Annotated in this window: 32 protein-coding genes; 24 read left to right on the top strand and 8 right to left on the bottom strand. The window is 46.3% G+C overall.

The features are described from left to right. The 3 genes from AC1DSE_RS04195 to AC1DSE_RS04185 form a co-directional block, all read left to right on the top strand. On the top strand, nucleotides 1–365 hold a 365-nt coding region (locus AC1DSE_RS04195), incomplete at its 5' end, for an ABC transporter permease subunit (protein ID WP_477527429.1). A 19-nt stretch (nucleotides 366–384) separates the two neighbouring features. Further along, complete coding sequence (locus tag AC1DSE_RS04190) at nucleotides 385–1,296, top strand: carbohydrate ABC transporter permease (protein WP_076266323.1); 912 nt, start codon at nucleotides 385–387, stop codon at nucleotides 1,294–1,296. 120 nt (nucleotides 1,297–1,416) lie between these two features. Beyond that, nucleotides 1,417–3,030 (top strand): extracellular solute-binding protein, encoded by a 1,614-nt coding sequence (locus tag AC1DSE_RS04185; protein ID WP_477511253.1) that lies wholly within the window; start codon nucleotides 1,417–1,419, stop codon nucleotides 3,028–3,030. An 85-nt stretch (nucleotides 3,031–3,115) separates the two neighbouring features. Here the strand turns inward: AC1DSE_RS04185 and AC1DSE_RS04180 are convergent, their stop codons facing one another. Further along, nucleotides 3,116–5,449, bottom strand: a complete 2,334-nt coding sequence (locus tag AC1DSE_RS04180) for a helix-turn-helix domain-containing protein (RefSeq protein ID WP_477511252.1) — start codon at nucleotides 5,447–5,449, stop codon at nucleotides 3,116–3,118. Nucleotides 5,450–5,582: 133 nt separating this feature from the next. Here AC1DSE_RS04180 and AC1DSE_RS04175 point away from each other — a divergent pair, with 133 nt between their 5' ends. The 7 genes from AC1DSE_RS04175 to AC1DSE_RS04145 all read left to right on the top strand — a co-directional run bounded on the left by AC1DSE_RS04175 (nucleotide 5,583) and on the right by AC1DSE_RS04145 (nucleotide 18,680). Continuing rightward, nucleotides 5,583–8,702, top strand: a complete 3,120-nt coding sequence (locus tag AC1DSE_RS04175) for a beta-galactosidase (RefSeq protein WP_477527428.1) — start codon at nucleotides 5,583–5,585, stop codon at nucleotides 8,700–8,702. A gap of 1,058 nt (nucleotides 8,703–9,760) precedes the next feature. Beyond that, a complete protein-coding gene (locus AC1DSE_RS04170; protein WP_477511250.1) occupies nucleotides 9,761–10,927 on the top strand; it encodes a PP2C family protein-serine/threonine phosphatase in 1,167 nt (388 codons plus the stop codon). A 69-nt stretch (nucleotides 10,928–10,996) separates the two neighbouring features. Then, nucleotides 10,997–11,371 (top strand): hypothetical protein, encoded by a 375-nt coding sequence (locus tag AC1DSE_RS04165; protein WP_477511249.1) that lies wholly within the window; start codon nucleotides 10,997–10,999, stop codon nucleotides 11,369–11,371. Nucleotides 11,372–11,590: 219 nt separating this feature from the next. After that, complete coding sequence (locus AC1DSE_RS04160; RefSeq protein ID WP_477527430.1) at nucleotides 11,591–13,888, top strand: helicase C-terminal domain-containing protein; 2,298 nt, start codon at nucleotides 11,591–11,593, stop codon at nucleotides 13,886–13,888. A 4-nt stretch (nucleotides 13,889–13,892) separates the two neighbouring features. Further along, nucleotides 13,893–14,333 carry a hypothetical protein gene (locus tag AC1DSE_RS04155; protein WP_477511247.1) on the top strand — a complete coding sequence of 147 codons (441 nt, stop codon included), beginning with the start codon at nucleotides 13,893–13,895 and terminating at the stop codon, nucleotides 14,331–14,333. A gap of 557 nt (nucleotides 14,334–14,890) precedes the next feature. Further along, nucleotides 14,891–16,636, top strand: a complete 1,746-nt coding sequence (locus tag AC1DSE_RS04150) for an ABC transporter ATP-binding protein (RefSeq protein WP_477511246.1) — start codon at nucleotides 14,891–14,893, stop codon at nucleotides 16,634–16,636. A gap of 22 nt (nucleotides 16,637–16,658) precedes the next feature. Then, complete coding sequence (locus AC1DSE_RS04145; RefSeq protein WP_477511245.1) at nucleotides 16,659–18,680, top strand: ABC transporter ATP-binding protein; 2,022 nt, start codon at nucleotides 16,659–16,661, stop codon at nucleotides 18,678–18,680. 80 nt (nucleotides 18,681–18,760) lie between these two features. Here the strand turns inward: AC1DSE_RS04145 and AC1DSE_RS04140 are convergent, their stop codons facing one another. Beyond that, complete coding sequence (locus AC1DSE_RS04140) at nucleotides 18,761–20,506, bottom strand: methyl-accepting chemotaxis protein (RefSeq protein ID WP_441874648.1); 1,746 nt, start codon at nucleotides 20,504–20,506, stop codon at nucleotides 18,761–18,763. A 285-nt stretch (nucleotides 20,507–20,791) separates the two neighbouring features. Between AC1DSE_RS04140 and AC1DSE_RS04135 the strand changes: the two genes are divergently transcribed. Continuing rightward, nucleotides 20,792–21,709: a hypothetical protein gene (locus tag AC1DSE_RS04135; RefSeq protein ID WP_477511243.1), complete on the top strand. Its 918-nt coding sequence runs from the start codon at nucleotides 20,792–20,794 to the stop codon at nucleotides 21,707–21,709. A 109-nt stretch (nucleotides 21,710–21,818) separates the two neighbouring features. Here AC1DSE_RS04135 and AC1DSE_RS04130 read toward each other — a convergent pair whose 3' ends face one another. Together AC1DSE_RS04130 and AC1DSE_RS04125 are read right to left on the bottom strand one after the other, a co-directional pair. After that, complete coding sequence (locus AC1DSE_RS04130; protein ID WP_477527427.1) at nucleotides 21,819–24,455, bottom strand: EAL domain-containing protein; 2,637 nt, start codon at nucleotides 24,453–24,455, stop codon at nucleotides 21,819–21,821. 156 nt (nucleotides 24,456–24,611) lie between these two features. Next, nucleotides 24,612–25,175 carry an FAD-dependent oxidoreductase gene (locus AC1DSE_RS04125; RefSeq protein ID WP_477511241.1) on the bottom strand — a complete coding sequence of 188 codons (564 nt, stop codon included), beginning with the start codon at nucleotides 25,173–25,175 and terminating at the stop codon, nucleotides 24,612–24,614. Between the two features lie 229 nt (nucleotides 25,176–25,404). On the opposite strand from AC1DSE_RS04125, the gene AC1DSE_RS04120 reads away from it, so the two are divergent. Together AC1DSE_RS04120 and AC1DSE_RS04115 are read left to right on the top strand one after the other, a co-directional pair. After that, nucleotides 25,405–25,845 carry a MarR family winged helix-turn-helix transcriptional regulator gene (locus AC1DSE_RS04120; protein ID WP_076266311.1) on the top strand — a complete coding sequence of 147 codons (441 nt, stop codon included), beginning with the start codon at nucleotides 25,405–25,407 and terminating at the stop codon, nucleotides 25,843–25,845. A gap of 27 nt (nucleotides 25,846–25,872) precedes the next feature. Then, nucleotides 25,873–29,088: an MMPL family transporter gene (locus AC1DSE_RS04115; RefSeq protein WP_477511240.1), complete on the top strand. Its 3,216-nt coding sequence runs from the start codon at nucleotides 25,873–25,875 to the stop codon at nucleotides 29,086–29,088. Between the two features lie 71 nt (nucleotides 29,089–29,159). On the opposite strand, the gene AC1DSE_RS04110 is transcribed toward AC1DSE_RS04115, so the two are convergent. Then, a complete protein-coding gene (locus AC1DSE_RS04110) occupies nucleotides 29,160–29,771 on the bottom strand; it encodes a PadR family transcriptional regulator (protein WP_477511239.1) in 612 nt (203 codons plus the stop codon). A 196-nt stretch (nucleotides 29,772–29,967) separates the two neighbouring features. Here AC1DSE_RS04110 and AC1DSE_RS04105 point away from each other — a divergent pair, with 196 nt between their 5' ends. The 5 genes from AC1DSE_RS04105 (at nucleotide 29,968) to bcp (ending at nucleotide 35,434) form a co-directional block, all read left to right on the top strand. Then, entirely contained in the window at nucleotides 29,968–31,518 is a 1,551-nt protein-coding gene (locus AC1DSE_RS04105) for a helix-turn-helix domain-containing protein (RefSeq protein ID WP_477527426.1), read from the top strand. A gap of 136 nt (nucleotides 31,519–31,654) precedes the next feature. After that, a complete protein-coding gene (locus AC1DSE_RS04100) occupies nucleotides 31,655–32,986 on the top strand; it encodes an ABC transporter substrate-binding protein (protein WP_477527425.1) in 1,332 nt (443 codons plus the stop codon). Between the two features lie 222 nt (nucleotides 32,987–33,208). Next, nucleotides 33,209–34,267, top strand: coding sequence for an asparaginase (locus tag AC1DSE_RS04095; RefSeq protein WP_477511236.1), 1,059 nt, complete (start codon nucleotides 33,209–33,211; stop codon nucleotides 34,265–34,267). Between the two features lies 1 nt (nucleotide 34,268). Beyond that, the gene (locus AC1DSE_RS04090) at nucleotides 34,269–34,949 is read left to right on the top strand and encodes a VOC family protein (protein ID WP_477511235.1); all 681 of its coding nucleotides are present in this window, start codon (nucleotides 34,269–34,271) and stop codon (nucleotides 34,947–34,949) included. 14 nt (nucleotides 34,950–34,963) lie between these two features. After that, the gene (bcp, locus tag AC1DSE_RS04085; RefSeq protein ID WP_339205449.1) at nucleotides 34,964–35,434 is read left to right on the top strand and encodes a thioredoxin-dependent thiol peroxidase; all 471 of its coding nucleotides are present in this window, start codon (nucleotides 34,964–34,966) and stop codon (nucleotides 35,432–35,434) included. 76 nt (nucleotides 35,435–35,510) lie between these two features. Here the strand turns inward: bcp and AC1DSE_RS04080 are convergent, their stop codons facing one another. Continuing rightward, nucleotides 35,511–37,373: an LTA synthase family protein gene (locus tag AC1DSE_RS04080; protein WP_339205448.1), complete on the bottom strand. Its 1,863-nt coding sequence runs from the start codon at nucleotides 37,371–37,373 to the stop codon at nucleotides 35,511–35,513. 340 nt (nucleotides 37,374–37,713) lie between these two features. Here AC1DSE_RS04080 and AC1DSE_RS04075 point away from each other — a divergent pair, with 340 nt between their 5' ends. Then, entirely contained in the window at nucleotides 37,714–38,601 is an 888-nt protein-coding gene (locus AC1DSE_RS04075; RefSeq protein WP_477511234.1) for a M15 family metallopeptidase, read from the top strand. Between the two features lie 93 nt (nucleotides 38,602–38,694). Here AC1DSE_RS04075 and AC1DSE_RS04070 read toward each other — a convergent pair whose 3' ends face one another. Then, nucleotides 38,695–38,850 (bottom strand): DUF1540 domain-containing protein, encoded by a 156-nt coding sequence (locus tag AC1DSE_RS04070; protein WP_076266302.1) that lies wholly within the window; start codon nucleotides 38,848–38,850, stop codon nucleotides 38,695–38,697. 73 nt (nucleotides 38,851–38,923) lie between these two features. Between AC1DSE_RS04070 and AC1DSE_RS04065 the strand changes: the two genes are divergently transcribed. Then, a complete protein-coding gene (locus AC1DSE_RS04065; protein ID WP_441874661.1) occupies nucleotides 38,924–39,895 on the top strand; it encodes a nucleoside hydrolase in 972 nt (323 codons plus the stop codon). A gap of 158 nt (nucleotides 39,896–40,053) precedes the next feature. On the opposite strand, the gene AC1DSE_RS04060 is transcribed toward AC1DSE_RS04065, so the two are convergent. After that, nucleotides 40,054–41,370 (bottom strand): deoxyguanosinetriphosphate triphosphohydrolase family protein, encoded by a 1,317-nt coding sequence (locus AC1DSE_RS04060; protein ID WP_441874662.1) that lies wholly within the window; start codon nucleotides 41,368–41,370, stop codon nucleotides 40,054–40,056. A 205-nt stretch (nucleotides 41,371–41,575) separates the two neighbouring features. Here AC1DSE_RS04060 and cls point away from each other — a divergent pair, with 205 nt between their 5' ends. The 4 genes from cls to AC1DSE_RS04040 all read left to right on the top strand — a co-directional run bounded on the left by cls (nucleotide 41,576) and on the right by AC1DSE_RS04040 (nucleotide 46,972). Continuing rightward, nucleotides 41,576–43,024 (top strand): cardiolipin synthase, encoded by a 1,449-nt coding sequence (gene cls, locus AC1DSE_RS04055; RefSeq protein ID WP_339205444.1) that lies wholly within the window; start codon nucleotides 41,576–41,578, stop codon nucleotides 43,022–43,024. Nucleotides 43,025–44,157: 1,133 nt separating this feature from the next. Next, nucleotides 44,158–44,553: a Fur family transcriptional regulator gene (locus tag AC1DSE_RS04050; protein WP_477511232.1), complete on the top strand. Its 396-nt coding sequence runs from the start codon at nucleotides 44,158–44,160 to the stop codon at nucleotides 44,551–44,553. Next, the gene (locus tag AC1DSE_RS04045) at nucleotides 44,529–45,356 is read left to right on the top strand and encodes a winged helix-turn-helix transcriptional regulator (protein ID WP_477511231.1); all 828 of its coding nucleotides are present in this window, start codon (nucleotides 44,529–44,531) and stop codon (nucleotides 45,354–45,356) included. The genes AC1DSE_RS04050 and AC1DSE_RS04045 overlap by 25 nt, the downstream gene beginning before the upstream one ends. A 161-nt stretch (nucleotides 45,357–45,517) precedes the next feature. After that, complete coding sequence (locus AC1DSE_RS04040; protein ID WP_477511230.1) at nucleotides 45,518–46,972, top strand: catalase; 1,455 nt, start codon at nucleotides 45,518–45,520, stop codon at nucleotides 46,970–46,972. Nucleotides 46,973–47,364 lie beyond the last annotated feature (392 nt).

The following is a 47,364-nucleotide window of genomic DNA, read 5'->3' as shown; positions in this document are numbered from 1 at the left end:
ACCTTGCAGCATTGTCTGGCGTAGACCCTCAGCTTCATGAGGCTGCTATCGTCGATGGCGCAAGCCGATTCAAACGAGTGCTGCACATCAACTTGCCGACAATTGTACCGACCATCACCATTTTATTGATTTTGAACATGGGCAATATTTTGGGCGTTGGCTTCGAGAAAATTTTGCTGCTGCAAAATCCATTAAATATGGGGTCATCGGATGTCATTTCTACATTTGTTTACCGAACCGGGCTAGTAGATGCACAGTATAGCTTCTCTACAGCTGTGGGCTTGTTCAATTCAGTCGTGAATGCGCTTTTGCTTATCATGGTCAACAAAATTGCGAAACGCACAAGCGAAACCAGTCTTTGGTAGGAAGGAGGAGCAGAATCGTATGGTTACAGCAGTAAAAGAATCAAAGGGCGATAAGCTGTTTCTCATTTTGAACTATATTTATTTGCTACTAGCGCTAATCGTTGTGTTGTACCCGGTGCTTTATATGGTCAGCGCTTCGATAAGTGATCCGAAATACGTCAATTCAGGTGAAATGTGGCTGTTTCCGAAGGGGATTACGTGGGAAGGGTACAAGCTGGTATTCGATAACGCGAAAGTTTGGAACGGATATCTCAATACGATCATTTACACGGTCGTGGGTACGCTGCTCAATCTAGTCGTTACCTTGCCTGCCGCGTATGCGCTGAGCAGAACCGACTTCATCGGGCGCAAGCTGTTCATGGGCATCATTCTAGTTACGATGTTCTTCAGCGGAGGCCTTGTGCCAAGCTACTTATTAATTAAAAACCTAGGCCTCATTAACAGCATGGGTGCGCTTATTTTGCCAGTCGCTGCTTCAGTATGGAATATCATCGTGGCGAGAACCTTTTTCCAGTCTACGATTCCGAAGGAGCTGCAAGAGGCTGCACATATGGATGGCTGTACGAACTTGAAGCTATTTGTCCGTATTATTTTACCGCTATCCTCACCGATTATTGCGGTTATGGCTCTCTTCTATGGAGTAGGCCATTGGAATAGTTATTTCTCTGCATTGATTTATTTGAATGACGAGGCGAAATATCCGCTTCAAATGATTTTGCGTCAAATTCTTGTGCTGCAGGAAATGACAGCAGAGACTACGGGTGCCGCGGTTAGCGGTGAAGTAGCAATGGCGATGAATTCCAAGGCAGATGCGGCTTCTTTGGTCAAATATGCAGTCATTATTGTATCGACGCTTCCTATCATTGCCGTTTATCCGTTTTTGCAGCGTTACTTCGTACAAGGCGTCATGATTGGCTCTGTAAAGGGTTAGTTGCCTTGTTCGGAGCTTTTCCGAAGGACTTTGTGAGATAATGGACGAAGGAAATCATTCCTTCGCTTATTATATAGCATCATTTAAATAGTACAGAAGAAAAAAAGGGAGGATTTAAGAATGTACAAATCAAGAAAAGCAGCGTCCTTGCTGCTTGCAGGTGTGATGACGGTTACATTGCTTGCGGGCTGCGGCTCGAACGGCGACAAGGAAAAAGGAAATACGACTGGAGCGGGAGCAGGAGCAGCTGCAAACGTGAATAAGGAAGGTTTTCCAATCGTTAATGAGAAGCTTACCTTAACGCTAATGGCGCCGGACATCGGTATTCAGAACTGGAATGACATGCCGGTAATGGACGAAATGGAGAAATTGACGGGCATTAAATTTGAGTATTTGAATGCGCCTAGAGACAGCTTTGATACGAAAAAAAATCTAGTTTTTGCAAGCGGCGATTATCCTAATGTATTGTTTGGCGCAAAGCTAACTCAGGCTGAGGAGCTTAATTATGGTGGACAAGGCATTCTTATTCCACTGGAAGACCTTATTGACGAATATGCACCGAATGTGAAGAAGCTGCTTGAGGCTTACCCGGATATTCGCAAATCCATCACAGCACCGGACGGGCATATCTACTCCTTGCCAAGATTTGATTTAAACCAGCCATGGTACCGCAATCCGCTTTGGTATAACGGCGACTTTCTGAAAGCGCTTGATATTAAGAAAATTCCTGAAACAACGGAGGAATTGTACACTTATTTGAAGCGGGTCAAAGAAGAGGATCCGAACGGCAATGGCCAAAAAGACGAAATTCCACTCGCTTCCTCCTCGAAGATGAGAGATTTGCGGACGTGGATTCTAGGAGCTTTTGGCGCATATGAGGAAGAAATTTATGTAGATGACAAGGATGTTGTTCATTATACGCCTATGGAAGAGCCTTACAAGGCGTACCTGGAATACATGAATCGTCTTTGGAGTGAGGAACTGCTCGATCATGAGTCCTTCTCTCAAACGGATGATCAGAAGAAAGCAAAAGCTAAAAACAATCAAGTCGGATTGTTCTCGGAGTGGCATGCATACTTTACACTTGGCGGCGAGCCAGACACCGAAGATGTGCTGTTCAGCCCTGTGAAGAGCGATATGGTAGCAGCTCCTGCAATTGCAAAAAATAGAGGTTATTCAACAGGCGCCTTCGCCATTACGAGCAGCAACAAAGCGCCGGAAGCATCGATGCGTTGGGTCGATTATTTGTACTCCTATGATGGAGCAATGCTGTTTGACAAAGGACCTGAAGGTACGCTCTGGAAATACACTGACAAAGCTTCAATGACGAAGGAATGGCTGCCTGTTCCAGGCGGTGGAGATCGTGAGGAATACCGCTCAACACTTACGCCTAACTATGGTATTGCCGCGCCTATGGTTATTAGTGATGACCTTACAAAGGGCTTGAAAACAGAGTTCGATGAGTGGGTAAGCAAGGAAAATAAAGAAAAGCTGTTGGATCGCGGTGCAAGAGTTCCGTTTCCAGCATTGTTCTTAACTGCAGAAGAGTCGGCTGAGGTTACAAAGCTTCGCTCTGACCTGAGCACGTATGTTATGCAAATGGAAGCTAAGTTTATTACAGGTCAAGATTCGATTAGCGGTTGGGATAAATACGTTGGCACGATCAAGAAAATGGGTGGAGAACGGATGGCGGCGATTTATCAGACGGCATACGACCGCTGGAAAACGAGCTAACATCCAAGTAAATAAGCCAACTCTTGCACCGGAAACGGTGCTTAAGAGTTGGCTTTGATTATGAGCATGATGACAATGATGGGCTTTACTCCACATGGTGGACTTCGGGAGCATTAAGCTTACGGTATTGCCCTGGGGTAAGGCCTGTTTCTTTCTTAAATTTACGAATAAAGTTCGGTGTATCCAAGTATCCGACTTGCTCAATAATGTCTTTAAGTGGAGCATCGGTGCTCAGCAGCAGGCGCATGACCTCATCCATACGGCAGCGCGAAATATATTGTGAAAAGTTGAGGCCTGTTTTTTCTTTGAAGCTGCGGCTCAAATAGGAAGTTGAGATCGCGTATTTCAAGGCGATATGCTCCAGACTGAGCGTGTAATCCGCATATTGTTGATCCACGTACGCTACGATATCGTCCATTAAAGAATGCTGCTCGTTCTCGGTATTTCGTTCCACCTGGTCGCAAATTTGTTCGGCAAGCCTGTTCAGCTTTTGTTCGGTTTCTTCGAGTGTATCGAAGGTTGCCAAGGCAGAAATATGCTGAATAACGCTGTGCATGCCCATTTCAGAGGCTGCCCGCAGCAAGGCATTTAGCAGGTCATAGCAAAAGCAGCGCAGTAAGGATACCGATAATGACTCGTTTTTCATATCAAGGATGATGCTGCTAATCATTTGTCTGGCTACGATTGCGTTTCCTTGCTTTAAGCTTTGCTCTAGCTTGAGCAGCGATTTTTTGGAGATCCAGAAGGTCTCTGTATCAGGCGAGCTGAGCTCTGCCAAGTGTTCAAAGTAAGTGACGTGGCCATTACCGCCTGCCAATCGGAATTCCAGCGCGGTAGCCGCTTCGATAAAGGATTGATTAAGCTCTGCCAAATTCTCGTATGGCGTACCAACCCCTAGCGATGGCAGCAGCTGCGAGTTTTCCATAATCATGAGCTTTATGGACTCAACGATTTGTTCAATCTGCTCCTGCAAAGGTACGGACTCTGATGGTATAAGGCTAACCATGAACGCAAATTGCTCTGCTGGGGAGAACTCGATCCCATAAACTCGCGAATGGAGATCCGGCAGCTCCAATTCATGGAGCATTTCCTGCATCTGCTGGCGTTCCTGACGGGAATTTTCGCCCGTATTGGAAGCATTCCAAGCCAAAATAACAGAGAAATAATACCCTTGCCCCTGCGGAAGCTCAAGTCCTGCATCCAAGACTAGCTGCTCGATCTCTGGGTCGTCAGGCTTGCCATGCTTGAGTAGAAGCAGTAAGCACTGATTGCGAACATAAGGCACCTGTATATCTATTCGAGCATTATAATCATGAATGGTCTGCTTGATCCAATCCCATTCGTTGCTGATTTTTGCTGAATCTAATGCAGTGCTTTTGCTCTTTTGTTTGGCGAACTCCATTAAATCTTTAATGGGATGGTATTGACGCTTGGCCAATAACATAGCTGCGGCAATGCCCGTCAGTACGACGATGCTGAATACAAGTAGAATCAGAGTCTGAATGTGAACGACACGGCTGAAAAATTGATGGCTCGGCATTGCGGCGACGTAAGTCCATCCATTTTCTTGCGATAGCACAGCAACAACAGACTGCTTCTCGCCGTTCAGTGTCAGGCTGTGAATGCCTGGCTGCAAAGCAGAGAGGATAGCTAAGTCACCCTGCGGCATGCTTGCTCCATGATTATTGGCCGTCAGCATTTTGCCGTCCTGATCAAAGATATAGCTGCTGCCGGAAAAGTTGTTGAGGATGGAATCCATGACTCCGGTCAGCTTGGACTCTTCCATCAAATAGACAACGGTTCCATAAGGAAAAGGATCATTTGGCATAATCGGAACGAGCAGCGTAAGCATAGATTCCTTGCGGTAGTTAACGTTGACCTGCTCAGCAGGACGCATAATCGGACCTTTGGCTTCATTTAGGTCATGAAGTAAATCCTCTTTACTCACTTGATTAAACTGATAGGTTTGGCTGAATAAAACATCTACATTGGTAAGGCCGCGAGATGAGTAAATAGTGGAATCCTCATGGAAATATAGGAATAAATCTTCCAAAATGCTGCTGTTGGCTTTGTAGGTAGAAAGTTGACGAATAGCTTCCCAGCCGAAATAGGGATCACGAACCATATAAGGCGTTAATTGCTCGTCGTAAGCTATTTTGCTGGCGATTTCCTGAAGCTCTCTCATCCGGTCATCAATCGTCATTTTCACTTGATTCAATTGATTCACATTGGACTGTTCTATCTCTGAGCGAAGACCAGTGACTGCGTTTTCATAAACGAATATGGTAACTCCGGTCAAAGGGATTAGGAAGATAAGTATGTACGACAAGGCGTATTTTAGAAGTAAGCTTGATTTCAAATGATTCCAATTTATTTTGGCTCGTGACAACGAAGTTGACTTATTTGTGAGCTTTGACACGACTGTGTTCGCCTCCAGTACGTAATTGTAATCCATGTTCAATCATGACGCTTAGTCTTCCATTATGCAATAAATAGCGGATCATGGAAAGTAAAGATCCATAAACAATAGAGAAATGATAGGAGCGAGAACCATGAAAGCAGTACTATTTTATGACCCTACTTTTCCGTTAGACGGCTGTGCGCCAAATACAGAGGCACTTCAAAAGCTGAATAGTCTGTTTAAAGTAACCGATGCGGAAGGATTGTCAGCAGCTCTTAAAGAGGACGGGGTAGACTGCCTCGTTCATTTGCACGGATCGTATTTTCCGAAAGCATCATGGCCGGAAATACTCGCTTTTGTAAAGYGGGGCGGGGGATTGATTCATGCAGGCGGAGCCCCTTTTAAACAGCCGGTGAGCCGGGATGGCGAGCAGTGGGACGTCCAGCAGGAGATGACAGCGTACCATCAGGAACTATTTATTCATGAAGCGCTTGCTGTCGATCATACGCGCTCGACTGAATTGTGCCACAATCAGGAGCTGCCTTTGCTGCAGGGCAAGGAGCATTTGTTCACGATTGAACCTACGTTTGGCCTTATTTTGCATGTGACGCATGAGCGGGATCAGCTGAATCAGGCTACGGGCTCGCAGGGACCGATGAATGCACACATTCGTCCGCTTCTGAAGGGAATGTCGGCAGGCGGCCGGGAAGTATCGGCTCCTGTCGTTCTGATCGAGCATAACAAGGGCGACTTTGCAGGCGGACGCTGGTTGTTTGTGAATCAACAGCTGACTGACCGTTTCTGGTCGGGCGCAGGTGCGGATGCTCTTGCAGAATGGGCGGCATTTTGTGCGAGGGGTGTAACTGAGCTTTGGATTAAACCGAGCTACGCTGTTTATTATGAAGCAGAGAGACCGCATCTGACGCTTCAAGCACAGCAGATTAAAGCGGCATACGGCTATGAGCAAAGCAGCAAGCAAGAGAACTGGTCGATGGCTATTTCTATTTATAAGCAAGGAGAGGCTAAGGCGGTATGGGAGCATCAGTTGAGCGTGAGCGTTGGAAGCGAAATCGAGTATATGAGTTTTAGTGTACCGCTCGCTATTGAGCCGGGCTTGTATGAGATTGTATGTGAAGCCGAAGCTGAAAGCGGAGAAAAAAGAGTACTGCGGCAGGGCTTCTGGGGGTATGACCGCGATTTGCTGGAGAGAGGTACGCCGCTTGCAGTTGGTCGGGATTATTTTGAGAAAAATGGCGCTCCCTTCCCGATTGTAGGAATGACGTATATGACCTCGGATGTTGGCCGGAAATTCGTGTCTATGCCAAATGCCGCGATCTGGGATCAAGATATGGCGACGATGAAGGAAGCCGGCATCAACCTGATTCGTACCGGTTTATGGACGGCGTGGCGGCATCTTATGTTCGAGGATGGACATGCATCGGAAGAGCTGCTCAGAGCTGTAGATGCTTTTATTTTGACAGCGGCTAAACATGAGATTGAAATGACCTTCAGCTTCTTCGCCTTTGCTCCCGAAGCTTGGGAAGGCAAAAATCCGTATCTCGATCCAAGAAGCGTACAAGCACAAAAACGGTTTATTGCAGCGATCGTATCCAGGCATAAACACACGTCCAATGTACAGTGGGATTTGATCAATGAGCCTTCATTATTTGATCATATGCGCATTTTCTCAGGGCCTCGCTCCATGCATGATCCTTTTGAAAAAGCAGCCTATGTGAATTGGCTAAAGCAGCGGCACGCATCGATTGGCAAGCTGCAGGCGCGGTGGAATATGACGAGCACGGAGCTGCCGGACTTTGAAGCGATCACCTTGCCGGAGCAAACGGACATCGCGTTTGATATTCAAGACGTGAAGAAGCTGAAGAAAAACACGCGCTGGCTGGACTATACACGGTTTACGATGGATATGCATAACCGCTGGGTAGGGGAGCTTACGGCAACGATTCATGCCATTTCCCCGCGTCAGCTCGTGACCGTTGGCCAAGACGAGGCGCTTGGCATGGGGCCGCGTCCTTCCCCGCTAATTTATGCGGAAAGCGTAGATTACACAACCGTACACACTTGGTGGCTGAATGACAGGCTGCTATGGGACAGCGTATATGGCAAAGATCCTAGCAAGCCGACCTTGATTCAAGAAACGGGCATTATGTATGTGGAAATGCCGGATAACCGGGCGAAGCGTTCAGAGGAAGAGCTGAGGAACATCTTGGAGCGCAAATATGCATATGCTTTTGYCGCAGGCGGCGCAGGTGCGGTGCAGTGGCTGTGGAATACAAACTATTTCATGGACAACGTTTGCGAGTCGAATATCGGTGCACTGCGGGCTGACGGGACACAGAAGCCGGAAGCGGATGTATCCTATGATTTTGGCAAATTTATTGGGCAGATTTCGAGCTTGTTTGAGGAACGCCAGCTAGAGGAGATTGCGGTAGTGTTTCCTTACTCCAATGATTTTTCCAGCCGCCGTTTTGCATGCGAAGCGACAGGGAATTTAACTCGTGTGCTGGGCTACGAGATGAAGCTTCCGCATCGCGGCATTGGAGAGTTTCACTTGGAAACCTTGCAGCGCGACAAACCGAAGCTCATTATCGTTCCGAGCGCTCACAATTTCAGCGATGCTGCGCTGACGGAGCTGCTTGCGCATGTTGAAGCGCATGGAGGCACGCTGCTCTTCACCGGACCTATTGGGCTGGATGAATATTGGAAGCCAACCTCACGGGCGGAATCGATTGTAGGACCGTATCGTTTGAGCAATATATCACGGGAGGAAACGCTGCAAATTGGCGAGCATACCTTCAAAGCTTCTTTCGGAGGCAAGAAGATTGGCGAGCTGAACAAAGAAATTGCTTTGGACAGCAGCGGAAGCTATTCGGATGGCATTTCAACCGTTCGTACCGTAGCTCACGGATTAGGCAAAGTCATGTGGTGTCCGCTGCCGCTGGAGCTTAACGAGCGTACGGATACCCTTATTGCGCTTTATGAGGCTGCGCTGCATGAGGCTGAGGACTTGAAGCCAGGAATCGTATGGGAAGCAGGCGGAGACCACCCGGGGCTCTTTGGCAGCAAGCTGCAATTTAAGCAAGGAAGCCTGTATACTTTTATCTCGGAAGCGGGTACGGATTGTCCTGTTACTGTGCGTGACGCAAAAACCAACAAGAGCTACAGCTTCGTGCTGGAGAGTGAACGCTCGGTTCTATTTGCGACGGATTTGGAAGGCAATGTGCTGGCGTCCTATCGCGATATTATCGTATGAGCTTTGTAATGGGGTTAGCTTAGACAACTGCAATGTTTATCGAGAGGCTGCTTCAAAGGTAGATAAATCTACTTTTGGAACAGCCTCTGTTTCTTTTTAGGTGGTTGTTTTCAAAAAAACAGCTTCACTAATTTTAACTGAACGAGGTTAAACAAACATAAGCCTAGTTTCTAGCTCTATTTTTGATCAATGAGCTTGTTTGTTGAAAATAGGTCTATATTTTAGTTCTATTTTGGCAAAAACGTCACTTTATCAAGCTGATTTGCTGGTGATGTGGAAGTTTAAGACTAATTTCTAGCTCTATTATTGATTAATGGGCTTATTTGTTGAAAATAAGACTATATTTTAGCTCTATTTTCGTTGAAACGGTTTCATATCATACTGATATGCGGGTGATGGGGAAGTATAAGACTAATTTCTAGTTCTATTTTTCATCAATGGGATCGTTTGAAGAAAATAAGGCTATATTTTAGCTCTATTTTCCCTGAAACGGCTCTAAATCATGCTAATCTGCGGGTGACGAGGAATTTAAGGCTACTTTCTAGCTCTATTTTTGAACAGTGGGGTCGTTTGATGAAAATAGGACTATATTTTAGCTCTATTTTCGCTGAAACGTCTCCAAATCATGCTGATTCTCGGGGTTGATGAAGTTTAAGTCTACTTTCTAGCTCTATTTTTGATTAATGGGCTTGTTTGATGAAAATAAGACTATATTTTAGTTCTATTTTGGCTGAAACGTCTCCAAATCATGCTGATTTGTGGTGTTGATGAAGTTTTTAAGTCTACTTTCTAGCTCTATTTTTGAAAAATGAGCTTGTTTGATGAAAATAAGCCTATATTGCAGATCAATATTAGTTGAGAAGAGCAGGGGCAGATGAGAGCGTGCCGCATGGCTTTTTATCTTTTTGAATAGCACCTTCTTTTTGTGCATCGGTTCCTTTCTGTCTAAGAAGTTGCTTATTATGCACGTTTTCTACTTATGGTTTCGGCATAAATCGCTGCTATCGCAAATAAAATGGTAGATGGTGGGTGACAAGCTGAGGCGAGGCGGGGATCTAATGAACAGAAGAGGGATCATTAAAGGTTTGGCTATTGTTTTATTGCTGCTTGTAATCGTCTATATCGGAGTAGCGGCGATTCCGGATAAGCAGCTGGAACAGCTGTGGACTAGTGAGCAAGGAGAGATTATTGAGATAGCGATCGCAATTGGCATGATCGGGTTTGGGGCCCTGCTAATCCTGATTATTGTATTCGATCTGCCAGCTGGCAACAGTCACATAAGCAATCGCAGCCATGAAGTGGTTGAAGCCGCTAGAGCGAAGACGGAGTCAAGGCCAGAGGTTGCCGTAACGCCTGCATGGGAGCCGCCACCCGTCCCTCTAAAAACACCTTCAATCGAGCAGATCGTTGGAGCCGCAAACGCTGCCGCTGAGTTAATAACGAATAGCCGTAATGCTGTCATCACGATGAAGGTCATTACCGGTCATGCGCAGCATATTGGTGAGCGTGAGGAGCAGCAGGATGCTTATGGCTTCTCGTCACTCGAAGATGAAGAAGCTATTGAGCGTCACGGCGTGCTTGCTGTGCTTGCGGATGGCATGGGCGGCTATGCTATGGGGAAGGAGGCGGGGCAGCTTGCCGTGCAAACGATGCTGAATGAATATATATCAAAATCAACAGAGGAGTCTATCCCGCGGGCATTGGAGCAGTCGCTGCATCTTGCCAATCAAGCTGTATATGAGATGGCGCTAAGTCATGAACTCGAATGGAGTGTCGGAACGACGCTTATTGCGACCGTCATCCATCAAGGAGAGCTGTACTGGATATCTGCCGGCGACAGCCGTATTTATTTGTTTCGAGGCGGAGTGCTCATGCCGCTAACGAGGGATCATATTTATGCGAATCGGTTACGGGAGTATGTTTTGGCGGGCAATCTAACACAGGAGGAAGCCGAGTCACACCCGGAGCGCCATTTGTTAACAAGTTATTTAGGTATCCCTCGCATAACAGAAATCGATGCCAATCAAGAGCCGCTGCACCTTTTGACGGGCGATTTAGTTATATTGTGCAGCGATGGGCTCTATGACGATTTATCAGATAAGCTGCTGGATGAGGCGTCGTGCTTATATCCTCCGCTTGCCGCAGCGTTTATTTTGCAGCATGTGCTTGCAGAACAAAGGCCTTACCAGGATAACGCAACGATAGCCATATTAGCTTGTGTGTAGGTTTATGGTTAGAAACGCCCAGATAGTGGGTAGTATAAGGTAGGTGATATGAAGAAGGAGGTCTTTATAATGGATAATGAACATGATGTGCGGCATGCTAAAAGCCTAGCAACGGAAAAGGATATCGATCCTGATTTTGGTTTGTTTACGGAGGATGCGAGTGGCGCAGCTGTGCCTCATGCATCGGAGCTGCTGGAGAAGCAGCATCCCGATGCACACGTGCTTGAATCTCATATTCCTGCTTCGCTGGATAATCGTACGAGGCTGGACGACGAGGTCGATACGCCAGAGGAAATTTCTGAGGAGCTGGCTTCGGTGCCCGATGCGGATGTTATGGCGAAGGACAGTCCGATCGATCCTGCGTCTCCCGGTGAGGAATTCCACGGCATTGACCTATTGAATGGTGTCGGCAATCACCCTGAGGATGAGACGGAAGAGCTCTAACTACTGATCCGCATAGATTAGCTGGAGAATAAGGCTTCCATAATAGACGTCTATGTTGTATTCCATACAATATTGACGTCTATTTGTCGATTTAATACATGCGATAAGTACCTTCGCCAAGCGAATAACAAACATAACTGTTGTGCGATGATGATGATGCTTATGTTACAATAGAGGAACAAATGTTCTTTATGGGAGCGGTAGAAGGAAAATATGCTGATAAACGATACGGTCACGATATCGGTGAGAAACTTAGTCGAATACGTATTTCTGAGCGGCAGCATCGACGTAAGGCTAAATGCCATCGATACGATGCATGAGGGCACGAAAGCGCATCAGAGAGTACAGCTAACCTATGGTGAGCAGGATCAGAAGGAGGTCTATGTCAAAGCGGATATCCAGTTGGATGATCTGCTGTTTGTCGTGGACGGACGCTGTGATGGACTGCTTGGGACAGACCCGATATTGACCGTAGATGAAATCAAATCGACTGGCGGTGACTTGGATCGTATAGCAGAGGACGGTTATCCTGTCCACTGGGCGCAGGCGCTATTTTATGCCTACATGTATGCTAAGGAGCATGAACAGTCCGCAATGCGTGTACAGCTTACCTATGTGCAGACGAAAACAGAGGAAGAGCGGCGGTTCATGCGGGAAGTCAGCTTCGTAGAGCTGGAGCAATACGTTTATGAGATTACTGCGCGATATGCTCCCTATGTGCAGCAGCTCCGCAAGCATGAGCAGTTAAGGAATGAGAGCATTAAGGGGCTTGCTTTCCCGTTTGAGACGTACCGAGCAGGGCAGCGCAAGCTTGCCGGAGCGGTCTACAAATCAATTGAGGAAGGCGTTCGTTTGTTTGCGAAGGCGCCGACGGGTATAGGGAAAACCATATCGACGACCTATCCAACGATCAAAGCGATAGGAGCAGGCATGCTGCAGCGTTTTTACTATTTGACAGCAAGGACGACAACAAGAGCGGCTGCCGAGGACGCCCTGATTTTTATGCGCGAGAAAGGGCTGCATCTACACGCTGTGACGATTACGGCTAAGGATAAAATATGCTTCCAGGAGGAAGTCCGCTGCGAGAAAGAGCATTGCCCTTACGCGGAAGGCTACTATGATCGGATTAATGGGGCCGTGCTTGATATATTGGAGCAGGAAACGATTATGACGAGGCCTGTTATCGAAGCCTATGCCCATAAGCATAAGGTTTGCCCATTTGAATTTTCGCTGGATTTGGCGTATGCATCGGATGCGGTTGTCTGTGATTATAATTATATTTTTGACCCGCGCATTTCATTTAAGCGTCAATATGCGGAGATGAAGAAACGGACAGCGCTGCTGGTGGATGAAGCACATAATCTTGTGGATCGAGCGCGGGAGATGTTCTCTGCGGAGCTGACGAAAGCTCCGTTTCTTGCGCTGCAGCGAGAGTTGAAGGGTGTGCATAACGAGGGGTATCGCACCGCCAAGGCAATCAATGATTATTTCATCGCGCTGCGCAAAAGCAGCGATGGGGCGCCGCATTTGATTCAGCGGCAGCTGCCGGAGGAGCTGGTCGCATTAGTGGATGCGTTCGCGTCGGCTGCGGAACAGGCGATAGCTATAGGTGTTAGCGGAGACAGCACGCTGCTGGATACTTATTTTGCAGCGCAAAATTTTGTGCGGACAGCTAAGTTATTTGATGATCGTTATGTCGTCTATATCGAGCTTTCGAAGAGCGATGTTCGGCTTAAGCTGTTTTGCCTTGATCCCTCTCAATTGCTGCAGCAGGTCGGTAAGGGTTATCGCTCGCATATCTATTTCTCTGCAACGCTCTCTCCCGTCTCGTATTATATGGACATGCTGGGAGCGGGAGAAAATGATTATACGCTCGCAGTGCCGTCTCCTTTTGCGAAGGAACAGCTTGATGTAGTCATTAATCCGCTTTCTACAAGGTACCATGACCGCGATCAATCTAAGCTGCCGATAGCGAAGCTGATTATGGAGCTGATGAGTGAGCGGCCGGGTAACTATTTTGTATTTTTCCCATCCTACGCTTACATGAATGCTGTTTATGAGACGTATATGGAGCTGAAGGAATGGTCTGTTCCAACAGGAGCGGCCTCGGATGCAGAGGTACTGCTGCAAACGCCCGATATGGCAGAGGAAGAGCGGGATCGTTTTTTAGGTGCATTTCAGGCTGGGAGCGGGAAGTCCTTGATCGGTTTTGCGGTGATGGGCGGCGTGTTCTCGGAAGGCGTTGACCTCGTCGGAGACAGATTGGTCGGCGTTATCGTTGTTGGGGTAGGTTTGCCGCAGCTTGGTGTAGAACGCAATATGCTGAAGGATTATTTTAACGAGCAGGGCAAGAATGGGTACGATTATGCTTACGTATTTCCGGGAATGAACAAGGTGCTGCAAGCTGGAGGAAGGCTCATCCGCTCGGAAACCGATCGCGGCACACTCGTGCTCATCGACGATCGGTATTTGCAGTCCCAGTATCAACGGCTTTTGCCTGAGGAGTGGAAGGGATAATCAATTGACAGAATCGGACTCTGTTTTTGGTTTGCGGCTGAGAAATGACGGCAATTGCACGGAACCAAACCTTTTCTCGACATATGCTGCAGCCGATAAGGTGATTAATAACCCGAGCAGCGATCCGCATACGGACAAGGGAACGACCCAGAATAACGTGGGATGTGTAAAAAAAGGAATGAGTGCGACGGCCAAAATCGGAGGCGCGTTCCATTTGAAGGTTCGGATGCAAAAAATAACGATGATAAGCGTGAGAAGCAGCGAAAGAGCGCTCGCGTTCCAGTGGGCAAATAAAGATCCGATCAGCGAGGAAAGCACGGCGCCAACGGCGATTTTGCGTAGTTCGGCTTTCTCGAATGGACGCGAGATGAAGAGCAGGCTGAAGGCACCCAAGGTAGGGAAAAACAAGGTGTGCATACTCGGAATATGTAACGAAATCCAGTAAATTGTGATGATATATAAGCAGATTGCATAAGTTCTAATACGCATGCTGTAAAATCACCTTCTTTCAAAAATAAGTGGCTGCTGCGAGCCATTTTACATTTTACCTTCTCCGTTCTTGTACCGTCAATCGCTGATATATTCCATTTGCCATCTTGCTCGGCATAATTTGTTTTTTTACCAATCGGTATTGACAGTAATTTCTATGGATGGTAAAGTGACTAATATATTTTAGCGAGAGGAGGGTTACGTTACATGAACACTTACGATTACAATCAATTTGCAGCGAAGAATAACCATCATTTGAACATGAATAACGTAATCCATCCGCGCGTTGTTTCACTTTGATTAAAGGGTAAACCCCATCATCAGAGGCGCATGATTACGTCATCGTAATTATGCGCCTTTTCTATGACCTCGCGAGACTTGACTATGTTCTAAGTCGCGTTTTTTTGAGGGGAAGAAGCGTGTCGTTACGACGACACGCTTTTTTTGTGTTCTCGGGAGTAAATCGAAGGTAAACGAAGCTTGGATGGATAGCGGAAGGTGTGGTAGAGAAGCATGTTTAGTGTACTCAAAAAATTAAGCTGGTTTTTTAAATTGCATTGGAAGCGTTATACGGTTGCTATAACACTTCTAGTTCTAACAGGAATTATTGATGTCATCCCGCCTTGGCTTATTGGCTATACGATTGATGGCATACATCAGGATTTACTCGGTCAAGCCGATTTTAATCGCGTGCTTTACGGCTGGATCGCACTAACGGTAGTAGGCTATGTCATTACGTACATATGGCATTACAAGCTGTTTGGCGGAGCATTTGTGCTGGAGAAGTTGCTGCGCTCACGATTAATGGGACATTTTTTACGAATGACCCCCACCTTTTATGAACGCAATCGGACGGGCGATCTTATGGCGCGCTCGACCAATGATTTAGGAGCGGTTGCACAGACAGCCGGCTTCGGTATTTTGACGTTAATCGATTCGACCTTATTTATGATTACGATTCTAATTGTTATGGCAGGCTTGATAAGCGTGAAGCTTACGCTTGCGGCATTGCTGCCGCTGCCGCTTATGGCGCTTGCGATGAAGCATTATGGTAAAAAAATTCACGAACGTTTCATGGACGCGCAAGACGCATTTGGCGATTTGAACGATCAGGTGCTGGAATCAGTATCGGGTGTTCGGGTTATCAGAGCCTTCGTGCAGGAAGAAGCAAGCGAAGCACGTTTCAGCGCCAAAACAAATGAAGTGCTTAACAAAAATATTGCTGTTGCGCGCATCGACGCGTTATTCGAGCCGACGATGAAAATACTCGTTGGAACAAGTTATTTGATCGGGCTTTGTTATGGCGGATATCTTGTATTCCATAATGAAATTACGCTCGGGGAGCTCGTATCCTTCAACGTGTTTCTTGGTATGCTGATCTGGCCGATGTTTGCAATCGGTGAGCTCATTAACATTATGCAGCGCGGCAATGCTTCGCTCGATCGTGTAAGTGAAACACTTGGCTATAAGCCTGATGTTGCTGATGCAGCAGCACAGGTGAAAGTAGATGAACCAACGTCCGTTGAATTCAAAAATGTGACGTTCCGTTACCCGTCCTCCCAAGTCGACAACTTGGTTGATCTCTCCTTTGCGTTATCGCAGGGGCAGACGCTTGGTATCGTAGGCAGAACAGGCAGCGGCAAGACTACATTGCTGAAGCAGCTGCTTCGGGAATATCCACTTGGACGCGGCAGTATTCATATATCTGGAGAGCCGCTTGGCAGCTTGAAAATCGATGACATGCTGGGCTGGGTCGGATATGTGCCGCAGCAGCCTATCTTGTTCTCGAAGACGATTCGCGAAAATATTTTCTATGGCCTAAAAGAAGGTACAGACGTCGATTTGCAGCGAGCACTCGAGCGGGCTTCGTTCGCCAAAGATATTAAGTTTTTGCCGGATGGACTTGAGACGATGGTAGGCGAGCGGGGCGTGGCATTGTCCGGCGGACAGAAGCAGCGTGTAAGTATTGCGCGTGCCCTTATCGCCGATCCGGAAATATTGCTAATGGACGATGCTTTGTCAGCTGTTGACGGGAAGACGGAATCCGAGATTATTGAGGGCATCCGTACAGAAAGAGCAGGCAAGACGACATTCATTACGACGCACCGGTTATCCGCAGTACAGCATGCAGACTGGATTATCGTTCTCGACGAAGGACGAATTGTGCAAGAAGGCACGCATGAGCAGTTGCTGGAGATGGGCGGCTGGTATCGCGAGCAGTATGATCGTCAGCAGCTTGAGGCTATTATTGAAACGTAATAAATTGGAGGCGTGAAGAGCAATGGGCAACACAGGAAAACGATTGTTTCAATACGCCATGCTTTATAAAAAACCGATCCTGCTTGCGCTTCTTCTGCTCGTGCTTGCTGTATGCGCAGAGCTTGCAGGACCGCTAATTGCAAAACGGATGATTGACCAGAATATTCTCGGCATCGAGAAGAAATGGCATGAAGTCGAAGCAAAACAAGAGTATGCGGTTCTTTATAAAGATAAATGGTATAAGCGCGAGGATCACTTTGCCGCTTCGGAACAGAAGGGCAAGGAGGTTCGCGTGCTGCAGGTTGGACGCAAATTTTATTGGCTGGAGGATGCGCTGGCATCTGATCAAGGCAAACGTGTCGTAGAGGGGAACAACCTTGCGGTGACAAATAAGGAAACGGGCGAAACGGTCTCGTATCCAGTAACACAGCTTACATCACAAGAGCTGTATTCCTTCTATAAGCCGGAGTTTCCGGCGTTAATGAAGCTAGCAGCTATGTATTTCGGATTTTTGCTGCTCGTAGCTGTCTTCACCTACGGACAGCGGCTAATGCTGCAGACGTCAGCGAATCGTATCGTGCGCAAGATGCGTACGGATATATTTGCACACACGCAGCGGCTGCCGGTCAATTATTATGATAATTTATCAGCTGGGCAGGTTGTCTCGCGGGTGACTAATGATACAGAAGCTATACGCGAGCTGTATGTCGCAGTGCTGGCGAATTTCTTTACAGGTGTTATTTATATGGTGGCTATTTATGGAGCCTTGTTCTTGCTTGATATGCGCTTAGCGCTTCTGGCTCTGCCGCTTGTGCCAATCCTCATCGTTTGGATTATCGTTTATCGTAAATTCGCTGCTCGTTATAACCGTATCATTAGATCAAAGCTGAGTGAAATTAACGGAATGATCAATGAATCGATACAAGGGATGACGATTATTCAGGCGTTCCGCCGTCAGAAGGAAACGACGAAGGAATTTGAGGAAATGAATGAGCATTATTATAAATATCAAAACAAGCTGCTCAGCCTCAACTCGGTGACATCGCATAATCTAGTCAATGTTATACGGAATACATTGTTCCTCATTGTACTCATTATGTTCTGGGGCGATTCACTCCGCGGAGCGGTATCGGTCGGCGTGCTTTACGCATTCATCGATTATATGAACCGTATGTTTGCGCCGATCGTTGGTATCGTAAACCAGCTATCCAATCTCGAGACGGCACGCGTATCTGCAGAGCGAGTATTTAAGCTGATGGACGAGGAAGGAATCGATGTCGTTTCCGGCAAAATGGACCGATATAAGGGCGATGTTAAGTTCGAGGATGTTTCTTTTGCTTATAAGAAGGATGAATATGTGCTGAAAAATATTTCCTTCCACGCTCAACAAGGCCAGACGGTTGCGCTAGTAGGCCATACCGGCTCAGGCAAAAGCTCGATTCTTAATCTGTTGTTCCGTTTCTACGATTCGAACGAGGGCAAAATCATCGTAGATGGCACCGATGTACGCGATATGCCGAAGCAGCTGCTAAGGCAGCATATGGGTATCGTTCTTCAGGACCCATTCCTATTTACCGGAACGATTGCATCGAACATCAGCCTTGATAACCCGGAGATTAGCCGCGAGAAAATTGTACAGTCGCTGCGTGACGTTGGCGCTTACGACATGTTCAGTCAGTTCCAAGGCGGCATTGATGCTCCTGTTATTGAGAAGGGAAGCACACTGTCTGCTGGTCAAAGGCAGCTGATTTCCTTTGCAAGGGCACTTGCTTATGATCCCGCTATTCTTATTCTCGATGAGGCGACAGCCAGCATTGATACCGAGACGGAAGCCATCATTCAAGAGGCGCTTGATGTACTGAAGAAAGGCCGCACGACGTTCGTCATCGCGCACCGCCTGTCGACGATTCGCAGTGCAGATCAAATTCTTGTGCTTGATCGCGGCGTCATTGTGGAGCGAGGCAGCCATGATGAACTTATGGAGCATCGCGGCAAATACTACGCGATGTATCAGCTGCAATTCGGCGCAGCATCTGCATCATAGAAAACGGCAAAAAAAGGCTAAGCGAGAGTCATCCCGCTTAGCCTTTTTTATTTGGGCAGATATTATCGTTTGTTAGTACATCAGGTCTTGAAGCGGCTGATCGCCTCATTCAAGGTAGAAGCTAAATTACGCAGCTGCTCGGAGGAGCTTGCAACCTCCTGCATGGAAGCAAGCTGTTCTTCTGACGCCGCAGCGACACGCTGTGAGTTTCCTGCGGAATTAGCCGTTATGCCCTCAAGCGCATCTAGCGAAGCTGCAATTTGCTCGCTGCCAGCTGACATTTGCTCCGACGCTGCGGATACTTCCTGTACTTGACTGGAAACATCACGAATGGAAGTAACGATAGAGCGGAAGGACTCGCCGGCTTGTGCCGAGATGTTTGAGCCGAAACGCGCGGCTTCCACAGACTGCTCCATTGATGAAACGGCTGTTGAAGCATAACTTCCGATGCTATGCAGTATAGTTCCAATCTGCTCGGAGGATTCCTTGGAGCGTTCAGCCAGCTTGCGGATTTCATGGGCAACGACAGCAAAACCTTTGCCATGCTCGCCGGCACGCGCCGCTTCAATAGACGCATTAAGTGCAAGCAGATTAGTCTGATTGGCTACATCGCCGATCAAGGCGAGGATGCCGCCTATTTTGTCACTCTGCTCCTTCAACTCATGCAAGGTCGTAACCGTTTCGACTACATTGGACTCGATAGTATTCATTTGATGCAATGTTTGATCAATAACGGTCTCGCCTTCCGTAGCCATTGCCGTAGTGTCCGCTGCCAGCTCAGATACAGATGAGGTCGACTCTGCAATTCTTTGAATGCCGATCGTCATTTCTGTCATCGCGCGCTGGCACTCTTGCAAGCTTTGCAGCTGTGTTTCAGAGCCGGAGGCAACTTCTTGAATAGCTTCAGTTACTTCTTCTGTCGCACGGGAGGTCTGCTCTGCACTTTGCTGCATGTTGAAAGCCGAGCCAGCCACCTCATCGGATGTTATTCGAATGCTGCCTGTGAGCTGACGAAGGCTTGCGATCATTTCATTAAAGGCGATAGAAACTTGAGCTATTTCATTGCCTCCTTTGACCGCAACGGCAAGCGTCAAGTCGCCATTCGCTGCTAATGAGGATACTTCCGCGAGCCGTTTGAGCGGCTTCAACGTCATTCTTACCAGTGCAACAATAATAAGTATGGCAATAAAGGCTAGCAGCGCTGCAATCCCTATGCTTTTCCAAAACATAAGATTTAAGGCATCATCAATTTGTTTGAAATCAACGTCGATGCCGAATATGCCGATTAATTTGCCGCTTGGGTCTTTTACGCGTGCTAAATAAGAAATCCACTGACCATATTCATCTGTAACGACTTCGGTCAAAGCAGATCCCTCATTTAGGGCATCATCAATTTTGCCAGCGAATGCTTCACTCATTTCATACTCATCTCCAGGTCCAAGGCCTGCGGCGGAGAGAGCCTCATTGCTCTGCATCATCTTTATAAATTTTTTTCCGTCGCGTTCGATTACCTCAGGCATATACACATATGCATTTGCGACGATATCGTTCTTAATCATGACGTCGAGCTGCAGCTTAAGCATCTTGAACGTAGCATTATTGGTATCACGCCCAGCGGATACTTCGTTGTATCCAAAAGTAACCAGATCATGACCAGCTTCGATTTGATAACCAAGCGTTTGTCCAATCCGTTCAATTTCATCTAAATAGGATTTTTTCTGCGTGCTGTAGGATAAATACTCGGTGACGCTAATGACAATAACGAGGAGAAGGGCTAATACGATGGAGCTGGTAACGACTAAACTTCTGTCCTTAATTCGGAACATGCAATCACACCCCATAATGAAAAGTTAAGATAAGATAAGTTATCGTCGAATTCTGTCGAAAAATGAATAGTAACGATACAGTCCATTTTTTTACAATTCAATGAATGACATCTGTTATTACAATAACAAACTTTTATTAGAGAAATACGGGGCTTTATGTTAGAAAAGTGTTCAATTACAGCATGTCTTCAGCCAACTTTCAGCGGGGATTAAAGGAGGCTTAAGTTTTATTGTCTATGCTAGGTCTTGTAACAACAAATTTGAAAGTGAAAGGTGGAATATTCAATGAAGAGAGCAAAAGCTATAACAGCGGGTGCTATTGCGCTAACGCTTGCCTTAGGGGGCGGAGGCCTATGGGCTAGCCAATATGTAAATGCGGCAGCAGCAAGCAGCGACGCGCAGCAAGAGCAAGGTACACAAGCAGATAGCGGCGCAGCTAAGAAGGATCATGAAGGCAGACATGGCGGTTTCGGACGCGGTTTTCAACAAATACAGGAAAAGTTACTAACGTACTTAGGGCTCGATGAAGCGGCGCTTCAGACTAAGCTGCAAACGTCAACGCTGGCAGAGGTTGCAGTCGCGAGCGGGAAAACGCGAGCTGATCTTAAGGCTAAGCTTGTTGAATGGCTGGAGGCAGCTGAGGCAGCTAATCCGAAACCTGACGCAAAAGTAGAAGCAGACAAGCTAGCAGAAACTGGACAACAGCAAGCAAAGCCGGATGCTGCTGCACAGGCGGAGAAGCTGCTTGATTCCAAAGGATTAGGTTTTGGAAAGCATGGCGGCGGTGGTGAAAGAGGAGGCGGCTTTGCGAAAAACGTAGATGGCATAGCTGCAGCGCTAGGCATAACGGCAGATGTATTAAAGACGGAGCTTGAATCAGGCAAGACCTTGGCGGCAATCGCTGAGGAGAAGGGTGTTGCGATCCAAGTGATCATTGACGTGCAGGTAAAGGATCAAAAAGCGAAGCTAGCGGAGGAGCTGGCAGCGGGAACGATTACGCAGGAGCAATATGATACGAAGCTAGCTGAGGCTGTCGATCATGCAACAAAACATGTAAATGAAGAAATCCCGGCGCGTGGAGGTCATGGCAAGGGTGGACACGGCGGAAAAGGACCGCGTGGCGAACGTCCGAGTGACGATGCAGCGAAACGTGAATCCACAACGGATACCTCCGCAGCAGCAACTCCAGCTCCAACTGCATAACAGTTTTGTATGCGAAATATTCAATAAGTCCGTGTAGACTTTAAAAAGATGAAGGAGCTGCTCCGCGGTCTATGACCTTGAGGCAGCTCCTTCATGTCTGTTGTATAGCTTATTCATTCTTACCGAGAAGGAGCGCCAGCTCGTGTGGCGGCAGCGGTTTACTGAATAAATAACCTTGCAGCTCATCGCACTGCAGCTCCGTACAGAAATTCGATTCGGCAATTGTCTCCACGCCTTCTGCAACAACCTTCATATTCATGCTATGTACAAGCYCAATAATTGCTTTGACGATCGATGATTTTTTCTCGTCATTCGTAATGCCTTGAATAAAGGAACGATCCAGCTTTACGTCTGATATAGGCAGGCGCTGCAGCTGATTCAAGGATGAATAACCCGTGCCAAAGTCATCGATTGATATTTGAATGCCAAGCCCCCGAAGGAAAAGAATGGTCTCGATCACTTGATCCATATTCCGCATAAATACACCTTCAGTAATTTCAAGGCTTACATATTGCGGATCAAGGCCGGTGTCCTTTAACGCTTTGACGATCATTTCAGATAAGTTTCCTTGGTAGAAATGTCTTGCTGAAATGTTCACTGAGACGCATATATGCTGTAGTCCCTCATCCTGCCAAGCTTTATTTTGCCGGCAGGCCTCATGGAAGACCCAGCTGTCAATATCTAATATAAAACCGGATTGCTCGGCAAGTGGAATAAACTTATCGGGCGGAATCATGCCAAGCTCGGGATGACGCCAGCGAATGAGCGCTTCAATGCCGCATAGCTCGCCGGTTGCAGCATTTATTTTTGGCTGATAATGTAGCGAGAACTGTTTGTTTTGCAGCGCATTATAAAGCCCGTTCTCGATCTGCATCTTCTCTGTCATCGCGGATACCAGCGTTGGTTTGAAAAACCGGTAGCAGCCGTCACCTTGCTCTTTGGCGCTATACATAGCAATATCGGCGTTTCGGATAATGGTATCCATATCGCCGCCATCCTGCGGGTACACGCTAACGCCGACGCTAACGGTTAAATAAAGCAGCGTTTCGTCGATCATAAAAGGCTCATTGAAGGAATCTACGACGGCTTGGGCATTTGCAGCCAGTTCATCTTCATTCTCATACTGTCCGACAAATACAAACTCGTCTCCACCCAATCGGAAGACGTTGCATTCATCAAACACCGCTGCTCCGAAGCGTTCTGCTGCCTTGCCGAGTAAAATATCACCTACAGCATGTCCAAGCGTATCATTAATTTGCTTAAAGCGATTGATGTCAGCGAACATGATGGCTATCGGTTTTTTCATAGCAGCGTTCATAGTTATCATGTCTTGAAAATGGAGTGTGAATTGCAGCCTATTCGGCAGACCAGTCAGCATGTCGTAATAGGCAAGCTGATGCAGTCTTTCCTCCGATTGCTGCAATAAATAAGTTTGAGCCTCCAGCCTCTCGTTGCTTCGCTGCGATTCTTGAAACATGTGAATAAGATTGGTTGACATATGCTTGAAATTTGCAATCAATGAATGAATTTCTACAATGCTGCTTCGTGGCCATTCCAATGTGTTCATCTCCTGAAGCTTCAGCGGAAGGTTCGTTGTTGCTTTCGCTAACCGAGTTAAACTGCGAGAGAGCCACCAATTAATGAGATACGCTAGAATGACGGCAAAAAAGGCAAGCCCGATCATATAAACAAAATGAATGAAATATTTGGTAAACAAATATTTTTGATGATTTTTAATGGGAAAGTCAACGTAAACAAGCCAATCCGATGCCTGAAGTTTATCTTTATATATCAAATTTCCATCATACCAGGTCTGGAAATGCCAAGAGTATTTTTTTACGTCAGGCATAACTAAATACGCTTTTTTGTTCATGGGAGTAATGCTGCTTTCTTTGGAGAAATCAAGCATTTCACCTACAGTCTCAGGCGCGCTGGATGCAATAACTTTATGGTCGGCGTTCGTCACAGATATGATAGAATTCCCGAAATGTTTGCCAAGGGCTAGTTGAAGGAAAGCAATCTGATCTTGCTTATCTAGATCGGTGCTAACCGCCTGCCATTTATCCAATGATTCTGAAATGCGATTGATTTCGATCGAGGAGATTCGCTCGGCATATAGACTTACTTCTTTAATGGAGCTCAAGCTGTTAATGAAAATGTTGAGTAAAAACGAAAGGAATACGATACCGATGGAGAAATGAAACAGTACCTTGCTGAAGGAATTTGGTCCTTGCTGCGAGCGGGCAAACCCACTCCATTTGCGCAGTGGCATGTACTGGTAGATAATCTCAGCGAACAGTGCGTTAAATAGGCCATTCATGGCAATAATTCCTGCAATAAGAAGCAAATCCTGCGTTATGAGCGTTGAATGAAAGGAGTAGAACCAATAGATAGCGGGCATTCCGACTAGAACCCAGAAAACGGCGTCAATCCCAAACAGTTGATTCTTGTATTTGCGAAGAAGCAAGCCGATAAAGGCAGCTTCAATAAGGATGATGTAATGAAAGAGGGGCTGCTTTAATAAAAAAGTGCCTAGGAATAGGACAACTGCGCTCATTAAGAGTCCTGGCCAGTAACCGAATAATCGCAAGCCAAGAAGTGTAAATAGACTCGTTAATGAAAAGGTAATGCCATACAAAAATTGAAAATGGTTCGACTCGGCGATTAGCGCAAGAAGCGCACATAAGGCAAATGCGAAAGCAATCGTCAATTGTTTGTTGTGCTGCTGAAACAATGGGTTGCTCACCGTCGGCCTCCTGGAAGTGTGACAAAACCTTTTACGTTCAAATAAAAGGGTGCCGAAGCACCCTGACAAGGATAGGAACATAAAAAGAGTTTGATTATTTTCCCTGTTATTCGACAATTTTTTCTAATATCCTGCTTTTGTTTCAGGAAGATACTGTTAAACCTTTAAAATATCGTGATCCACATAACGTTCGCCGTTTAATTCGCTAATGATGTTAATGGCAGCTTTTGCCCCATCCCCTGCAGTAACGACTGCATGCACGCTTACGCCAGCAACCGTTCCTGCCGCCCAAATGTTATCAATATTCGTTTTACCAGCCGCGTCGACCGCAATAACGGTTTTGATACGAGGCTCGGTACCCGGTTTTGTAGAGATCCCGATATGCTCAGCCAGCTCAGTCGAAACGCCTGTTGCAATAAGTACATGCCTTCCTTCATAGCTTCCGCCGTCTGTTTCCACCCGCAGGCCGTCAGTGATGGTAACGATATTTTGTACGGTTTCCTCCTTGAACTCTGCTCCGAATTTCTCAGCCTGTCGTTTGCCTGTATCCACAAGGTCGGGGCCGCCAATTTCTGAAATTCCGTAGTAGTTCTCGAACCAAGCGCGTTTTGTCATTCCTTTGTTGTTCTCAAACACGAGCGTCTTTTTGCCTGCTTTTGCAGTAAAAATGGCTGCACTTGCTCCAGCCGGACCAGCACCAATAATAACGATATCGTACATACGACATACCTCCAATAATGGTTGGTTTGATTACTTCACTAGTATATAAACGGCAGCTTGAAAAAAGCAAATAGCTTGTCCTTCTCTTGTACACATCTGTTCACAATATATTCTAAATTAAGGCGTTGTTTTAAATAAAATCGTTTGATATAGTTCTATTATCGAACTGTTTCATAATAGAATTAATTTCGTGGATATTTAGAAACTACATAAAAAGGGGGACACCAGTGTGGATCGAGCATCATTGAAACAACTCATCGATCGCTACGAAGCGGCTAATTTTCTTGTAAACCGTCGACTAAATGCGATGATCCGCGAGTTAATGCCAGATGATCTAACGGTAGACCAGTTTGCGACACTACGTTATTTGCATTCGAAGGAAATGAGCACATCGTCCGAATTAGCGGACATTTTTTGCGTGGGGAAAAGCTCAATAACCGCGATCATTACGCGATTATTTGATAAAAACTTAATTCAAAGATTTCCAGATGAGAAGGATCGCAGGGTCATCTATTTAGCGCTAACCGAGGAAGGCAAGCAGGTTTGCGATCTCATGGAGGATAAGATACAAGTGCTGCTGGCCAAATACATTAATCGTTTTGAAGAGCAGGAAGCGAACTGTTTTATCGAAACCTTCGAGAAGCTTGCTAAAGAAATGATGAATCCATAGTTTTATTATATTTGAGGGGGAACAAAGATGAGAACCGTTTTGAAATTTAGATGGTTTGTTCTTATATTGTGGCTTGCTGCTGCCGTAGGTTTAATGCTCAGCGCGCCGAATATGGAAGAGCTTGTTCGTACGAAAGGGCAAATCAACGTGCCTGATGGATATTCTTCGTCGGTCGCCAGGGACTTGGAGAAATCGATTGGCGGAGGCGATAATGCAGGCGCCAGCAGCGGAATGCCTACCGTGCTTGTATTCCATAAGGACGGCGGTCTGAAGGACGCTGATTTAGCGGAAGTAAAGAGAGGAATCGATGAGCTGAAGAGCAAAGGCGAGGCTATTGGGGTTCTCTCCGTGACGACTCATTTTGATACCAAAGAGCTTGAGGAGCAAATGGTATCGAAGGATGGAAGCACCATCCTTGCGCTTGTGAATGTCGAGGCTGGCGACCGTGAGCTTGCTGAGCTAAGAGACGGTCTCTATGAGACGATTTCAGATGTGAAGGTAGAGCATTATTATACAGGAAACTGGCTTATTTCTGAGGATGTTGTACAAAGCTCGCAGGAAGGGCTTAAGAAAACCGAGTTTATTACGCTTGGATTTATTTTAATTATTTTGTTTGTTGTATTCCGTTCTGCGATTGCGCCGCTCGTACCGCTAGTGGCCGTTGGATTTACTTATTTAATATCACAATCCGTTATTGCGTTTTTAGTCAAATATTTTGATTTTCCGCTTTCCAACTTCACGCAAATTTTCCTAGTTGCCGTATTATTTGGGATCGGCACAGACTATTGCATCCTGCTCATTAGCCGCTTCAAGGAAGAGTTGACGCATAGCGGCGGCGACAAGACAGAAGCGATTGTTCAAACTTACCGCACTGCGGGAAGAACCGTATTATTTTCTGGCTTAGCTGTGTTGGTGGGATTCTCTGCAATCGGATTCTCAACGTTTATGCTTTACCGCTCGGCAGTAGCCGTTGCAGTCGGGGTAGCGGTACTGCTTATCGCATTGTTTACGATCGTGCCGTTTTTTATGGCGGTGCTGGGTACAAAATTGTTTTGGCCGGCGAAAGGCTCGCTTGAGCATAAGCCGAGCAAGCTTTGGGGTACAGTGGGTAAGTTTTCACTAAAACGCCCTTTGTGGGCGCTCGTTATTTTGGCAGTAATTATTGTACCTTTCCTTACAGCGTATAAAGGCACAATTTCTTTTAACTCGCTGGATGAGATTGGCGATAAATATGACTCTGTTAAAGCGTTCAACATTATTGCGGATAGCTTTGGACCTGGTGATTCACTGCCTACTACCGTTGTGGTCAAAGCTGATAAACCGATGGACACACCTGAGGGGCTTGCTGTACTAGAGCAAATCAGCCGCGAGCTTGCGAATTCTGGAGGCATCAAGGCCGTTCGCAGTGCAACTCGTCCGACAGGTGATGTAATGGAGCAATTTCTCGTGGCAGATCAAGTTACCACCCTTGAGAGCGGGCTTGGTCAAAGCGGCGAAGGCTTGGGCAAAATCGGTGATGGTCTCTCCGAGGCAAGCAGCGCGTTAAGCGAGAATAAGCCGAAATTAAATGAAGCTGTTGACGGCGCCGGTAAGCTCGTTAATGGTACGAATGAGCTGAAGGCTGGCATTGTACAGCTTGGCGCAGGTTTGAAGAAGATTCAGCAAGGGCTGCAGGATGGATCTGCAGGTGCGGGAGAGCTTAGCGAGGGCTTGAAGCAGGCGCAGGCGAGTGCGGAGCAGCTGGCAGGCGCGAGCCGTAAATTGCTTAGCAGCTACGAGCAGCTAGGCGGCGGTCTTGGTCAGCTTACTGGTGCGTATAGCGCGATTGCATCTGAACAGGAGAAACTGGCGAGCGGATTATCCGGCGTACAGCAAAGTTTGACTGCACTTCAGGAAAGTCACCCAGAGCTGCAAGCCGATGAGACTTTTAAACAAACCATGCTTGCTCTTGGAAATCTCCAGCAAGGAGCAGCAGGAATCAGCGGGCAGTTGTCTCAGCTTAATGAGCAGCTAACAGGCATTTCAGCGGGAATGACACAAGCAAATGCCGGTTTCCTGCAAGCAAGTGAAGGGCAAACGGCGCTAGCTTCGGGTCTTGGCAAGCTTGCTGCAGGACTTGGAGAACTGCAAAAAGGAATTGAGCAGGCAGCCGCAGGCCAAGGTCAAATTGTATCGAAGCTGCCTGGTGTCACGCAGGGCTTTAATGAACTATCGGATGGTCAGAAGGAACTGCAGGCTGGGTTTGCATCGCTGAACGATCAGCTGGGCGAATTGACCGGCGGTTTGGATCAAAGCGTTGACGGCTTAACGAAGGTAACCGATGGACTCACATCCGCTGGCGGATATTTGAATAGTCTAGCGGAATCGCCGAATAAGCAAATGACGGGCTTTTATATTCCAGAGGAAGCCATTGCGAACAAGGAATTTCAGGCTGCCCTTAATGTGTATATGTCGGAGGATCGCCAAACAGCGAAGTTCGATGTCATATTTAAAGGCAATCCGTATGCACAGGAAACGATGGCGCAAATCGACGGATTGGAAGCAGCTGTTCACCGCGCGATTCAAAACACCGATTATAACGGATCACAGGTAGCTGTYGGCGGTGTAACGAGTATGAATAACGATTTGAGCAATATTTCAGCGTCGGATTATTCGCGTACGGTTATTCTCATGCTCATCGGCATTTCAATTATCCTTATCCTTTTGTTCCGCTCGATCGTCATGCCGCTTTATATGATCGCATCGCTTCTCGTTACGTTCTATTCCTCGATGGCGATTGCAGAGGTCATATTCGTAAGGCTGCTTGGGCAGTCGGGTATTAGCTGGGCGGTTCCATTTTTCGGATTCGTCATGCTCGTCGCACTAGGAATTGATTATAGTATTTTCTTGATGGATCGCTTTAAAGAATACCGCCATCTGTCGCCTCAGGAAGCCATTTTGGAAGCGATGAAAAACATGGGTACGGTAATTATGTCTGCAGCTGTTATTCTAGGCGGGACATTCGCAGCGATGCTTCCTTCAGGAGTAATGTCACTTCTGCAAATTGCAACTATTGTGCTTTGTGGACTGTTCATCTATGCATTGTTGATGCTTCCATTATTCATTCCAGTTATGGTACGCACTTTCGGTCCTGCTAACTGGTGGCCTTTTATGGGACGCAAACAGGATGCTGAGAAAACGGATCGTTTGCATAGCGGTCAAACGCTTAAGGGTCATCATGTTTCGCATGATTCAACTCACTAGTTAATAAAGCAGGGTTATCCAGGGTCTTTGGTGCATGACAAAGACCTATGCGATAACCCTTTTCTTGTTACTTAACGTCCGGCCAATTCGTATGGAACCTTAGCTTCATTCGCATTTTGCACGGACCCATCGAGAAAGGCGCTGATTTGCTGCTGCTGCTCAGTTAACAGACGCTGCAGCTCTTCTGCTTGCTCTTTGCTCGCGGATGCTTCTTGTTCGGCGCGTGTTACCAGCTTAAGCAGATTAAAGGATTCAATCGATAATCCAAGCTTAATCCGAATTTTCTCATTCCGGAACGATTCGGCTTTTGGTGATGGGCTGCCGCCCTCGGCTTTATTATGCCTTGTTTTTTCAGGAAGCAGCTGCAATGCTGCACGACCTTGCTCGGTAATTTTATAGACTTTTTTGGCGCCATCCTCTAACTGAACGGAGACGAAGCCGGATCCCACAAGCATCTGAAGCGTGGGATAAATGGAGCCGGCACTGGGTACATAAAGTCCGCCAGACTGCTCCTCTAAAGCCTTCATCATCTGGTAACCGTGCATTGGCTGGTCGATGAGGAGCTTCATAAGTGCAACCTTCACGCCGCCGCGGCCAAAATAACGCTTGCTGCTGCGCGGATTGACTTTAGGCTCTTCCTTGCTATGTTGATGATGCTCTTTGGAAACATCGTTAGTAGACATCTTCAAGTTAAGTCACCTCGATCTTTATGATAAGGAAAGCTTCTGTTTTTCTATGCTTGAGGGTGAAGTGAAACATAAGGGATCGCTCATCAGCTGTCATTTGGAATAAGCTTACTCTACTTACAGCATTGACAATGATAATTATTATTATTTACAATTTATAAAATAATATTGTTTATTAAGGATGTGAGCGCGCATGTCGCAGCAACCGAATCAAACAAAGTACGGTGAAATGCTCTATATTGGCACGGAGGAAGTTAAGCTCCCATCGCTGCAGCATATGCAGTTGAACAATCGAGAGGAGCAATGCTTTGCGTTTGTGCTTCAACATAAAATAAAGGTTTCCATTGTGAAGAAGGGGCAGCACACGACTAAAAAAGCCGTTGGCGGTGAGCTGTTTCTCRTTCCGTCCCATTGTGAATGTACGCTGCTTAATGAGGGCAACCATCTAGCTGAAATCGTACTTATTCGCTTCCGAAGCGGTTCGACAGCAGCAGGCGCGGAGATGCTCCCTTACCGAGACAGTATGGGATTAAAACTGCTGAGGCTGCCGCAGGCGAGAAGCTGGCTTCAGGACTTTCAAAGCGACTGCGGTACTGATGATGTGGTTTTATACTATCAGCTGCAATCACAGCTTTATGCAATGGTGGCTGCGCTCATTCAGTCCGTCCAGCAGCCGAGAGAGACCGAAGCTGATTTAATTGGCTACGTCGAGCAAGCCAAGCAATTTATGATTGAGCAGTTAAGCACACCGATGGATATGGAGGAGCTTGCAAGATCCTCCGGGGTGAGTACAAGCCGTTTTTATCAAGCCTTTCGCAGTTATACAGGACTTACACCGCTTAAATATATGACCAAGCTGAGGCTCGATGCTTCTATGCGCATGCTCTCGGGTACGTCCTCTTCCATCGTCGACGTAGCCCATTCCGTCGGCTATCCTGACGAGTACTATTTTAGCCGGCTGTTTAAGAAACATATGGGACTGGCTCCTACGGAATATGCTCAGCTTGCGAAGAAACGAGTAGCCACGCTTGTATCTGTGTTCGCGGGCGACCTATCAGCTATCGGCATGCCTACTTGCTTGTCCTTTATTCGGTTGAGCACTCATCAGCATGAACGGGTGCTCCAGCAGCTGCGTGAAGCGGAGCCGGATCTCATATTGGCAGGTATGCTGGATGAGGAAATGTACGCGGCATGTTCGGCTATCGCTCCGGTTCTAATGCTCGATTGGAAGGCTTATTCCTGGAAGGAGCGGCTGCTTGAGATAAGCAATGCATTAGGCTTGTCCACCGTAGCAGAGCGCTGGTTGTCCTATTACGAGATGAAGGTGCAAAACGCGCGTGAGCAGCTCAAAAACAGTTTAGGCGATGAGCCTATCTTAATTGTTCATGCCGGAAAAACGGGCTTTCGAATATTTGGCCCGCGCCGCCGCAAGATGAAGGACCTTTTTTATGACGATTTGCAAATGACCTATCCGAAATCGGCACACCAGATCGGGTTTCTTGATACGAGCTCGCTAAGGGAGATCGCTGAACTAGGCTGCAGCAGCGTTCTCTTCCTCGTACCAGCGGAGGCTTCCCGTGATTATTGCAATCAGCTGGAGGAGGGCTGGCGCCGATTGAGGGAAAAGGATGCGCGTAGAAGATGTATCTTTATCGGCTATCACGACCGGCTGAACTATAATCCGACCGTCCACGATGGGCTCATCGATGAGACAGTGAGGCATTTGATGAGTTACGCGCAATAAATGAGGGCGCTCGTTCCATTTTATCTGTGGTATCCTGCAAAAAAAAAGAAGAGGTCAGCTGTATTGATTGAAGCGTATGTAGCCGATAAATAGAGTAATGGTTATGCATCATTACTTTTTGATCGGGAGGGAATTTATGAAGCTCACTCAAATGGGCAAAGCACTATACCCGCTCTCGTTAATTATCATGATATCTTTCATAAGCGGTTGTACGCTTAATCCAAATAGTCCGGAACCGCTTGAACAGACACCAGCTCCGAATAAGTTGACTTTAAAAATTGTTGAGAGCCTAATGACGCCGCTGCGGACAGTGGAATTAGACAAATTAATTGCACAATTTGAACTCGACAATCCAACCATTGAGATTGTGAGAGTGACATCAGAATACGAGACCGCTGATCAGACGATCTTGACGATGCTGGAGCAGAATCAAGCGATTGATATTGTTGAGGTGCGGGACGTTACGGTACATCAGCTTGCGGAAAGTGGTCTGATAACCAGCTTGGAGAGTTATATTTCATCATGGAGCAATTATATGCTGCTTAACAATAATGCAAAGCTGATGTCTAGAGATGCAGGCGATGTTGCTTATTATATTCCGAGCAGTCTTTATCAAGTGCAGCTTTATTATCGCAAGGATTGGTTCGATGCCAAGGCGCTGCAAGTGCCAGAAACATGGGAGCAGCTCTTCTTTGTCGGCAAGCAATTGACGAAGCCGATGGAGAGGATATACGGCTTTTCCTTTCGCGGAGGCAGTGGTGCCGTTAATACGTTGTCTTCAATCGTTCAGGACTATAACGGAGAGAACGTCGATATAAGCGATTCCATGTTTAATACGGATGGCTCGACGATATWCTCAGGCAAGCGGGCAGCAGAGGCTGTTGAGCTTTACAAGAAGATTTATACAGAGATCTCAGATCCTGCGTCCATAGATTGGGGCTTTAATGAACAGGTTCAAGCATTTGTGAACGGCAATGCGGCTTTGCTTATCCAAGACTCAGACGTGATAGAGATGATCAAGGAAAAGCTGGAGAGCAGCCAGTGGGCAACAGCCCCTTTGCCTACAGGGCCTGATGGGATCTCTCATTACAACGTTGGTGCAGCCGGCTGGGGGATTGCTTCCCAGTCTAAGCATAAGGATGAGGCTTGGAAATTCATTTCCTATTTGTCATCGATTGAGAACAATCGTGCCTTTGCTGATGCCTCAGGCGTTATATCCATCTATAACAATACGATTGAAGAGGAAAAGTATTCTACAGGGCCGTATGCCCCTTATATGCTGATGGCAAATGACCCGGATCGGTTTCAGGGCGTAAGAAAACCGAGCTATTATAAAAATTACAGTCAATTTTTTCAAATGGGAACGGATTTGGGTCGACAACATTTGATGAATGTCATTTCTACGGAGGAATTGCTTAAGCAGTTCGATGATTTTTGGCGGAAGCAAGGAAAACAGGAGCGAGATTAAATGAATGGAGGATGCTGTAGGCATGTGAGTTGCAAATGCCCAGCACCTCCTTTTTTAATTGGAGGAATAGGCGAAGTGATCTCGTATGAAGCGAGTTGCACAGGGCAACATGTAAGGATAGAGCTTGTGCCTTGACCAGAGTGTAGAGCCGCATATACGATAGTAGAAGTTATCTTTTTTTATCGCTGGCTAGCGATTGCAAGACAATAAGGAGGAACATTTGTGAAGCAGTTATTGGTTGTTTTTACAGGCGGGACCATTGGAAGCAAAAAGCAGGGAAACGGCATCGATGTTAATGACGCGGGATCTTATTCGCTTATAGATGATTATATCAACAGTGCTGAGCAGCGCGATGATGTTAGAATTGATGCGATACAGCCGCTTAACTTGTTAAGTGAAAATATGACGACCGAGGATTGGATCGCGCTTGCAGAGGCTGTCCATGGGATAGATACCGACTCGTATGCTGGGATAGTCATCACCCATGGTTCGGATACGCTGGCTTATAGCGCAGCGATGATCGGTTATTTGTTCGCAGATACAAAAATTCCAATTGTGCTGACCGCCAGCAATTACCCGGTTGCCGATGAAAGAAGCAATGGGCGCCGTAATTTTGCAAATGCAATCAATTTTGTAGTGGATGCACAGCTGCCGGGCGTATTTGTCGTTTACGAGGATGACAAAGGGGATGCACTTGTTTACTTAGCAACTAGAGTTACGCAAGCGATGTCCTTTACGGATCAATTCGGCAGCCCCTACGGCGTGCCGTACGGAAAGATGGCAGACCGAGTGTTCAACTGGCTGGAGCATGAGAGAAATCCAAGACCGGAAGCGCTGAGTACTAAGCCTAAAGCGTCGTTTGCATGGGAGCCGGACACCCTTAAGCTCGATTCCAGCATCGTCTATATTCGGCCATATCCGGGCTTGAACTATTCGCTGTATGATTTTACAACGATTCGGCCGAAGGCGATCCTCCATGATTTGCATCATTCGGGTACAGCAAGCGCAATAGAAGCAGGGCCGTACTCTCTTCCTGCGTTTATTGCAAACTGTAAAAAGCTTGGCATCGATGTATACATATGTCCGATCCGAGATCGTTCGGCAGCCCTATATTCGTCGTCGCTGCGCCTTATTGAAGCGGGTGCCATTGTAATTGAGAAGCTGTCGGTTGAGGCTGCATTAACGAAGCTCATGCTCGCATATGGTCTATATGATGATAAAGCACAGGCAAAAGCTTTCGTAACGGAAAGTGTTTTGTATCACGAACATAACGAGGTGTAAGATGATTATAGAAAAGCTGGTGCTTTTGACAGAAAAAGCAGCAAGCATTTTGCCTTTTTATAGGGATGTGCTGGCATTGCCGGTTATTCGCTCTGAGAAGGACAGCTTTACTGTTCAGGCAGGCTGGAGCGAGCTGACCTTCCAAGAGACTGGTGATCAAGCTGCTGAAGCGTATTGTTATCACTTTGCCTTTACGATTCCAGAGAATAAGCTTGAGGAAGCAAAAAAGTGGATCGAAGCACTTGTTCCAATCGGTACGGAGGCAGGTCAGGATGTGTCGTATAGTGAATCATGGAACTCGCATTCTGTTTATTTTGAAGACCCGTCGGGTAATATTTTAGAGCTGATTGCCCGCCATACGATGGATAACGGTGTTGAGCGTACCTTTGACCCGCAGCAAGACATTCTCTGTATCAGTGAAATTGGCATAACGACCAGCGACGTTCCTACAGCAGTCGATCAATTTGCAGAGCTTGGCATCATGACCTATAGGACGCGCAATGACAATTTCAATCCGATCGGCGATGATAATGGTATATTTATAGTGGTTGGAAAAGGAAGACGCTGGCATTTTACGAACAAAACCGCAGAGAGCTTCCCGGTTCATGTGACCGTGTGCGGGCTGGGTGAGCTGTACTTGGTGGAAGGCGAGCAAGGCTTGTTGATTGAAAATAAAAAGTAGAGGAGCATTCAACGATGGGAGAACATTTAAAAGTAGGGGACCAGGTCCCGAATTTTAAGCTGCAAGCATCCAATGGCAAAGAAGTTGAGCTTGCAGATTACTCAGGCAAGAAGCTCGTTATTTATTTTTATCCGCGCGACATGACGCCTGGCTGTACGACTGAATCATGCGATTTCCGTGACTTTAACGGCGAGTTCGGCACGAACAACACAGAGGTAATCGGAATCAGCCCAGATGATCTTGCCTCTCATGAGCAATTCGTCGACAAGCATGAGCTGCCATTCCTATTGCTGTCTGACACCGAGCATACGGTTTCGGAGCTGTTCGGCGTATGGAAGCTGCGGAGCTGGAACGGTGAGGAATTTATGGGTATCGAGCGATCGACTTTCCTGCTTGATGAACAGGGCAAGCTTGTTAAGGAATGGCGCAGCGTAAGTGTGGATGGACATGTGAAGGAAGTACTTGAAGCGGTAAAAAGCAGCTAGCTTTGTCATTTGCGAAAAAAAAAGGCTCCTCTCGAAGCGTGATATACGCTTCAAGGGGAGCCTTTTAGTTTTATTATTATTTGGTCTTCCAAGAAGGCAGCTGGCTAACATAGCTGTCAGATAAGTTGAGGAGCTCTAATGCACGCTGATACTCATCTTCTGTCGCAGCCTGCTCCGTAATGCCGTCTCCGGCTAAGGAATAGTGCTTGCCGTCCTCATATCCGCTGCCTGACATGAATAGCTCTTTGCTGCTTAAGAATGAGCCAGTCGGGAGATAATAACGTTGTGGCAATACGTTATACGACTGATTAAACAAGTCTTGGCCGAAGTGGATATGATCATCCAAGGAAATGCCAAGCATGTTCGCGATCGTAGGCAATACGTCAACTTGACCGCCAAGCTGATCGAATACTTTGCCTTCTGTTACGCCTGTCGATGCAACAACGAGCGGAATGTTGATCATATCGGTGTAGCTATATTCATGACCATAAATTTCAGCCATAAGCGCTTTGTCATCACGATCCAGCGAGTATACTGGAAGGCCGAGATGGTCACCGTATAACAAGATTAAGCTGTTGTCCCAAATGCCGCGTTCCTTCAAATCTGCAATGAATTCGCCAAGTGCGAAGTCAGCGTAGTTTTGTGCACGGATATAGTCACCAACAAAAGTTTTCTCATAACGCTCAGGGAGCGTCATTTTGTATTTGTCAGCAGGAATGGTGAATGGGTGATGTGATGTCATCGAAATAACATGGGAATAAAATGGTTTGCCATTCTCGCTCATGCGTGACATTTCAGCAGCTGTTTTCTTGTAAAGCTGCTCATCGGAAGCACCAAAAAATACGGTATCTTCATCTCCAAAAAACTTCTGATCGTAGTAACGGTCGAAACCAAGCGCTTTGTAAAGCTCGCCGCGATTCCAGAATTCAACAACATTCGTATGGAACGTAGTTGTGTCATAACCGTTTGCTTTCAGCAGTTTCGGCAAGCTCGGAAGCTCTTTGTCGGCATAAATCATCGTTGCCGCGCCGCGTGGCGGAATATAGAAAGACGTATTCACGACGAATTCCGCATCGGATGTATTACCTTGGCCGACTTGCTGATAGAAATGCTTGAAGTAATAGTTTTCGTTGACCAGCTTATTAATGTTAGGCGTAATCTCTTTTCCGTCAATCTTCAAGTTGACGAGGAAGTTTTGAAATGACTCCATTTGAATAATGATGACGTTTTTGCCTGCTGCTGTTTTCCACAGCTGCGGAGCGGCAGGTGTTTCGATCTTTTTGACGGAATCGATTTTTTCTTGCGTGATATGGTTTGGATCAACAAAGTCAATCGTTTTGTTCTTGAAAATCATATAAGCCTCGTAATTGAGTATGCCCATTTGCTCCGCTTTGACGATCTCATTCATGCTGGCGCGGTTAGGCAAAATGTTGAACAAGCAAAGCGCAATTGAAATGCTGAACAGGGCAAGGACAAGTCGTTTGCTTTCCTTAACGGAGCTTTGTTTCTTCCAATTCACGGCTTTCTTAGGTCTAAACAACAGAACAGCCATAATGATAATGTCGATAAAGATGAGCAAGTAATAAGGGTCCATCAGTGAAAATACGCTATTTTTAACCGCGGTAACTTGGTTTACCTGCTCTAGAGCGAGATAGGTTACAATAACACCGTAATACTTGTAATACATAATGACGGCAAATAATATGAGTGTCATTACTAGATTTGCTATTAAATAGTAAATAAGTTTACGTTTCGAAGCGAACCACTCTATGAGACAATAAACAATGAGGACAAACGGAATTTCTTTTAAAATAGTAGTCCACGAAAAACCATCCTCGAAAATGACCATCCAAGCCAGATAGCTTTTGAGAAGCATAATAAATGAAAAGAAAAGGATGGGACGAGTGCTTAATAATCGTTTTGGAGTTAAAAATGTCATATAACCGCCTACCTTTCACAGCAAAAACTGGCCATCTCACAGAGGCAGCCAGGCCGCTAATCATAATATACGTTCGTTCTGTAAATTCTTATCCATTATGCTCCTAATTATAGTCGAATGTCAAAAGGCAAAAGGCTCCTCCATGTCCAATCATAATTTATTGTAAAAAACAAATTTATTAGGATTTTTGTTTATTCCTATTCATTACAACATTTCCAAGCTATTAGATTGAAACATTATTGCTGATTTAGTAGTCTATTAATTAGATGCTATTAGACAAACCATGGTTACAAGTATAATTACATGAAATATATGTAAAAAAATATGTTGGAGGCTTATCATGAAAAAAAGAAGAAGAAGGCTGCTGCTGTTTATTATTGTATGCGCAGGAATGGTGTTTGGTTACTCTTTATTTAATAAGGATGAGACAACCACGATTCCGCCAAAGCAAGCTTCCGCTGATGGTTCCGCTAACGGCGGGGAAGTGTCGGGCAGCATAGGTTCTGAGCCTACGGATAAGCCGAGCGGCGGAACTCCAACAGATGGACAGCCAACAGCTACGGATAAGCCTGATTCAAGCAATAACGGCAAGGGCTCTGGAACAGGAAAAGCAGAGCAGACTGAGGATGGAATGGTCGTTATTGCCAAACCAGAGGATATCGCGGTGCTTGTGAATAAGCAGCACAAGCTTCCGGAGGAATACAATCCCACGGATTTAGTTTATCCTGAGGTTCGGTTTATATTTGCTGAGAAAATTGAAAAACGCATGATGAGACAGGATGCAGCTACAGCGCTTGAGAAGCTGTTTGCAGCCGCTGAGGAAGACAACATCCAGTTGGCCGGTGTATCCGCTTATCGCTCGCATAGGACGCAAACAACGCTCTTTGATCGCTATGTAAAGAGGGATGGACTCGAAAAGGCAAGAACTTATAGCGCGCTACCTGGTACAAGCGAGCATGAAACGGGACTGGCGATCGATGTGTCGGGTAGTGACGGCAAGTGTGCGGCTGCCGATTGTTTTGCAGATACAAAGGAAGCGCAGTGGCTTGAGAAGTATGCGCACGAGTACGGATTTATCATTCGTTACTTGGAAGGCAAAGAAAAGATTACAGGCTATCAATATGAGCCTTGGCATTTGCGGTATGTAGGTGTGGATGTGGCCACTGAGATGGTGAAGAGCGGAGAAGTGCTGGAAGAGTATTTTGACGCGGTTCCTGTTACAAAATAAGAAGCAATAGCGCAGCGCAAGCTGTATTCGGACAAGCCTTATTGTTCATAAAGGATAGTCGCTTGCGCTGCTTACTATTGGTAATGCCCTTCGTTAGATCTTTGCTTCAAACGTTTTGCAATCTGTTTCTTCGGAGTTGCTGGCTTGCTTGCCGCGATTGCTGACCACATAAATAGAAGAGGCGCCGCAGTGATTACCTGCTGCCCAGAACTTGCATGAATTCACTTCGCACAGTACATCCTTAGCCATTGACAATTCACCTCCTCTCTATATAGGATGGACAAACGATATATCGTTTTATACTCAGGAAGGATGGATAGATATGGGAGTTAAGCTTTATTTTAATCATGACGCCGGTGTAGACGACCTGGTATCGCTTTTTCTTCTTTTGCAAATGAAAGATGTTGAACTGCTTGGGGTATCCGTTATTCCAGCCGACGGCTATTTGGAGCCTGGCAGCAAAGCCAGCAGCAAAATCATTGACCGCTTTGGCGACCCTGTCAAAAATAAATCGCTTGAAGTGGCTAGATCAAATTCACGCGGTGTAAACCCATTCCCTGCTGAATGGCGTATGCATACGTTTTTTGTGGACGCGCTGCCTATTTTGAATGAATCAGGAACGATTAACACGAAAGTATCTGCGCTGCCAGCGCATCAACATATGATTGAACAGCTTCGCAAATCGGATGAGAAGGTGACATTGCTGTTCACAGGTCCGCTTACGGATCTAGCAAGAGCGCTGGATGAAGCTCCGGATGTGGAAGCAAAGATTGAGAAGCTTGTATGGATGGGCGGCACGTTTAATGAGAAGGGCAACGTTCAAGAGCCTGAGCATGACGGAACCGCAGAATGGAATGCCTTCTGGGACCCTGAATCTATGCACCGCGTATGGGCAAGCAGCATTCCGATTTTGCTTGTTGCGCTTGAGAGCACGAACAAAGTACCTCTTACGATGGATGTACGCAACCGCTGGGCATCGCTTCGCAAGCATGAAGGACTAGATTTTGTCGGTCAATGTTATGCTGCATGTCCTCCACTTGTTTATATGGAGACGAACTCGACATATTATTTGTGGGATGTGCTAACGACAGCTGTTGTCGGCAACCCGGATCTCGTGGAAATTAAGACGGTACACAGCGGCGTGATTAAGGATGGACCTAGCCAGGGCCGTACGGTGGAAGTGGAAGGCGGTCGCCCGGTCAGCCTTGTTTATGATGTTGATCCTGTTCGATTCTTCGATTATATTACGGACCTTTCTGCAAGTGCGGTTAGCTACAATGTTAAGCAAGACTAAACCATAACAAAAAGCGCAGCTTCGAATGAGTTACACTCATTCAAGGGCTGCGCTTTTTTTAAAATATAAGAAAGTATATTATTTTCTCATCCTTATCTTATATTTCACCGTCTAAGCTGCTTCAGCGTCAGAAGGACGCCGAAGGCGTTTTAGCTTGTTTAATCCATTTCATAAATTGAACCTGATTTGCTGGCATAAAGCTCGGCGTACACCTTCTCGGCGTAAGCATCGGTCATACCCGAAATATAATCCGCAACAAATCGCGGCCAGCTCCATTTGTTCTTATGGATCTCGTAATTTTCTATCCAGTCTGGCGGAATGATAAGGCGACCAGATTCTTGAACCTTGAAACTGTCCCATAACCGTCTTATCATGATTTCACTGCGCATTTGCAAGCGCTGAACACGGAAATCCTTAATGAGGGTCACCCATGCAAGCTTCTTCAAAATCTCCATCGTGCGGAGCAACTCGATATCCTGTTGCCCATTGTTGACGAACGTGACCTTTTTCCAGCTGCGCGATGTATCGTCTATAATGCCGACTTTGCCTGCAAACAAGCTGACCCAGCGCGCTTTCATCTCCCGCCTTGTGCGCGAGGCTTCGCGATCACAGCTTACATACAGCTCCTGCCACTGCTCGAAATAGGAGACGAGTACACGTTTCACCATCGCAGGGATATCGACCTCTCCCCAGCCGATTCCGGTATTGCCTTTATCCTCGACAATTTCCTGAACAACATGGTCGATAAGTCTGCTGTCTTCAAAGAAAGTGCGATTCATTTGGATTTTACCYGCACGTATGCCGTCTTCGATGTCATGTGTGGAATAAGCGATGTCATCACATAAATCCATGAGCTGTGCTTCCAATGTTGAACAGCCTTCTGGAATTTTCCATAAATGGCGTAGCTGTTCAATCTCTCCCCACTCTGTGCTGTAAAGCCCTTTTAGACGGCCAGGCTCACTGAGGCTAAAAGGGTATTTATTAATAGCAAGCAAGACAGCTGCAGTTAAATCAAGGCCGCTTCCGCTTCCTGCCCTTTTCTCTAAAAACATCAATATTCGAAAATTTTGCGCATTGCCCTCGTATGGTATGCCATACTCCTCCATGAGCAAATGGTTGAGCACTTCTTCACCTTTATGTCCAAAAGGGGGATGACCCAAATCATGCGCGATCGCGGCAATCTCGACGACAGCGGGATCTAATATGAGCCCCGGATGCTCTTTGCGCGCAAGGAAATCATATTGTTTGCCTAACTTGCGAGCAACCTCGCGTGCAATCTGCGACACTTCGAGAGAGTGAGTTAGCCTTGTTCTATAGTAATCGCCCGTACCTGCGCCAAATACTTGTGATTTACCTTGCAGGCGGCGAAAGGCGGGAGATTGAATGAGTCTCGCATAATCTCGTTCATACTCATCTCGCTCCTCGCTTAAAGTACCGAGCGCTTTCTCGTCCAATCTAAGCTTGCGTATGTCCATCGTAAGTCCTCCAGTGCCGTTTATGCGGGTAGTATTGAAATATATTAACTCATCTAGTACATGTTGTAGATAGGTTTTTTTACGTCTTAAATTAGGAAAAATGCTTTGTTGCTTGAATTGTAGCATATAATGAGGCTTGAACATACACCGTGCTTGGAGTATGATCGCATTAGCTTTAACATAAAACTGAGGTGCTATAATACGGATGGTCATAATGCAAAATGCATCTGCAATTATTATGCTGCTAAACATTTTTTTGGCGATTACGGTTATCTTTCTAGAGAGACGCAGCGCAAGTACAACTTGGGCTTGGCTGATGATTCTTTTTTTCATCCCCGTTTTCGGCTTTGTTTTGTATTTAATATTAGGGCAGAAGGTACGTAAAAGAAAGCTGTATAAGCTGCTGGGCGATAGTCAGCGCATTATCGAGCATACGGTCGAGAGGCAAATGCGCCAGCTGCGAGAAGATGAAATTGTATATAATGATCCGGCGATGCGAAGTTATCAAGACATGATCTATATGAGTCTGAAAACGAGCTATGCGGTATATACGAGCAATAATGCGGTTGAGATCTACACGGAGGGCAATCAGAAGTTTGATGCGCTGCTTAAGGATATAGAATCAGCCCAGCATCATATTCATCTCGTTTATTATATCGTCCGAGACGATGAGCTTGGCAGAAGATTGGTTAAGGCGCTGGCAGCGAAAGCGGCGGAGGGCGTAGAAGTCAAGTTTTTGTACGATCATATAGGAAGCTCAAGCTTGCCGAAGCGTTATTTTGCGGAGTTGATTGCAGCAGGCGGCAGGGAAGCGGCGTTTTTCCCTTCGCGAATTCCTTATTTGAATTTAAAAATCAATTATCGCAATCACCGTAAGCTCGTTATCGTTGACGGACAAGTCGGTTATATTGGCGGCTTCAACATCGGTGATGAATATTTAGGATTAAACGAGCATTTCGGCGAATGGCGGGATACACATCTTAGAGTTCGCGGCAATGCCGTGCTGCAGATGCAGGCGCAGTTTCTGATGGATTGGAATTTAGCGGCTTCCGGTCGAATTGAGCTTAACGAGCTGTATTTCCCAATTATGAGCGATGATACGGGAACGATTGGCATGCAGCTTGTAGCGAGTGGCCCGGATACGCAATATCAGCAAATTAAAAATGGTTATATCAAAATGATTTACTCAGCTCGGAAAACAATCAGCTTGCAAACGCCATATTTTGTACCGGATGAAAGCTTGATGACCGCGCTGAAGATCGCTGCCCTGTCCGGGGTAGATGTACGTATTATGCTGCCGAGCAAGCCGGATCATTTCTTTGTATACTGGGCAACTCATTCTTATTTGGGAGAGCTTCTCGCAGGCGGAGTGAAATGTTATATGTACGAGAAAGGCTTTCTTCATGCAAAAACGCTTGTCATCGACGGCAAGGTGGCGTCCGTTGGAACAGCCAATGTCGATATTCGCAGCTTTAAGCTTAATTTCGAGATGAATGCGTTTATCTATGATACGCAGACATCGGCGAAGCTGCAACGCATTTTTGAAGATGATGTTAAACATTGCACGCAGTTAACGGAACAAGTTTATGCTAATCGTCCAATCATCAATCGATTGAAAGAATCGATTTCCAGGCTGCTTAGTCCAATTCTATAGACGAACATCAGTCTAATTCAATAGACGCAAATCAGTCCGATCCTATAGACGCACATAAGAAGGGCTTCTGCTTATCTAAGATAACCAGAAGCCCTTCACGTGCTTGGTAGAGAACTATTCAATTTATTCTAACGCTCCAATCCGCTGTTTGCCTCTTCTTCGTCCTTTCGAATTTGTTACAAACCCTATCGACTTCGATCCTAATTTTATTGACCTCGATCAACTTCCTTTCGATTTGTTTCAAATCCTTGTTGCTTGTAAGTACATCTCATCCAAATGATCGACTACATCCGTCTTCGCTATTGTCCCAGCATGTCCGGCAGTGATTGAATGCTCCTTCCCGAGATTATGAGACATGCATCGCTAACCTACTTCAATGGGCTATCCCCTCTCGTTTAAGATAGGCTTAGTATACACCTTTATTTGAATTTTGTAAATATTCAGATTATTTAATTCGACAAAAAATTTTGTGTTGTTTTTTAGGTGTGATTTTGCGTGTGAGGTGGGAGTATGTACATCTTAAGGTAGTGTAAGCTGTTGATCATGGTGAGTGGAAGTTGCGCATGATGGTAGGGGATGTAGAAATGGTTGCTTGAGCTGTAAACGCGACAAAACATTGACTATTTTGCCCGCCAGCGTTCAACCTGTACTTCATACACCTCAAACAGTAACTTTTGTGACCGTCACCATTTTTGTAATGAGCGTAAAAGTCGAAGTTAATGATGAGTGGAGTTCATGCTTGCCTCTAACGAACTTAGAAGTCGTTATTATAATGATTTAGGCTTAATCTGAATTCTAACGAACTTAGAGAGCGCTATATGCTCAAAAATGAGTTAAATCATTGATATTGGAGGCTAATAGGGTTATCTGGGTTCGTTACGTTTGAAAGTGTGTGGAATTGAAGCAAATAAGACTTCTGGAGTTCGTTACAACTTTTCGCGAGGCGCTTTTGCAGAGTTCGTGTGGCTTCTGTGTGAAGTTAATGAGTTTCCATATTGATTCGACAAGTATTGGTTGTGGCTTTGAGCCGCCTTTTGGAATAAGGAGGATAAAGGAAAGCCTGTGAGGTTGACCGTATTCGACCTTCAATTTATACTTAGTCTAAAATCAGTAGTAAAAGGAATGATCTTTTTATGAATAAAATTAACTTAACGATACAGCGCAAGGCCATCTTTGAAGTTGTGCAGCAAGCCCATGATCACCCGACGGCGGCCGATGTCATTGACCGGCTTCGGGGCAAAGGCTTCAACTTCGCTTACGGCACCGTGTACAACTCATTGCGTTATTTGACAGATGTGGGTCTCATTAGAGAATTGAAGCTTGGAGAAACGGTTAGCCGCTATGACGCTCGGACGGATGAACATCAGCATATTGTGTGTACTGTATGCGGGCGCGTGGATGAAGTATTGACCGACTTGCCGAGTGAGTGGATGGAGAAGGTCGCTTTAGAGACGAAATACAAGATCGAGCATGTGCAAGTTGTATTAGAGGGGGTTTGTGATCAATGCGCGACGAAACAACCACAATGAACAACGATTATTTGAACGGGAACATGCCGCTCGACCAGAGTGCAGCCGCTGGCTATTCAGAGGAAGAGTTGCTGCAAAACGGGATGCTTTGCTCGATCACGAAGCGGGTCATGATTATTAGTCCGTTGCCAGAGAGGGTCAAAAGCTTGCTTGTCGCGCTTTCATCCGAATGCTTTGACGTGTTTTCACTGCATGATTTCAATAAAAGCATGCTCCAAAGCTTGCAGCCAGAGCTGCTCGTATTTGATGCGATTCCTGTAGCTCAAGCTGCCGCGAGCCATACGCTGCAAGCAGGTGCAGAACTGGTGGAAGCGGCTGAGCTGCATGCGGTTCCTGTCCTCATTTTAATGGATCAAAAATCGTATGATAGCCGTGAAACTTTTGCCCTTGGCGCATCTGAGCTGCTAGTCTGGCCGGCTAAACCTGAGCAAGCGATAAAACAAATCAACCGTATGCTTCTGAATAAGCCAGCAGCAGCTGCGAAGGCGGATAGCGACATTCGTGTGTTTAAAGATATTGCAGTTGATCTCAAAAAAATGACCGTTGATCGGGCGGGGCAGCGAATTGAGCTTACCAAGACGGAATATGATTTGCTTCTGCATTTCATGACATCGGACGGTTCCGTTCTAACGCGTGAATCTTTGCTTGATACCGTTTGGGGGCTGCATTTCTATGGAGGCAGCAACTTGGTGGATGCTCATATTAAGAGCTTGCGCAAAAAACTAAAGGATAGCGCCGTAGCGCCAAAATATATAGTTACCGTGCGTGGTGTAGGCTACCGGATAGCGGATATTCGTGACTAAGGAGTAAGTGCATCATTTTTATTTCACCAGCATGCTGTGGTTCATGAAATATTCATTTTTCATTCATTAGGCTTTCATGACAGTTGACCGTTGATTCGATAAGATTGTTTTATGGATTTAGATCAAGTCTAAATATATAAAATGATCGATGAGGTGCTATCATGGAAAACTATATGACAACGAACCAAGGCACGCCGGTTGGCGATAATCAAAACTCGCGCACAGCGGGGCAGCGTGGACCAACTCTAATAGAGGATTACCATTTGCTTGAGAAGCTTGCGCATTTTGATCGGGAGCGTATTCCAGAGCGTGTCGTGCATGCCCGGGGAGCAGGCGCACATGGAGTATTTCGTACGGAAGTTAGTATGAAGGATCATACGAAGGCTCTTTTTATGCAGGAGCAGGGAGTGGAAACGCCTGTATTTGTGCGCTTTTCAACGGTTATTAACGGAACAGGTTCGCCGGAGACGGCGCGCGACCCACGCGGCTTTTCGGTAAAGTTTTATACGCAGGAAGGTAACTATGATCTTGTTGGAAACCATTTGCCGGTATTTTTCATTCGAGATGCGATGAAATTTCCTGATATGGTGCATTCCCTCAAGCCAGCGCCAAATACGAATGTCCAAGAGCCTGCGCGCTACTGGGACTTCATGACGCTCTCCCCAGAATCGACGCATATGCTCACTTGGTTGTTCTCCGATGACGGAACGCCTGCTACTTATCGTGAAATGGACGGATTCGGCGTTCATGCCTTCAAATGGATTAATGATGATGGTAAGCCGACTTATGTTAAATACCATTGGAAGTCGCTGCAAGGAGTACGAAACTTTACAGCAGCGGAAGCTAGCGTGATGCAAGGCAAAGACTTTAACCATGCGACACGTGATTTACATGATGCGATTGAACTCGGCAACTTCCCAGAATGGGAGCTTCATGTACAGCTTATGCCTGTCGATCATGTGGAACGGTATGCGTTTGATCCACTAGATCCAACGAAGGTGTGGCCGGAGGATATGTATCCGTTGCAAAAGGTAGGCACGATGACGTTGAACCGCAACCCAGTAAATTATTTTGCAGAGGTTGAGCAGTCGGCTTTCTCGCCAAGCACACTTGTACCAGGAATCGAGCCATCGGAGGATAAATTGCTGCAAGGCCGATTGTTCTCTTATCCGGATACTCAGCGCTACCGCCTTGGAGCGAACTATCTACACATTCCAGTAAATTGCCCGTATGCACCTGTTCGCAACTATCAACGAGATGGTGCAATGACGATGCATGCAAATCCTTCTCCAGTGAATTACGAACCTAATAGCTCATCAGAGAGTCCAAAGGAAGCAAAGGCTTACGGGGATTCTTATGTACCTCTTCAGGGACAGGCTGGCCGCCAAAAAATCGACAAAACTGACGATTTCACTCAAGCGGGCGAGCGCTATCGCTCACTGCCTGAAGAACAACAAGCAAACCTAATCGCCAATTTGACTGGTGAGCTGGAGCAAACAAACGATGATATAAGACTTCGCGCCATCTGCAACTTCTTCCGGGCTGATCGCGAATTAGGCATGAAGCTTTCGCAAGCGCTAGGCGTTGATATCAGGAAGTTTGTACCTCAGAGCTAATTCAAAAGTAAATGGGAACATGATGACAGAAGCACGCTAAAGATGCGTGTTTCTGTGTTTCTCATCTTCATATTCTTAAATCCACTAGAAGCCATGAGCAAGCTTAAAAGTAACCTCCAGCTGTGAGAAATCACAATCCGTCAAACCAAACTTTAAAAGATAACCCGTTCAAGACGAACGATTTAACCAAGAATGAAGAAACTTTTAACCACCCAGTACTATACTCAACAATCTACGAACTATTGAACAGACGTATCGACGAACCCACGAACTCGCGAACTGATGAACCGTTGTATCGACGAACCCACGAACCCACGAACCCACGAACCCACGAACCCACGAACCCACGAACCCACGAACCCACGAACCCACGAACCCACGAACCCACGAAC

Source organism: Paenibacillus sp. 01L418 (assembly GCF_056400045.1).
The sequence above is the reverse complement of the archived record's forward strand: the minus strand, read 5'-3'. Positions and strand labels throughout refer to the sequence as shown.

Coding starts and splice junctions, on each gene's coding strand:
- AC1DSE_RS04190 (WP_076266323.1), top strand. CDS start 385: ATGGTTACAGCAGTAAAAGAATCAAAGGGCGATAAGCTGTTTCTCATT.
- AC1DSE_RS04185 (WP_477511253.1), top strand. CDS start 1,417: ATGTACAAATCAAGAAAAGCAGCGTCCTTGCTGCTTGCAGGTGTGATG.
- AC1DSE_RS04170 (WP_477511250.1), top strand. CDS start 9,761: ATGAACAGAAGAGGGATCATTAAAGGTTTGGCTATTGTTTTATTGCTG.
- AC1DSE_RS04165 (WP_477511249.1), top strand. CDS start 10,997: ATGGATAATGAACATGATGTGCGGCATGCTAAAAGCCTAGCAACGGAA.
- AC1DSE_RS04150 (WP_477511246.1), top strand. CDS start 14,891: ATGTTTAGTGTACTCAAAAAATTAAGCTGGTTTTTTAAATTGCATTGG.
- AC1DSE_RS04145 (WP_477511245.1), top strand. CDS start 16,659: ATGGGCAACACAGGAAAACGATTGTTTCAATACGCCATGCTTTATAAA.
- AC1DSE_RS04140 (WP_441874648.1), bottom strand. CDS start 20,506: ATGTTCCGAATTAAGGACAGAAGTTTAGTCGTTACCAGCTCCATCGTA.
- AC1DSE_RS04135 (WP_477511243.1), top strand. CDS start 20,792: ATGAAGAGAGCAAAAGCTATAACAGCGGGTGCTATTGCGCTAACGCTT.
- AC1DSE_RS04125 (WP_477511241.1), bottom strand. CDS start 25,175: ATGTACGATATCGTTATTATTGGTGCTGGTCCGGCTGGAGCAAGTGCA.
- AC1DSE_RS04110 (WP_477511239.1), bottom strand. CDS start 29,771: ATGTCTACTAACGATGTTTCCAAAGAGCATCATCAACATAGCAAGGAA.
- AC1DSE_RS04090 (WP_477511235.1), top strand. CDS start 34,269: ATGATTATAGAAAAGCTGGTGCTTTTGACAGAAAAAGCAGCAAGCATT.
- bcp (WP_339205449.1), top strand. CDS start 34,964: ATGGGAGAACATTTAAAAGTAGGGGACCAGGTCCCGAATTTTAAGCTG.
- AC1DSE_RS04080 (WP_339205448.1), bottom strand. CDS start 37,373: ATGACATTTTTAACTCCAAAACGATTATTAAGCACTCGTCCCATCCTT.
- AC1DSE_RS04075 (WP_477511234.1), top strand. CDS start 37,714: ATGAAAAAAAGAAGAAGAAGGCTGCTGCTGTTTATTATTGTATGCGCA.
- AC1DSE_RS04070 (WP_076266302.1), bottom strand. CDS start 38,850: ATGGCTAAGGATGTACTGTGCGAAGTGAATTCATGCAAGTTCTGGGCA.
- AC1DSE_RS04065 (WP_441874661.1), top strand. CDS start 38,924: ATGGGAGTTAAGCTTTATTTTAATCATGACGCCGGTGTAGACGACCTG.
- cls (WP_339205444.1), top strand. CDS start 41,576: ATGGTCATAATGCAAAATGCATCTGCAATTATTATGCTGCTAAACATT.
- AC1DSE_RS04050 (WP_477511232.1), top strand. CDS start 44,158: ATGAATAAAATTAACTTAACGATACAGCGCAAGGCCATCTTTGAAGTT.
- AC1DSE_RS04045 (WP_477511231.1), top strand. CDS start 44,529: ATGCGCGACGAAACAACCACAATGAACAACGATTATTTGAACGGGAAC.
- AC1DSE_RS04040 (WP_477511230.1), top strand. CDS start 45,518: ATGGAAAACTATATGACAACGAACCAAGGCACGCCGGTTGGCGATAAT.